This is a genomic window from Pandoraea sp. E26, assembly GCF_000681415.1.
Taxonomy (GTDB): domain Bacteria; phylum Pseudomonadota; class Gammaproteobacteria; order Burkholderiales; family Burkholderiaceae; genus Pandoraea; species Pandoraea pnomenusa.
The window spans coordinates 573188-630858 of record NZ_AYXJ01000009.1; the positions used below are offsets into that span (position 1 = coordinate 573188).

General features: G+C 63.3%; 52 protein-coding genes and 5 tRNA genes (1 of these 57 cut by a window edge). 20 read left to right on the top strand and 37 right to left on the bottom strand.

The genetic code is table 11. The features are described from left to right. Window positions 1-196 precede the first annotated feature (196 nt). The 3 genes from W930_RS0108020 to W930_RS0108030 all read left to right on the top strand — a co-directional run bounded on the left by W930_RS0108020 (window position 197) and on the right by W930_RS0108030 (window position 1560). Complete coding sequence (locus W930_RS0108020; protein WP_023871618.1) at window positions 197-520, top strand: hypothetical protein; 324 nt, start codon at window positions 197-199, stop codon at window positions 518-520. 441 nt (window positions 521-961) lie between these two features. After that, on the top strand, window positions 962-1279 hold the full coding sequence (locus tag W930_RS0108025) for a hypothetical protein (RefSeq protein ID WP_023595519.1): 318 nt from the start codon (window positions 962-964) through the stop codon (window positions 1277-1279). Window positions 1280-1365: 86 nt separating this feature from the next. Then, complete coding sequence (locus W930_RS0108030; RefSeq protein ID WP_023595518.1) at window positions 1366-1560, top strand: rubredoxin; 195 nt, start codon at window positions 1366-1368, stop codon at window positions 1558-1560. 85 nt (window positions 1561-1645) lie between these two features. On the opposite strand, the gene W930_RS26625 is transcribed toward W930_RS0108030, so the two are convergent. The 15 genes from W930_RS26625 to W930_RS0108105 form a co-directional block, all read right to left on the bottom strand. After that, the gene (locus W930_RS26625; protein ID WP_023595517.1) at window positions 1646-1891 is read right to left on the bottom strand and encodes a hypothetical protein; all 246 of its coding nucleotides are present in this window, start codon (window positions 1889-1891) and stop codon (window positions 1646-1648) included. Window positions 1892-2151: 260 nt separating this feature from the next. Continuing rightward, window positions 2152-3735: a sensor domain-containing diguanylate cyclase gene (locus W930_RS0108040; protein ID WP_080685127.1), complete on the bottom strand. Its 1584-nt coding sequence runs from the start codon at window positions 3733-3735 to the stop codon at window positions 2152-2154. 442 nt (window positions 3736-4177) lie between these two features. After that, on the bottom strand, window positions 4178-6448 hold the full coding sequence (locus W930_RS0108045; protein WP_023595515.1) for a bifunctional diguanylate cyclase/phosphodiesterase: 2271 nt from the start codon (window positions 6446-6448) through the stop codon (window positions 4178-4180). Window positions 6449-6755: 307 nt separating this feature from the next. Next, on the bottom strand, window positions 6756-7157 hold the full coding sequence (locus W930_RS0108050; protein ID WP_023595514.1) for a MerR family transcriptional regulator: 402 nt from the start codon (window positions 7155-7157) through the stop codon (window positions 6756-6758). 79 nt (window positions 7158-7236) lie between these two features. Next, window positions 7237-7629, bottom strand: coding sequence for an integration host factor subunit alpha (locus W930_RS0108055; protein WP_023595513.1), 393 nt, complete (start codon window positions 7627-7629; stop codon window positions 7237-7239). Window positions 7630-7691: 62 nt separating this feature from the next. Further along, window positions 7692-10130 carry a phenylalanine--tRNA ligase subunit beta gene (gene pheT, locus W930_RS0108060; protein ID WP_023595512.1) on the bottom strand — a complete coding sequence of 813 codons (2439 nt, stop codon included), beginning with the start codon at window positions 10128-10130 and terminating at the stop codon, window positions 7692-7694. An 85-nt stretch (window positions 10131-10215) separates the two neighbouring features. Continuing rightward, on the bottom strand, window positions 10216-11229 hold the full coding sequence (gene pheS, locus W930_RS0108065; RefSeq protein WP_023595511.1) for a phenylalanine--tRNA ligase subunit alpha: 1014 nt from the start codon (window positions 11227-11229) through the stop codon (window positions 10216-10218). Window positions 11230-11386: 157 nt separating this feature from the next. Beyond that, the gene (gene rplT / locus W930_RS0108070; RefSeq protein ID WP_010806048.1) at window positions 11387-11746 is read right to left on the bottom strand and encodes a 50S ribosomal protein L20; all 360 of its coding nucleotides are present in this window, start codon (window positions 11744-11746) and stop codon (window positions 11387-11389) included. Window positions 11747-11771: 25 nt separating this feature from the next. Then, entirely contained in the window at window positions 11772-11969 is a 198-nt protein-coding gene (gene rpmI / locus W930_RS0108075; protein WP_010806049.1) for a 50S ribosomal protein L35, read from the bottom strand. 177 nt (window positions 11970-12146) lie between these two features. Then, a complete protein-coding gene (gene infC / locus W930_RS0108080) occupies window positions 12147-12665 on the bottom strand; it encodes a translation initiation factor IF-3 (protein WP_072619107.1) in 519 nt (172 codons plus the stop codon). Window positions 12666-12717: 52 nt separating this feature from the next. Further along, window positions 12718-14625 carry a threonine--tRNA ligase gene (gene thrS, locus W930_RS0108085; protein WP_023595509.1) on the bottom strand — a complete coding sequence of 636 codons (1908 nt, stop codon included), beginning with the start codon at window positions 14623-14625 and terminating at the stop codon, window positions 12718-12720. 240 nt (window positions 14626-14865) lie between these two features. After that, window positions 14866-14942, bottom strand: a tRNA-Val gene (locus W930_RS0108090). 108 nt (window positions 14943-15050) lie between these two features. Then, a complete protein-coding gene (locus W930_RS0108095; protein WP_023595508.1) occupies window positions 15051-17354 on the bottom strand; it encodes a bifunctional (p)ppGpp synthetase/guanosine-3',5'-bis(diphosphate) 3'-pyrophosphohydrolase in 2304 nt (767 codons plus the stop codon). 46 nt (window positions 17355-17400) lie between these two features. After that, window positions 17401-17757, bottom strand: coding sequence for a RidA family protein (locus W930_RS0108100; protein WP_023595507.1), 357 nt, complete (start codon window positions 17755-17757; stop codon window positions 17401-17403). Window positions 17758-17821: 64 nt separating this feature from the next. Next, window positions 17822-18700: an alpha/beta fold hydrolase gene (locus tag W930_RS0108105; RefSeq protein ID WP_023595506.1), complete on the bottom strand. Its 879-nt coding sequence runs from the start codon at window positions 18698-18700 to the stop codon at window positions 17822-17824. Between the two features lie 160 nt (window positions 18701-18860). On the opposite strand from W930_RS0108105, the gene W930_RS0108110 reads away from it, so the two are divergent. After that, window positions 18861-19652 (top strand): 3-hydroxybutyrate dehydrogenase, encoded by a 792-nt coding sequence (locus W930_RS0108110; RefSeq protein ID WP_023871620.1) that lies wholly within the window; start codon window positions 18861-18863, stop codon window positions 19650-19652. 192 nt (window positions 19653-19844) lie between these two features. Here W930_RS0108110 and W930_RS0108115 read toward each other — a convergent pair whose 3' ends face one another. Together W930_RS0108115 and W930_RS0108120 are read right to left on the bottom strand one after the other, a co-directional pair. Then, window positions 19845-20483, bottom strand: coding sequence for a CoA transferase subunit B (locus W930_RS0108115; RefSeq protein WP_023595504.1), 639 nt, complete (start codon window positions 20481-20483; stop codon window positions 19845-19847). Window positions 20484-20506: 23 nt separating this feature from the next. Then, complete coding sequence (locus tag W930_RS0108120) at window positions 20507-21205, bottom strand: CoA transferase subunit A (RefSeq protein ID WP_023595503.1); 699 nt, start codon at window positions 21203-21205, stop codon at window positions 20507-20509. A 211-nt stretch (window positions 21206-21416) separates the two neighbouring features. On the opposite strand from W930_RS0108120, the gene W930_RS0108125 reads away from it, so the two are divergent. Then, complete coding sequence (locus W930_RS0108125) at window positions 21417-21962, top strand: PAS and helix-turn-helix domain-containing protein (protein WP_023595502.1); 546 nt, start codon at window positions 21417-21419, stop codon at window positions 21960-21962. Between the two features lie 40 nt (window positions 21963-22002). On the opposite strand, the gene W930_RS0108130 is transcribed toward W930_RS0108125, so the two are convergent. The 3 genes from W930_RS0108130 to W930_RS0108140 form a co-directional block, all read right to left on the bottom strand. Further along, the gene (locus W930_RS0108130) at window positions 22003-22416 is read right to left on the bottom strand and encodes a thioesterase family protein (protein WP_158443195.1); all 414 of its coding nucleotides are present in this window, start codon (window positions 22414-22416) and stop codon (window positions 22003-22005) included. Between the two features lie 180 nt (window positions 22417-22596). After that, a complete protein-coding gene (locus tag W930_RS0108135; RefSeq protein WP_023595500.1) occupies window positions 22597-23646 on the bottom strand; it encodes a DctP family TRAP transporter solute-binding subunit in 1050 nt (349 codons plus the stop codon). Window positions 23647-23824: 178 nt separating this feature from the next. Next, window positions 23825-24601 (bottom strand): SDR family oxidoreductase, encoded by a 777-nt coding sequence (locus W930_RS0108140; protein ID WP_023595499.1) that lies wholly within the window; start codon window positions 24599-24601, stop codon window positions 23825-23827. A 178-nt stretch (window positions 24602-24779) separates the two neighbouring features. On the opposite strand from W930_RS0108140, the gene W930_RS0108145 reads away from it, so the two are divergent. Both W930_RS0108145 and W930_RS26630 read left to right on the top strand, forming a co-directional pair. Beyond that, entirely contained in the window at window positions 24780-26450 is a 1671-nt protein-coding gene (locus tag W930_RS0108145; RefSeq protein WP_023595498.1) for an electron transfer flavoprotein-ubiquinone oxidoreductase, read from the top strand. Window positions 26451-26635: 185 nt separating this feature from the next. Continuing rightward, window positions 26636-26950 carry an MliC family protein gene (locus W930_RS26630; protein WP_158516340.1) on the top strand — a complete coding sequence of 105 codons (315 nt, stop codon included), beginning with the start codon at window positions 26636-26638 and terminating at the stop codon, window positions 26948-26950. 118 nt (window positions 26951-27068) lie between these two features. On the opposite strand, the gene aroC is transcribed toward W930_RS26630, so the two are convergent. The 3 genes from aroC to W930_RS0108165 form a co-directional block, all read right to left on the bottom strand. Continuing rightward, on the bottom strand, window positions 27069-28172 hold the full coding sequence (aroC, locus tag W930_RS0108155; protein WP_023871622.1) for a chorismate synthase: 1104 nt from the start codon (window positions 28170-28172) through the stop codon (window positions 27069-27071). A gap of 165 nt (window positions 28173-28337) precedes the next feature. After that, window positions 28338-30257 (bottom strand): MFS transporter, encoded by a 1920-nt coding sequence (locus W930_RS0108160; RefSeq protein ID WP_024788510.1) that lies wholly within the window; start codon window positions 30255-30257, stop codon window positions 28338-28340. Next, entirely contained in the window at window positions 30254-30709 is a 456-nt protein-coding gene (locus W930_RS0108165) for a CBS domain-containing protein (RefSeq protein ID WP_023595494.1), read from the bottom strand. The genes W930_RS0108160 and W930_RS0108165 overlap by 4 nt, the downstream gene beginning before the upstream one ends. Window positions 30710-31121: 412 nt before the next feature. On the opposite strand from W930_RS0108165, the gene W930_RS0108170 reads away from it, so the two are divergent. Genes W930_RS0108170 through W930_RS0108180 form a run of 3 tightly spaced genes read left to right on the top strand, consistent with a single transcriptional unit; the run spans window position 31122 to window position 33601 of the window. Further along, the gene (locus W930_RS0108170) at window positions 31122-32426 is read left to right on the top strand and encodes an O-acetylhomoserine aminocarboxypropyltransferase (RefSeq protein ID WP_023595493.1); all 1305 of its coding nucleotides are present in this window, start codon (window positions 31122-31124) and stop codon (window positions 32424-32426) included. Beyond that, window positions 32426-33241: an alpha/beta fold hydrolase gene (locus W930_RS0108175; protein ID WP_024788511.1), complete on the top strand. Its 816-nt coding sequence runs from the start codon at window positions 32426-32428 to the stop codon at window positions 33239-33241. The genes W930_RS0108170 and W930_RS0108175 overlap by 1 nt, the downstream gene beginning before the upstream one ends. Window positions 33242-33277: 36 nt before the next feature. Continuing rightward, window positions 33278-33601 carry a DUF962 domain-containing protein gene (locus W930_RS0108180; protein ID WP_023595491.1) on the top strand — a complete coding sequence of 108 codons (324 nt, stop codon included), beginning with the start codon at window positions 33278-33280 and terminating at the stop codon, window positions 33599-33601. On the opposite strand, the gene W930_RS26635 is transcribed toward W930_RS0108180, so the two are convergent. Then, window positions 33598-34917, bottom strand: coding sequence for a YihY family inner membrane protein (locus W930_RS26635; protein ID WP_023595490.1), 1320 nt, complete (start codon window positions 34915-34917; stop codon window positions 33598-33600). The two genes, W930_RS0108180 and W930_RS26635, sit on opposite strands and share 4 nt — an antisense overlap. Window positions 34918-35176: 259 nt before the next feature. Here W930_RS26635 and wrbA point away from each other — a divergent pair, with 259 nt between their 5' ends. The 9 genes from wrbA (at window position 35177) to gudD (ending at window position 45291) form a co-directional block, all read left to right on the top strand. Beyond that, the gene (wrbA, locus tag W930_RS0108190) at window positions 35177-35764 is read left to right on the top strand and encodes an NAD(P)H:quinone oxidoreductase (RefSeq protein ID WP_023595489.1); all 588 of its coding nucleotides are present in this window, start codon (window positions 35177-35179) and stop codon (window positions 35762-35764) included. A 138-nt stretch (window positions 35765-35902) separates the two neighbouring features. Next, window positions 35903-36319, top strand: a complete 417-nt coding sequence (locus tag W930_RS0108195; protein WP_029753874.1) for a DUF2069 domain-containing protein — start codon at window positions 35903-35905, stop codon at window positions 36317-36319. 69 nt (window positions 36320-36388) lie between these two features. Next, window positions 36389-37810, top strand: a complete 1422-nt coding sequence (locus W930_RS0108200) for an FAD-binding oxidoreductase (protein ID WP_023871625.1) — start codon at window positions 36389-36391, stop codon at window positions 37808-37810. A gap of 637 nt (window positions 37811-38447) precedes the next feature. Next, window positions 38448-38813 carry a hypothetical protein gene (locus W930_RS0108205; protein WP_023595486.1) on the top strand — a complete coding sequence of 122 codons (366 nt, stop codon included), beginning with the start codon at window positions 38448-38450 and terminating at the stop codon, window positions 38811-38813. A 195-nt stretch (window positions 38814-39008) separates the two neighbouring features. Further along, window positions 39009-39860 carry a zinc-dependent peptidase gene (locus tag W930_RS0108210; protein WP_023595485.1) on the top strand — a complete coding sequence of 284 codons (852 nt, stop codon included), beginning with the start codon at window positions 39009-39011 and terminating at the stop codon, window positions 39858-39860. A gap of 150 nt (window positions 39861-40010) precedes the next feature. Beyond that, complete coding sequence (locus tag W930_RS0108215) at window positions 40011-40277, top strand: type B 50S ribosomal protein L31 (protein ID WP_023595484.1); 267 nt, start codon at window positions 40011-40013, stop codon at window positions 40275-40277. Window positions 40278-40582: 305 nt separating this feature from the next. After that, window positions 40583-42313 (top strand): glycosyltransferase family 39 protein, encoded by a 1731-nt coding sequence (locus W930_RS0108220; protein WP_023595483.1) that lies wholly within the window; start codon window positions 40583-40585, stop codon window positions 42311-42313. A gap of 21 nt (window positions 42314-42334) precedes the next feature. After that, window positions 42335-43684, top strand: a complete 1350-nt coding sequence (locus tag W930_RS0108225) for an MATE family efflux transporter (protein ID WP_023871628.1) — start codon at window positions 42335-42337, stop codon at window positions 43682-43684. A 278-nt stretch (window positions 43685-43962) separates the two neighbouring features. Beyond that, entirely contained in the window at window positions 43963-45291 is a 1329-nt protein-coding gene (gene gudD / locus W930_RS0108230; protein WP_369798645.1) for a glucarate dehydratase, read from the top strand. A gap of 252 nt (window positions 45292-45543) precedes the next feature. Here gudD and W930_RS0108235 read toward each other — a convergent pair. From W930_RS0108235 to W930_RS0108265, 7 genes are all read right to left on the bottom strand, one after another. After that, window positions 45544-45620, bottom strand: a tRNA-Asp gene (locus tag W930_RS0108235). Window positions 45621-45719: 99 nt separating this feature from the next. After that, window positions 45720-45796, bottom strand: a tRNA-Asp gene (locus W930_RS0108240). Between the two features lie 97 nt (window positions 45797-45893). Continuing rightward, window positions 45894-45969 (bottom strand) — tRNA-Glu (locus W930_RS0108245). A 163-nt stretch (window positions 45970-46132) separates the two neighbouring features. After that, window positions 46133-46208 (bottom strand) — tRNA-Ala (locus W930_RS0108250). Between the two features lie 184 nt (window positions 46209-46392). After that, window positions 46393-48549, bottom strand: a complete 2157-nt coding sequence (gene pnp / locus W930_RS0108255; protein ID WP_023871630.1) for a polyribonucleotide nucleotidyltransferase — start codon at window positions 48547-48549, stop codon at window positions 46393-46395. A gap of 303 nt (window positions 48550-48852) precedes the next feature. Next, on the bottom strand, window positions 48853-49122 hold the full coding sequence (rpsO, locus tag W930_RS0108260; protein WP_023595479.1) for a 30S ribosomal protein S15: 270 nt from the start codon (window positions 49120-49122) through the stop codon (window positions 48853-48855). 269 nt (window positions 49123-49391) lie between these two features. Beyond that, window positions 49392-50666 (bottom strand): branched-chain amino acid ABC transporter substrate-binding protein, encoded by a 1275-nt coding sequence (locus W930_RS0108265; RefSeq protein WP_023871631.1) that lies wholly within the window; start codon window positions 50664-50666, stop codon window positions 49392-49394. 218 nt (window positions 50667-50884) lie between these two features. Here W930_RS0108265 and W930_RS0108270 point away from each other — a divergent pair, with 218 nt between their 5' ends. Then, a complete protein-coding gene (locus W930_RS0108270; RefSeq protein WP_024788512.1) occupies window positions 50885-51484 on the top strand; it encodes a hypothetical protein in 600 nt (199 codons plus the stop codon). A gap of 161 nt (window positions 51485-51645) precedes the next feature. Here the strand turns inward: W930_RS0108270 and W930_RS0108275 are convergent, their stop codons facing one another. The 6 genes from W930_RS0108275 to ilvN form a co-directional block, all read right to left on the bottom strand. After that, window positions 51646-53190 carry a 2-isopropylmalate synthase gene (locus W930_RS0108275; protein ID WP_023871633.1) on the bottom strand — a complete coding sequence of 515 codons (1545 nt, stop codon included), beginning with the start codon at window positions 53188-53190 and terminating at the stop codon, window positions 51646-51648. A gap of 417 nt (window positions 53191-53607) precedes the next feature. Then, entirely contained in the window at window positions 53608-54093 is a 486-nt protein-coding gene (lysM, locus tag W930_RS0108280) for a peptidoglycan-binding protein LysM (protein WP_023595475.1), read from the bottom strand. A gap of 202 nt (window positions 54094-54295) precedes the next feature. Further along, window positions 54296-55171 (bottom strand): CDP-diacylglycerol--serine O-phosphatidyltransferase, encoded by an 876-nt coding sequence (pssA, locus tag W930_RS0108285; RefSeq protein ID WP_023595474.1) that lies wholly within the window; start codon window positions 55169-55171, stop codon window positions 54296-54298. Window positions 55172-55190: 19 nt separating this feature from the next. Then, window positions 55191-55826, bottom strand: coding sequence for a phosphatidylserine decarboxylase (locus tag W930_RS0108290; protein WP_023871634.1), 636 nt, complete (start codon window positions 55824-55826; stop codon window positions 55191-55193). A gap of 297 nt (window positions 55827-56123) precedes the next feature. Beyond that, the gene (gene ilvC, locus W930_RS0108295; protein WP_023595472.1) at window positions 56124-57140 is read right to left on the bottom strand and encodes a ketol-acid reductoisomerase; all 1017 of its coding nucleotides are present in this window, start codon (window positions 57138-57140) and stop codon (window positions 56124-56126) included. A gap of 81 nt (window positions 57141-57221) precedes the next feature. Then, window positions 57222-57671, bottom strand: the 3' portion of a protein-coding gene (gene ilvN / locus W930_RS0108300) for an acetolactate synthase small subunit (protein ID WP_023595471.1). It continues 42 nt past the right edge of the window; the window shows 450 of its 492 coding nt (coding positions 43-492); its start codon lies off the right edge, out of view; it ends in the stop codon at window positions 57222-57224.

A 57671-nucleotide genomic window follows, 5' to 3' on the forward strand; every position in this document is an offset into this window, starting at 1 on the left:
CACCTCGGTCTGGCATGTCCGTGCCCCGGCGATGGACACGCGACCCGCCTCCGTCGCCTCCATCGCGTCCGCGGCGTTCCTCCATCCTTCACCGCCGGGCTTGCCCAGGCATACCTCCTGAGCATGGGGCCTTCACGTTTGCTATGCTGCGGCTTTCGCGAGACACCCCCGTCACGCGCGCATTTCCGGAATCCCGATGCCCGACAAACGCCCCGATCTGCCCGACAATACGAACCCGGCCGCCCCGCGAACGCAAGCCAAACCCGCTGGCGTCACCCCGCCGCCGCCGGGCGCTTTACCGTTGGCTTGGTTCGGATTGCTGGCTGCTGCCGCCTGGGTGCTGAAGCACCCGAACCCGACCTGGGCCGTGGGCGTGCTCTGTCTTTGCGCCGGACTGATCTCGTCATTCGGCGCCCGTCGCCGCGGTCGTGCGCCGTGGCCGGCGTTCTTTACCGGACTGCTGCCGGTGGGGGTCGCGCTATTCTTCGCCTTGCTCATGTTGCGTCCACTGCTTCGCTGATGTAACGCCCAGCCGGGGAGGATGACGTGTCACGCACAGGTCATCCCATCGACACGGTCGGCGCCCGATGTGTCGATGGCGAGTTACCCACAGCTTCTGTGGATAACCCACTGGATAACCCGCTACCCTCCTCTCGAAACGCCCACAGGCACAGGCTGTCAAGAGGATTGCCCGTTTCGGCATCAACCCTGGATAAATTTTTTGCGCTTGACGTCTGGTCAGGCTTCTGTGCCGCCGCGTCACGGCTTTGACACGGCACCGACCTGTCAGGCAGGGATGTGCGTCGAGGTGTCGCTCCCCGGGATTGCAGGGTTCGCAGCGCATGGGATTCGGCCTATGATGGAGACATGCGATACCTCGCCATGCATGACGCGGGAGCCTCGCCGGCTTTCACATGCTGCGCCGTCTCGCTTTCCAGTGACTTTCGGGAGACCGACTCGTATGACCCAATCCGACAAGCCGTCCGTGCCTGCTGCAACGCCTGATCCGTCGTCGGCGACGACCGGGACGGAAGCGGAACGCTTGCATCTCGACGATCTGCTCGCGCACCACTCGGTCACGGAAACCGTTGACCGCGCGTCCGTCATCGATCTGATCAAGACACTGCGTTCGCCCGACGTGAAAACCGCGGAAGATCGCGACCGGGTCATCAAGGAAAGCCGGTTGTGGAAGGAGGTGTCCCATCGCGACACCGCCATGTCGCTGCTCAACTCACTTGCCCAGATGGCACCGATCTTCCTCAATCAGATCCACTGGTGAGCAGAAACACCGCATGCGCGCGCCGGCGCCAACCGGCGCGTGCCTTACAATGCGGGTCGCGAAAGTTTTCCCCTTGACCCGACATCATGACCACCACGCTGGACACTCCCACCGAATTCAAGAACTGGATCTGCCTGATCTGCGGCTGGATCTACAACGAAGCCGAAGGCGCGCCGAACGACGGCCTCGCGCCCGGCACCCGCTGGAGCGACGTACCCGACGACTGGCGTTGCCCGGAATGTGACGTCTCCAAGGCCGACTTCGCGCTGTCGGAGTTCTGATCGCGGCCGCGGCGCTCGCCTGCGTTGCGCCGCGGTTCCGTCTGTTACGATTTTGCTGCCGACACGGCGACGCATGTCACCGCTGTCAATGACGCCAGCCCCAGCCGCGCCCACCGCGTCCCCGCCAGCCACGGTCGTAATCGCCACGGTAATAACTTCCCGAGACGCCGAATGTCACCACCGGGGCCGGTGCCACGGCATAGCCCGGCGCATAGCCATAGTTGTCGTAGTAGGCATTGCCATACGCCGGCGCGCCATAAGGCACGGCCACGCAGCCGGCCATCGTCATGGCGACGGCAACCCCGCCCGCCAGCATGAGTAAACGTTTCACGATAATGTCTCCCGCAGTTTGGATGTCGAGTCTTGCGCGGCAAAGGTTGACGGCAAGTCGGTCACCACCGCGCGGCTTGACGAATTAGACACGGAAGTTCCGCTGAAATGCGCGGGAAGGCATAGCTCTTTGGTTACCAAACGTGACATTGGTAACCACATGGGAGTTGTGCTTGCAGCGGCGTCGGCAAGCAAGGCGGCCGCGCCGAGATTCACGGCGACGCCTCGACGCCTCTCACGCGCCCGGGGCGCGCGCAGACTTCAGAACACCCAGCAACGGTCTCGCCCGGCCCGTTTCGCGCGATACAACGCCATGTCGGCGCGCTCGACCATGTTCATCGGCGAGTCTTCGTCCTGCCACTCCGTGATGCCGAAGCTCGACGAAAAACGCAGCGGCGGTTCGCTGCCTTCCACAGATTCGCGTTTGCAGCGCTCTCGAATCCGATCGGCCACGCGCAGCGCATCGCGCTCGCTCGCCCCGGGCAGCAGGATCGCGAACTCTTCGCCACCGATCCGACCGATCAGATCGTCGCCACGCAGCGTCGACGAACACACCAGCACGAACCGGCACAGGACCTGGTCGCCGATCGCGTGACCGTACGTGTCGTTGATCGATTTGAAGTGGTCGAGATCGGCCACGATGAGACTCATCGGCTCGTTTTTGCGCTGCGCCGCCTCCAGCAATTGCTCGAAGCGATGGAAGAAGTAACGACGCGTGAGGCTGCCGGTCAGTTCGTCGTAACTGGCCTCGAATGCCAGTTGATGATTCGCGGCGCGCAATGCTTCGTTGGATTGGCGCACCTGGCGGTGTTGAACCCGCTCGCGCCAGTAGATCCATCCGCCGAGCGCCAGGATGACCGCGCCGCCCAGGTACAGCAGAAAGCACAGCGCCAAGTCCTTCGCGTGCTGGCGCGTGAGCGCCTCCCAGGCATCGACGCCCTCGACCGCGTAGACGATCAGGTCGTTGCTGGAACTCGGCCTGGATGCGATTACAAACGGCTTGGGCTGGTCGTCGAACGCCGACATGCGCTCGAGCAGCGCCTGCGGCACCCAGGCGTTCGCGCGCCCAGGGGCGCGCCGGAATTGCGAAATCGGCATGCGGGCAAACGCCTGACGCTGATACAGGGCCAGGCGCTCGTCGTCGGTCAACGAACCGAGCTTGCCATCGAGCGCGAAGCGATTTTCGAAGCGCGGTTCGTGGCTCATGATCACCACGCCATTGCCGTCGGTGATGAATGATTCGCCGCTGCCGACCCAGTGACGCAGGCGCAGTAGCCCGATTTTCGTCATTACCACGCCGATCAGCTCGCCGTCGCGGTATACGGGCGCACTGAAATAGAGACCGGGTGACCGGGGCTCCCAACCTGCGGCGTAACCCTCGTAACGCCCGCCAAGCAATGCACGGCTCACGTACGGCATACCGGCCACCGATTGGCCGACCGGCGACGGCGTATCGCGAAAGTTGCTGGCCGCCACGCAAACGCCATGCGCGTCGATCACCCAGATGCGGTCCACGCCGAAGTAGCCCTGCGCGCCGCGCAGAAACTCGTTGGCGCGCATGACCGTATCGGGGGACGGGCCGCCGTCCTGCGACGCACGCAGCACATCGCGCAGCAGATCCACCTCGGCGAAGGTCGAGGGGATGGCCCGCACCATCGCCAGATCAGTATTGATCGCGTGAACCATGCCGTCGGCAACCCGATCGGCCACCATTTGCCCGGCGTCGACACTCTGCGCAAGCTTGTCGCCGACCAGCGACGTGGCGGTTCGGTCCGCCGCGACCCAGCAGGCGACCAGCACGCCAGCCGAGAGACAGGCGGCATAAAGCCAATGCCTTATCCTCATTCCGAAAATCAAACGCTCGTTCTATTATTTTTCACTTGTTACGTTGGCAAGGGCATCGCCTCTTTCGAATCGCGTTTCTGTCATCTTCCCCGGACAGCATCACTGGTCGCGATCGGCATTCGTGGTGCCGGCGTATGTCTGCCAATTCTGGTCTGCGCGTCGAACCCTTTTCCTCGTTCCCGATCCCCGGCTTGTCGCGCCCCGCGCCTTCGGATCCTGACTACCCGGCAATGGTCCACCCTGACAATTGCCGGCTGTTGACGCCCCGCCACGCCCGGCTCCGTCCCGTTTGACGCGGGCGCACATGCGTCGCGATAACCTCGTGATTCTATAGCACTCCGACGGTCGATCCGCACGAAAAACCAGCAAGCAATCGATTTATTCTGAAGCCCTATTTAATCTATTAACTAGGCGAATACATGGTATTTGGATTTCAACTGCTTTATTGGCAAATCCCAAACCGTTCGATTACCGAATCCATTTGCCCGATTTCCACCGGCCGGGAGAATAGATAACCCTGCGCACAAAGCGGAACGAAATGGCGCAACCAATCCAATTGCCGGTCATTCTCCACCCCCTCGACAACCAGCTCGATCCCGAGCGAACGCGCAATATTGACGATATTGGAAATCATGAGACACGAGCGCGAGGAATCGGGAATCGATTCGACGAACGAGCGATCGACCTTGAGCGTATCGACTGGGAAACGCGTCAGATAGGACAACGATGAATACCCCGTGCCGAAATCGTCGAGCGCGATGCGCACGCCCGCCCGCTTGAATTGCTGGATCTTCATTTCCACCAGCGCCGGGTTCTTGATCATCACCGATTCGGTAATTTCCAGTTCGAGGCGATTCGGCTCGATCTCGTAAGCCTTGATCAGACGCTCCACCAGTTCGCCAATGTCGCCGCGCCAGAACTGTACCGACGACACGTTGACCGCCAGCTTCAGCGACGCCATCGGCGTGCCGCGCCAGGCCGCCAGTTGACGGCACGCCTGGGTGAGCGCGAACTCGCCGATCGCCACGATCTGCCCGGTGGTCTCGGCCAGTGGGATGAACTCGCCCGCCGCGAGCACACCGCGCTCGGGATGGCGCCAGCGGATCAGCGCCTCCATGCCGCAGACGCAATCGGCGCCAAGCGCGATGATGGGCTGGTACGCGAGGAAGAACTCGTTGTTCGCCAGCGCCTGTTCCATCTGACGCTCCCACACGACCAGTTGGTGTGCCGGATACGTCATCTCCTGGGTATAGACATGCACGGTGCTCTTGCCGGCCTCCTTCGCCGAGTACATCGCCAGGTCCGTCTTCTTGATGAGATCGGCTTCGGTTTCGTCCGGCTTCGACCAGAACGCGACGCCGATACTCGCGTGCAGGGCGAACGACGTGCCGTCGGCAACCATCGGCGCCTTGAGCGAAGCGAGCAAGGTGTTGGCGAGCGGTTCGGCTTGCGCCGGCGCATCGTCGCCCTCGAGCAGCACCATGAACTCGTCGCCGGCAAAACGTGCGAGCATGGCCTCGGCGGGCATGCGCGGCGCGAATCGCTCGGCGACCTGTCGGATGATGTCGTCGCCCTGCGCATGACCGAGCGTGTCGTTCACGCTCTTGAAGTTGTCGAGATCGATGTGCAGCAGCGCAACCTTGCCCACGCGAGTTGTCGTGGAAAGCGCCCGGCGCAGCGACTCCATCAGCGCATATCGATTCGGCAATCCGGTGAGGGCATCGTACGAGATGAGCCGCGTGAGCTGTTGATCCCGGCCAATGAGGCGCTGCATGAGGTACGCGATCATCCCGAAGAAAACCACGAGCGCGACCGACACGAACGTCGCCATCGTCAGATAAACCCGCTCGACATGGCGGTACTCCGCCAGTTCCTCGTCCATCGACAGTCCCACTTGCACGGCCAATGGATAGTCGCGCAGATGGCGGTACGCCACGATGCGTTCGATGCCGTCGATGGGATCGCGCTGCACGCCTGACATTCGCTGCTCCGGCGTGAACGGCGGCAGCTCGCCCGTGCCGGTGATCGCCACGCTCGCGCCCGTGCTGCGCGCGAGCAACGCACCATCGTCCGCGATCACGGCGATCTGGCCGAATTGGCCGAGCACGGCATTGGTATAGAAATCGCTGGTGAAGTAGCTCGGTTCCTGCGACACGACGACCACGCCCGCGAACGAGCCGTCCGGGCGATTCAGTCGCCGGGTGAACTGGAGCACCCATTTGCGCGATACGCGACCGAACACGGGATGACTGATGAACAGGCCATCGCTCGCGCTCTGCAAATGCACCCGGAAATGCTCGCGATCGGCGATGTTCACACGTGCGGCATCCGGCAGCGTGGTGGCGAACACATCGCCATTGGCATCCGCCAGACTCACGAGCACCATGAACCGGTCGGCAACGATGCCCTCGCTGAGCGTTCGATGCAGATCGAATTCGCCGCGACGGTGCTCGTACTCGTACTTCACGAAACGGGTGGTCTGGTCGACCTGGCGAATCGCGCGCAGCGTTTGCTGCTCGAGGGCGGATGCCACGGTCGAGGCCGACGCCGCCGCGTCGCGAAGAATCGCCTTGTACTCGATGGAGACGCGCCAAAGCACCGCCGTCCAAAGCAGGATCAGGATCAGCAAACCGAAAATCAGGATCGCGACGATCGAGCGATAGGACGTTGTCCAACGACCGTGTCGCATTTCCGCCGTGCTCGGTTCCGCCATAGGTGGAGATCCTTTCAGCCTTCGCGCCCCCGCGCAAAAGAGGTCTGTGATGGCCCGGTTGTCATAAGGATCCGGAAAGGCATCGCTGACAGGTGCCCCTGTTTCCGGCAAGTGTAAGGCAATCGCCGCGCCCCCGGAAGTCGTCTCCGCCCTTCTTGGTCGAAGGAATCGTCGGGCCCATCCGAACGGACGAGCGCCAGCCCGCCTTGCAGCGTGTCATATCTCGGATTACGGACAGTTCGGCGAGTGCCGCATTGGGACAATCCCGAGGTTGCGGACACGGGAAGGCCGCCGGCCGGTCGGCGGCTCAGGACTTGAGCAGATCGATGATCGATTCGAGACGCCGGCGCAGATCGCCAACATCGAGAGCGGGCTCGGCCGTCGCGGTGTCCTGGGTCGACTCGCCCTGCCCCGTCGCACCGGCCACGCCTGACGCTCTCGCACCGCGCGGCGAATCGGCCTCCAGCCGGTTGCGGGCGCCGTTGATGGTGAACCCCTGCTCGTAGAGCAACTCCCGGATACGCCGGATGAGCAGGACTTCGTGATGTTGGTAGTACCGTCGATTACCCCGCCGCTTGACCGGACGCAGCTGCGTGAACTCCTGCTCCCAATAGCGCAGGACGTGAGGCTTGACGCCACACAGCTCGCTCACCTCACCAATGGTGAAGTAACGCTTGGCGGGAATCGGCGGCAAGGCAACGTGATCCATCGCAGCGCGAGCAGAATGGGACGACGGTTAAATTGCGGACGAAAAACCAGCGGCCGCCACAGAATGCGGCGGCCGGGATTTACTTGCTCAGAACGCCAGACTCCACCATCGACTTGAGCTTCTGACTGGCGTGAAAGGTGACGACGCGACGCGCGGCGATCGGGATGGCCTCACCAGTCTTCGGATTCCGACCCGGTCGTTGCGGCTTGTCGCGCAACTGGAAGTTGCCGAAGCCGGAAAGCTTGACGCTGTCACCCGATTCAAGCGCATCGCGAATCGATTCGAAGAACGCCTCGACCATATCCTTCGCTTCACGCTTGTTCAGACCGACGTGTTCGAACAGCAACTCCGCCAGTTCGGCCTTCGTCAGCGTCGGCGCTTCGGTCGAGACCTCGTTCATTTCGCTGCGGCCCAGCGCGATGCGCTGCGCTGCGAGCATGGCTTCAAATTCACCAGGATTCATTTCGTTCATACGTCCCACGCGATGGCGATGACAGTGCGATAACCCACTCGCAACCGGATTTCTACCGGGCCTCAACCGCGCAAGCGCGCGCCGAACCCTTCTACCCGTTTTACCAGTGCGTTAATGGCGCCCTGGACCGTCTCGTCCTGCAACGTACCCGAGGGGTCTTGCAGAGTAACACGAAACGCCACGCTTTTGTCCTGCGCGCCCAGCGAGCCCGACGGGGCACCGGCCTTCGGCCGGAATTCGTCGAACAGCCGCACCGTTTGCACGATGCTGCATGCCGGATCGTCCTGGCGTGCCGCGAGCATGGCATCGAGCAATCCCTGCACCGGCTGCGACTGATCGACGACCAGCGCAATGTCACGCGTGACCGGCGGGAACTTCGAGATTTCCTCGTAGCTCGCGACATCGCGGGCGAACAGTGCCTCGGCCTCGATCTCGAACAGCACCGGCGCATGCGGCAGGTCGTATTTCTGCTGCCACCGCGGATGCAACTCGCCAATGAAACCGACGCGCTTGCCGTCCACTTCGATGGCAGCACTGCGTCCCGGGTGCAATGCCGGGTGCTCGGCCTTCACGAAACGCGCCGTGCGCGGTGCCAGCAATGCCTCGAGGTCGCCCTTCACGTCGAAGAAGTCCACCTGACGCGCGGGGGCGCCCCACTGTTCCTCGAGCGCCGGGCCATAGGCGAGCGCGGCGACGGTGAGCGGCTGGCGGTAGCCGGCAACGCTCAGTTCGCCCGACGCCACCGAATTGTCGCGATGATAGGTGCGACCGATCTCGAACACGCGCACGCGCGAGGCCTTGCGGTTCAGGTTGTAGCGCGCGGTCGCGATCAGGCTGCCGATCAGCGTGGAGCGCATCACCGCGAGGTGGCTGGCGATCGGGTTGAGCAGCTTGATCGGATTGTCGTTGCCGGCGAAGTCGGCTTCCCACTCCATGTCGACAAAGCTGAAGCCGACCGTCTCGTGATAATCGCGCGCCGCCACGGCATGCCGCACGGCATGCTGCGAGCGACGACCTTCGTTCGTCGGGCGCATCTCGCTCGCGGCCACCGGCGGATTGGCCGGAATACGGTCGAAGCCGTAAATGCGCGCGATTTCCTCGATCAGGTCTTCTTCGATCTCGATGTCGAAACGATACGACGGGGGAGCGACCTCGAACACACCGTCTTCCAGCGTGAACGGCAAGCCAAGGCGCGTGAAGATGGCACTCATCTCCTGCTCCGAGACCGGTACACCCAGGATCTTGACGGCTCTTGCGACACGCATCTTCACCGGTGCGCGCTCGGGCAGCTGCGCGACCTGGTCTTCCAGGGGACCGGCCTGGCCGCCGCAGATTTCGAGCACCAGTTGCGTGGCACGCTCCAGCGCACGTACGTTGCCGGCGAAGTCCACGCCGCGCTCGAAGCGGTGCGACGCATCGCTGGTGAAGTTGTACTTGCGCGCACGGCCCTGAATGGCCTGCGGGAAGAAGAAGGCGCCCTCGAGGAAGATGTTCTGCGTCTGCAAACCGGCCTTGGTCGAATCGCCCCCCATGATGCCGGCAAGACCGATCGGGCCGCTGGCGTCAGTGATGGCGAGCACGCTTTCGTCGAGCGCCACGGTCTGTTCATTGAGCAGCTTGAGCGTTTCACCCGCACGCCCGAAGCGCACGTCGATTCCGCCTTGCAGTCGGTTCAGATCGTAGACGTGCAGCGGCTGCCCCAGTTCGAGCATCACGTAGTTGGTGATGTCCACCAGCGCCGAGATGCTGCGTTGCCCCGCGCGCTCGAGACGCTCGACCATCCAGCGAGGCGACGGCGCGGCGGCATTCACGTTGCGGATGATGCGGCCACCGAAGCGTCCGCAGCCCTGCGGCGAGCTGATGCGCACCGGCAAGGTGTCGGCAATCGTGGCCGGCTGCGCACCTTGCCCCGGCAGATCCTTGAGCGGCGCCCCGGTGATGGCGGCAACTTCACGCGCCACACCGAGCAGCGACAGGCAATCCGCCTTGTTGGGGGTGAGCTTGACAACGAACACCGTGTCGTCGAGGTCGAGATATTCACGGATGTTCATGCCCACCGGCGCGTCTTCCGGCAGGATCATCAGACCGGCGTGGTCGTCGGAGAGCTTGAGCTCGCGCGCCGAGCACAGCATGCCGAAACTCTGCACGCCGCGCAGCTTGCCTACCTTGATCTGGAACGGCGCATCGCCGGCTTGCGCCGGCGGCAGCGCCGCACCCACCGTGGCGCACGGCACCTTGATGCCCGGCGCCACGTTCGGCGCACCGCACACGATGGTGAGCGTCTCGCCGGTGCCGGCATCGACCTGACAAACGTTCAGACGGTCGGCATCCGGATGACGCGACACCTCGAGCACCTTGGCCACCACCACGCCGGTAAACGGCGGGGCGACGGGATTGGTTTCCTCGACTTCGAGCCCGGACATCGTCAGGGCATGCGCCAACGCGTCGGTCGACAAATCCGGGTCGACCAGGGTACGCAGCCACGATTCAGAGAATTGCATGGATCAGTTCGCTCGCAGTTAAGACTTCACTTCCGAATGCCCGGCGGCAGCGATCTGGCGCGCCAGCCCGGGGCCTCGGCATCGATTACATGAATTGGCGCAGGAAGCGCAGATCGTTCTCGTAGAACAGGCGCAAATCCTGCACGCCGTAACGCAGCATCGTCAGACGCTCCAGGCCCGAGCCGAATGCGAAGCCGATGAAGCGCTCCGGGTCGAGGCCCATGTTGCGGATCACGGTCGGGTGGACCTGACCCGAACCGGAGATCTCCAGCCATTTGCCGGCATTCTTGCCGGTCTCGAACTGCATGTCGATCTCGGCGGACGGTTCGGTGAACGGGAAGTAAGACGGGCGAAAACGTACCTGAATGTCGTCGCGCTCGAAGAACTTGCGCAGGAAATCGGTGTACACGCCCTTGAGGTCGGCAAAGCTGATGTCTTCGGCAATCCACAGGCCTTCGACCTGGTGGAACATCGGCGAATGCGTGGCGTCCGAGTCAACGCGATACGTGCGACCCGGCGCGATGACCTTGATGGGCGGCTTGTTCATGCGCGCGTAGCGCACCTGCATCGGGCTGGTGTGCGTGCGCAACAGCAGCGGCTTGCCGGCGTCGTCGTTGCCCTCGACGTAGAAAGTGTCCTGCATCGAACGGGCCGGGTGATTTTCCGGGCTGTTCAGCGCAGTGAAGTTGAACCAGTCGGTTTCGATCTCGGGGCCGTCGGCCACGTCGAAACCGATGGAACGGAAAATCTGTTCGACGCGCTCCCAGGTGGTGAGCACGGGGTGCAGGCTACCGGCGCCCAGGCCTCGGCCGGGCAGGGTAACGTCGATGGCTTCGGCGGACAGTCGCGCGTCGAGCAGCGCGTCGGCCATGGCCTGACGGCGCGCCTGCAGCGCGCCTTCGATCTGTTGCTTGGCCGCATTGATCCGCGCACCTTCGGTCTTGCGTGCTTCGGGATCGAGCTTGCCGAGGCCCTTGAGCAACTCGGTCAGTTGGCCGGTCTTGCCAAGAAAGCGAGCTTTCTCGTTTTCCAGCGCGGCGGCGTCGGGAGCGGCGGCGAACGCACGCTGCGCTTCGCTGACGATAAGTTCCAGATCCATATGCTACAGACTCAAGTTAGGCGGTCGAATGGCCGCATGTTCAAGCAAAAAAGCGTACGAAAAAGCAGGCGGCAGGCGAAAAACAAAAGGGGGCTCCGATGAGAGCCCCCTCCTGGCGAATGGCGCGCGGTAAAACGCGCTATACGCTAACTACAGCTTAGGCTGCGACGGCGGCTTTCACCTGAGCGACAATCGCGGCAAACGCCGGCTTGTCGTTGATGGCCATGTCGGACAGCACCTTGCGGTCGAGTTCGATCGAGGCCTTCTTCAGACCAGCGATGAACACGCTGTAGGTCATACCGTGCTGACGCACACCTGCGTTGATACGCGCAATCCACAAAGCACGGAAAACGCGCTTCTTGTTGCGGCGATCGCGATAGGCGTATTGCCCGGCGCGCATGACCGCTTGCTTGGCGATGCGGAAGACGTTATTGCGACGGCCGCGGAAACCCTTGGCTGCAGCGATGACTTTCTTATGGCGGGCCCGTGCGGTGACCCCACGTTTGACTCGAGGCATGTTTCTCTCCTATCTAAGTCGGGGTTTAAGCGAAGGGCAGCATTGCGCGTACGGAGTTCAGATCAGACTCATGAACGCCGACGGCACCGCGCAGGTGACGCTTATTCTTGGTGGTCTTCTTCGTCAGAATGTGACGCTTGAAGGCCTGACCACGCTTGACGGTACCGCCAGGACGCACGCGAAAGCGCTTCTTGGCACCGCTCTTGGTTTTCATCTTGGGCATGAAAAACTCCGGGGTTTTTAACATGATCACAGGTGTGACGCCAATTTCGCGCCCCTTGTAGAACCCGGGATCACTTATTTTCAGGGTCGGACAGCACCCTGTATCGCTGCGACCTCTCTTGCGGGAAGTCGCGGCAATTCCTACGATCCGGCGGTGTCGTTCGACACCGCCACGACCTTATTTCTTCTTCGGCGCGATGACCATGATCATCTGACGGCCTTCCATCTTCGGCATCTGTTCCGGCTGGCCGAACTCTTCGAGATCGGTCTTCAGACGTTCCAGCATACGAGCGCCGATTTCCTGGTGAGCCATCTCACGACCGCGGAAACGCAGCGTGATCTTGGTCTTGTCGCCCTCTTCGAGGAACCGCTTCAGATTGCGCAACTTGACGTTGTAGTCACCGTCATCGGTGCCAGGTCGGAATTTGACTTCCTTGATCTGAACAACCTTCTGCTTCAGCTTGTTCTCGTGCGCTTTCTTCTGTTCCTGATACTTGAACTTGCCATAGTCCATCAGGCGGCACACCGGCGGCTGCGCTTGCGGCGCGATTTCCACCAGATCGACGTCAGCTTCTTCGGACAGACGGAAAGCCTCGGCGAGTTTCATGATGCCGAGCTGCTCACCGTCAACGCCAGTTAGACGCACTTCGGGCGCGGTGATTTCGCCGTTGATGCGATGCGACTTATCGGTAGCGATGTTGCTTATCCTCGAAAAAAGTCAAAAATTTAGCCGCGCTGTCCGACAGGCGTTATTGGAACGTTGCGCACGCTTGCGCAAGACGTTCGATGAGCGCATCAACGGGCATGACACCCAGATCCACGCCGCCACGGGCACGCACGGCTACCGTATTACCCTCTTGCTCCTTGTCCCCCACTACCACGAGATAGGGAACTTTCTGCAACGAGTGCTCGCGTATTTTATAGCTAATTTTCTCGTTGCGCAAATCGCTCCGAGCCCTAAGCCCTTGTTCTTTCAACTTTTTCGTCACTTCCTGGGCATAATCGGCGGTTTTTTCCGACACATTCATCACGATCACCTGCTCCGGCGCCAGCCAGACCGGCATTGCACCAGCATGGTGCTCGATCAGAATGCCGATAAAGCGCTCCAGCGAACCCAGGATCGCGCGGTGAAGCATGACCGGGCGCTTGCGGCTGTTGTCCTCCGCCACGTACTCGGCGTCCAGGCGCTCCGGCATCGAGAAATCGACCTGCATCGTGCCACACTGCCACTGGCGACCGAGCGCATCCTTGAGCGTGTACTCGATCTTCGGCCCGTAGAATGCCCCATCCCCCTCGGCGATCACGAACTCGCAACCCGAGCGACGCAGCGACTCCATCAGCGCGAACTCCGCCTTGTCCCAGTTCTCGTCGGAACCCACGCGATGTTCGGGGCGCGTTGCGACCTTGTAGATCATGTCCGTGAAGCCGAAGTCCTTGTACACGGCGTGCAGCAGCGCCGTGTAATTCACGCACTCTTCGAGAATCTGGTCTTCCGTACAGAAAATATGACCGTCGTCCTGTGTGAAGCCACGCACGCGCATCAGGCCGTGCAGACCACCCGACGGCTCATTGCGGTGACATTGACCGAACTCACCATAGCGCAGCGGCAGATCGCGGTAGCTGTGCAGCGACGAGTTGAAGATCAGAACGTGTCCCGGACAGTTCATCGGCTTGAGCGCGTAGGCGCGGTTCTCCGATTCCGTCGTGAACATGTTGTCCTTGTAGTTCTCCCAGTGCCCCGACTTTTCCCAGAGCGAGCGATCGAGAATCTGCGGCGCTTTCACTTCCTGGTAACCGTTGTTGCGGTAGACGCGGCGCATGTACTGCTCGACCTGTTGCCAGAGCGTCCAGCCCTTGGGGTGCCAGAAGACCAGACCCGGCGCTTCTTCCTGCATGTGGAAGAAGTCCAGCGCACGGCCGAGTTTGCGGTGATCGCGCTTTTCCGCCTCTTCGAGCATATGCAGATACGCATCCTGGTCTTCCTTCTTCGTCCAGGCCGTGCCGTAAATGCGTTGCAATTGCTCGTTCTTGGCATCGCCCCGCCAATAGGCGCCGGCGACCTTCATCAACTTGAAAACCTTGAGCTTGCCCGTCGACGGCACGTGCGGGCCGCGACAAAGGTCGACGAACTTGCCTTCGCGGTACAGGCCGATCTGCTCCGTGGCGGGGATCGATTCGATGATCTCGGCCTTGTACTTTTCGCCCATCGACATGAACAGACGCACGGCGTCGTCACGCGAGAGCACCTCGCGCGTGACCGGCTCGTCCTTCTTGGCGAGTTCGTGCATCTTCTTCTCGATCGCCTCGAGATCTTCCGGCGTGAAGGCGCGATGGAAGGCGAAATCGTAGTAAAAGCCGTTTTCGATGACCGGACCGATGGTCACCTGCGCCTCCGGGAACAGCTCCTTGACGGCGTAGGCCAGCAAGTGCGCCGTCGAGTGGCGAATGATGTCGAGACCGTCGGCATCCTTGTCGGTCACGATGGCAAGACTCACGTCGCGATCGATCAGGTAGGACGTATCGACCAGCTTGCCATCGACGCGACCGGCCAGGGCGGCCTTGGCCAGGCCCGCGCCGATCGAGCCGGCGACCTGCGCCACCGTGAGCGGGGCCTCGTACTGGCGTTGCGAACCGTCAGGCAAACGTACCGAAATCATGTCGCACTCCCATGCGCAAAAACGTCACGCGCGGCCCACGCCGCGCGGCAAAACCACGAAAAAAAACGGCCTCGACTGTTTGTCGAGGCCGTCTCTTCATTCCTTGCATCCAGACGAAAAACACCCTCGACTTAACGTCGCACCTTCACCACTGTGAAAGTTCGGGCAGTCTTCAACATGAGTGTTTTCCAGCGCCTGTGTCTGCGGGGTCTCGCGGACTGTCATGCATCAAATATTCGTTGGTAGGCTCGATTGGACTCGAACCAACGACCCCCACCATGTCAAGGTGGTGCTCTAACCAGCTGAGCTACGAGCCTACTGCAAGAGAACGAGATTCTAGCAATCTTTCGACCAATCGCCAAGCGATTATTGTGCCTGCCGACGAGAAACCGCGCCAATCAAGGCTTTGGCGCGGCATCCCCTCCTCACCGACGCCTGGACGACACCACGCCGGCGACGCCCGTGAGTTGTGCCAGCGCCCGTTGCAACTGCCCGCCGTCGCGAACCTCGACGGTGAATTGCATGAACGCCTGCGACCCTCGCGACTGCGTGCTGACACCCGTCACATTGAGCTTTTCCCGGGAGAACACTTCCGAGATATCGCGCAACAGGCCCTGCCGGTCCGTCGCCTCGATCTGAATGTCGACCGGGTAGGCCGCCACACCGCGACCTTCCAGCACGTCCGCCGACCAGGCGGTCTGAATCACCCGCTCCGGCGCACGCGCCTTCATGGCCTGAAAGCTGGCACAGTCCTGACGATGAATCGACACCCCCTTGCCGCGCGTGACGAATCCGACGATAGGATCGGGCGGTGCCGGGCGGCAGCACTTGGCCAACTGGGTCAGCAATGCGCCCACCCCCACGACCAGCACACCGCTCTTGGCCCCCTGCGTCACGCTGGTATCGAGACTCTTTTTCGCGACGAGCGTGTCTTCGTCACGCGGTTCCGGCCCAGGCAGATTGCCCGACAGCGCCTGCTCGACATGGCGCAGACTGAACTCGTCCTTCGCCACCGAGGCATAGAGATCATCCGGCGTCCGGAACCCCAGGCGCCCAGCCAGCTCCTCCAGATTGACCGACGTCTTGCCTTCGCGCTGCAACGTCTTGTCAATGAGCGTACGCCCATGCGCAATCGTCTCTTCGAGGTCGATCGCATTGAACCACTGCCGCACCTTCTGGCGCGCCCGATGGCTCTGCAAATACCCCAACTGCGGGTTAAGCCAATCGCGCGACGGCCCGCCCTGCTTGACCGTCACGATCTCGACCGTCTGCCCGTTCTGCAGCGGCGTATTGAGCGGCACCATCGCCCCATCGACCCTTGCGCCGCGGCAGCGATGCCCCAACTCCGAATGCAGATGGTACGCAAAGTCGACCGGGGTGGCGCCCTGCGGCAACGAAATCACGCGGGCCTGAGGCGTGAGCACGTAAATGTGATCATCGATCGTTGCGCGTTTGAGTTGCTCCCATGGCTGCGCGGCGCCCTCTGCGCCAACCGTGTCGGACACATCGTCCTTCCACGCGAGCAACTGACGCAGCCACGCGATCTTCTCGTCATAAGCATCGCCGGCCGAAAACGCGCCACCATAGCCGCGCTGGCCGGCTTCCTTGTACCGCCAGTGCGCCGCGATGCCGTATTCGGCAAAGTGATGCATTTCGTGCGTTCGTATCTGCACCTCGAACGCGCGCCCGTCGTCGCCAATCACCACCGTGTGCAGCGATTTGTATCCGTTGGGCTTCGGACGCGAAATGTAGTCGTCGAACTCTTTCGGAATTGGTTGCCAAAGGTTGTGGACGATGCCCAACACCGTGTAGCAATCCTTGATGTCGTCGACGATCACGCGGAACGCCCGCACGTCATACAGCTCCGCGAAGTCGACGGCCTTGCCGCGCATCTTCTTCCAGATACTGTAGATATGCTTCGGGCGGCCAGACACCTCCGCTCTGACACCGGCGCGCGCAAGTTCATCCTGAAGCCGCTGGATGGCGCCCTCGATGAACGTCTGGCGCTCGACGCGCTTCTCCTCGAGGAGCTTGGCGATCTGCTTGTAGGTGACGGGTTCGAGAAACCGGAATGCGAGATCCTCCAGCTCCCACTTGAGTTGCCAGATACCCAGACGGTTCGCCAGCGGCGCGTAGATCTCGAGCACCTCGTGGGGCATGTCCTCGGGCGGTGCGATCTTCTGCGCGGCATACCAGCGCAACGACTGCAGGCGCGACGCGAGACGGATCATCACCACGCGGATGTCCTGCGCGAACGCGAGCAGCATCTTGCGCAGCCCTTCGACCTGCGACTTGCGCTCGGCCGAGGCATCGCGATCGCGCCCGTCGTTGGGCATGGCCTGCGCGGCACGCGCGCCGGCGCCGGAGAGCCGCTGGAGCTTGCGCACGTCGATGACGAGCGCCGCCACCTCGGCGCCGAACTTCTGGGTCAGCGTGGCTTGCGGATCTGGCAAGAACTCGACGGCACTGAACAAGGCGGCCGCCTGATGCGTCGCCTCGTCCACACGCAACGTGTCGAGAATCGCGAGCATGCCACGCGCGTGCGCCATGATCGGCTCGCCGGACGAGAGCAATTGCTCGCCGCAGAGCGTCTCGGCAAACGCGAGGGCGTCGTCGAGCGTAGCGGGCAGATGTGCATCACCCGCACCCGAGGCCGCGGCCGGATTGACGGCGTCCGTCGACGCCGGGGCATTCGGTCCGGTGGGTGCCGGTGCTTGATGTTGGTTCATGTCGGAACGCGGGGCGGCAAGCGCCCCGATGATGCGGGTCGCGCGCTCAGCTCTCGCGCTGAGCCGCCACGACCACGATTTCAACGAGCATGGCAGGGTCGGCGAGCAACGCCTGCACCGTGGCACGCGGGGGCGCATTGCCTGCCGGCACCCACTCGTCCCACACCTGATTCATTTCACCGAAGTACTTCATGTCGGAGATGAAGATCTGACAGGAGAGGATCAGCGACTTGTCGCTGTTGGCCTCGGCGAGCAGGCGATCGATATGCGCGAGCACCTGACGCGTCTGCCCGGCCATGTCCTGCGAACGATCGTCAGGCGTTTGCCCGGCCAGATAAACCGTGCCGTTGTGCACGGCCATGTCCGACCAGCGCTTTTCGACGTAGAAACGTTGTACTGCCATGATGTAAGACTCCTCGTGTTCTTCTGACTTCGGATCCGCCGCCGCCCCACCGCTCTGGCGGGCATCAATCGGCGTATCCCTCAAAAAACCGGCGTGCGATCTCGATCTGGTCCGCATGCACGAACGTGGGCGCATGACCGACACCGGCGATTTCCACGGCGCGCGCGTGCTGCGCGTGCGCCAACATTTGTTCGAGCGTTGCGCGAGAGAGCAGGTCCGATGTCTCGCCGCGCACGATCAGCGTGCGTCCGGGAAACGCCGCGAGCGACGCCCAGAGCATGGCTTCGCCCGCGGCGATCGCCTCGGCCGGTATCGCCGAGAAGGCGGCGCCGATCGACGGATCGTAGCGAAGCACGTAGCCGTCGCCCTCCGCCTTGAGCAGCGGTTCGCACAACGCCCGCCACTCCTCAGGGGTGTGCGCACCGAACGCGCACGAGATCGACCACAGGTACTCGGCACCCTCCTCGACCGACGCGAAACGCTTCGGATTGCCGACATACTTGCCGATGCGCTCGAGCGCCGGCGCATCGATATGCGGCCCGACGTCATTGAGCAGCATGTTGCGAATCGGCGTATCCGGCAACCCCGCCAACCCCATCCCGATCAACCCGCCCATCGATGTGCCGAACCAGTCGACCGACGCGACATCCAACCGCGCGATCAGCGTGACCATGTCGGCAACATACTGTGGCACCACGTAACCGGCGGGGTTGGTGAGCCATGACGAGAGACCACGCCCGACCACATCCGGACATACCACGCGGTAGTCATCGGCGAAGGCTTTTGCCAGCGCATCGAAATCGCGCCCGCAACGCGTCAGGCCATGCACGCAGACCAGGACGCGGGGATTCTCGGGGTCCCCCCACTCCGTATACGCCATGCGATGCAATCCGGACGGACTCAGGCATTGAACGCTCGACAAACGCGGCACTTGGCTCGGCATGGCAGACTCGTCGGATCGATTTCCAGATCCGAATTCTACCGCGCTTGCCTCGAACCGTAAGCTAGAATGAGGTCACTCAAGAGCCGCATCGATCGACGACAGGCACGCCGCATCGAGACTGTCTCTGCCCCATCCCCATCTATCGATCGGAGACGACGCCATGCTCAAAGGAAAAATCGCCCTCGTGACCGGCTCCACCAGCGGCATCGGCCTGGGGCTCGCACAGGCGCTCGCCGCGCAGGGTGCGACCCTGATCACGAACGGCTTCGGCGACGCCGATGCGGCACGCAAGACCATTGCCGACGCGGCGGCCCGCGCCGGTCACCCCGTCGCTCCGATCGGTTACCACGGCGCCGACATGAGCCGCGCAAGCGAGATCGAGGCGATGATGCAGTACGCTGAAACAACCTTCGGCGGTGTCGATATCCTGGTGAACAATGCAGGGATTCAGCACGTTGCCGAGATTCAGGATTTTCCGACGGACAAATGGGACGCGATCATCGCGATCAACCTCACGTCCGCATTCCATACCACGCGACTGGCGCTGCCGGGCATGCGCAGGCGCAACTGGGGCCGCATCATCAATATCGCGTCGGTACATGGTCTGGTGGGCTCGGTCGGCAAGTCGGCGTATGTTGCCGCCAAGCATGGCATCGTCGGACTGACGAAGGTCACCGCGCTCGAGAATGCGCAATCAGGCGTGACTGCCAATGCGATCTGCCCGGGCTTCGTGCTCACGCCCCTCGTGCAGAAGCAAGTCGACGACCGCGCCGCGCGCGATCACCTCTCCGGCGACGAGGCCAAGCGGTCGCTGCTGGGCGAGAAGCAACCGTCCGGTGAGTTCGTGACGCCCGAGCAACTCGGCGGGCTTGCGGTCTTTCTGTGCAGCGACGCAGGCGCACAGGTACGTGGCGCCGCCTGGAACATGGACGGCGGCTGGGCCGCCCAGTAACGCTGGCCGGACCTCGGGCGCGTCGCGCACCACGCAGGGTACGTGCATCAAAACAAAACGGGCGGGGATCCCCCCGCCCGTTTCGCCTTCCACCGATCGCCGGGTTCAACGGCCCGACGATCCTCAGCAAGGCTGTGTGCCGACCGCCGCATGCCAGGCATGGCACAGTGCGACCGGCACGTCGCCGAAGTGTCAGACAGCGCTCGTGTCGAGCGGTGCCCCCGTCTTCTGCGAAATTTCCTCCTTCGTCACGCCCGGCGCCAGTTCCACCACCTTCAGGCCGTCCGGCGTCACGTCGATCACACCGAGATCGGTAATGATGCGGTTGACCACGCCCACGCCGGTGAGCGGCAGGTCGCAGTTCTTGAGGATCTTGTGGGCGTCGCCCTTGGCAACGTGCTCCATGAGCACGACCACACGACCGACCCCCGCCACGAGGTCCATCGCACCGCCCATGCCCTTGATCATCTTGCCCGGGATCATCCAGTTCGCGAGGTCACCCTTTTCGCTGACCTGCATCGCCCCGAGGATCGCCAGATTGATGTGACCGCCGCGGATCATCGCGAACGAATCGGCCGACGAGAAAATCGACGAGCCCGGCAGCGTCGTCACGGTCTGCTTGCCCGCGTTGATCATGTCGGCATCGACTTCGTCTTCCGTCGGGAACGGGCCGATACCGAGCAGGCCGTTCTCCGATTGCAACCAAACTTCCATGCCTTCGGGCACATGATTTGCCACGAGCGTGGGCAGACCGATGCCGAGGTTCACGTAGAAGCCGTCTTCGAGCTCGCGCGCCGCGCGCGCGGCCATTTCATCACGATTCCATGCCATGGTTATCTCCTTGATCTCGGCGCTTACTTGGCACGTACCGTGCGCTGTTCGATGCGTTTTTCCGGATGCGCGTTCAGCACAATGCGCTGAACGAAGATGCCGGGCAGGTGCACATCGTCCGGATCGATCGAACCGGTCTCCACCAATTCCTCGACTTCGACGATGGTGATCTTGCCGGCCATGGCGGCCACCGGATTGAAGTTGCGGGCCGTGCGGTTGAACACCAGATTGCCGGCACGATCGGCCTTGGCGGCCTTGACCAGCGCCACATCGGCGCGCAGCGAGCGCTCCATGACGTACGTCTCGCCATCGAACTCGCGCGTTTCCTTGCCTTCGGCAACCACGGTGCCCACACCGGTCTTGGTGAAGAACGCCGGGATCCCGGCGCCACCGGCACGCAGCTTTTCGGCGAGCGTGCCCTGCGGCGTGAATTCGAGTTCGAGCTCGCCCGCGAGGTACTGGCGCTCGAACTCCTTGTTCTCTCCGACGTACGAGGAAATCATCTTCTTGATCTGGCGCGTCTCGAGCAGCAGACCCAGACCGAAGCCGTCCACGCCGGCGTTGTTGCTGATGCAGGTGAGCCCTTTGACGCCCGAGTCGCGCAGCGCAGCGATCAGGGCCTCCGGAATGCCACACAGGCCGAAGCCACCGACGGCGAGCGTTTGCCCGTCTGCGACGACACCGGCGAGCGCCTCCTTGGCGCTGGCGTATACCTTGTTCATCGTTTGTCCCTTTCCCTCGGTTGAGAATTGAAATTATGCCGCGCTCGCGCACGTTGCGAGGCTTGCGCCGCCTCGAGAAACCTCATGGCGGCACCCCTCATGCAATCATAGAGCTTACTGTGGCGCGCAAATGGGGCACAATACGTCAAATTACATATCTTCCCGCGCGGCGCGCCGCAGCGCACGACCCGACCGGATCCGTATTACCCCCATGCCGACGTTCGATTACCAGACTGCCTTTCACATTGCGCCTGTCGGGCTGGTCATATCGCGCCAGCGCATCATCGAAGACTGCAATCGCCAGCTCGGCAAGATCTTCGGCTACGAACCCGAAGCGCTCATCGGCCAGTCGTTCCAGGTCCTGTACCCGTCGCCAAAAGAGTTCGAGCGCATCGGCGAGCGCATTCCGCCGATCATGACCGCTCAGGGCGTGTATTCCGACGAGCGCATCATGCGCCGCGCGAGCGGCGAACTGTTCTGGTGCCACGTCACCGGACGCTCGCTCGACGTCAACGATCCCCATGCCGCCGGCCTCTGGACGTTCGAGGACATTTCCGCAACGCGCCGCGTCGCCGTCGCCCTCACCGCCCGCGAACGGGAAATCGCCGCGCAGCTCGTCCAGGGAAAGACCAGCAAGCAAATCGGCAAGATTCTCGACATCAGTCCGCGCACGGTGGACATCTATCGCGCGCGGCTCATGCAGAAGTACGGCGCGGGCACCGCCACCGAGCTCGTGCAGCGCCTGCTCGGCAATTGATGGATAGCGACGGGGCGAGGCGACGCCCCGCCCAACCTTGTCAGCCAATCAGCGCACGGACCTCGTCGGGCAGCGGCACCGACTTCTCTTCCTTGTAGTTCACCCAGACGATCTTCGCCCCGCCCTGCGCCACAAGCACGTCCGGCGTGTCGGCGCGCCGCAGCTCGAAACGCGTATCGACGCTGCTGCGCCCCGGCGTGCCGATGAACATGCGGCAATCGATATCGCCGGGATAACGCAGTTGGCGCAGGAAGGTCATGTTTGCGTTGATGATCACCGGCCCCTCGCCCGTCGAGCTCTCTTCCGAGGCGATGCTCAGCGACTCGAGCCACGAAATCCGCACTTGCTCCATGTAACGGAAGTAGACCGTATTGTTCACATGGCCGAACGCGTCCATATCGCCCCAGCGAATGGGCATGCTCATGCGAAAGACTTCCTTGTATTCTGACGACACCACAAATTCCCCATGTTGAAAATCGACGCCCCGCCGTGAGTCGACAGCGCGCCATGGGAATGAAGTGTAGCGCTTCGGATGGGGCGGCGCGCGCCAGACGGCCGCCTCAGGCCTCGCAAGGCCGCGTTTTCGGACTGGTGGTGCCCCGGCCTGAGACAAGTCCGAGTCGGGACACCGAACTTACTTGCGCGCGCCGATGGCCACGCCGTCGTCCTTGACTGCGGCTTCGGCCTTCTCGACCAGATCTCGCCCCACGAGTGACTTCCATTTCGCGTAGACAGCGCGCGTGGCATCGACGAAGCGCTGGCGCTGCTCCGGCGTGAGCCGGGTCACCTTCACGCCACGGGCGTCCAGGTCGTCCCATGTGCCGCGCCCATTGCCGAGCAGGTCTTCGCGGGCGAGCGCGATCTCGAAACGCGCCGCCTCGAGCGCCGCATCGCGCACGATGTCGCGGTCCTGCGGCGACCAGCTGTCCCAGACCTGCCGATTCACCACGAAGAGGATCGGGTCCGCCACGTAATCCCAGATCGTCACGTAGCGCTGCCCAAGCGTGTCGAGCCGTACGTTGTTGTAGACCGTGATGGGGTTCTCCTGGCCGTCGATGCTGCGCGACTTGAGCGCGCGCACCGCTTCGTTCCAGGTCAGTTGCGTAGGCACCGCCCCCAGCGACGTGAAGATGTCGTTGAACAACAGGGAACCGACCACGCGAAACCGCAATCCGCGCATGTCCTCCGGGGTGCGAATGGCGCGGCGCGAATTGCTCAGTTGCCGGAAGCCGTTTTCCCCCCAGGCCAGCGGCACGACGCCTTGCTCTTCCACGCGACGGAACAGTTCGCGCCCCACCTCGCCTTGCGTGAGGGCGTCGAGCGACCGGTAGCTGCGCAGCAGGAACGGCAGCGAGAAAACATTGAATTCCGGGATGGCCGACGACCAGTTGATCGTCGACCCGACGGCCATGTCGATCACGCCCTGGCGCAGCGCCGTGAACTCGCGCGTCTGATCCCCGCCCACGAGCGCCGCGCCCGGGTGCAGCCGTATGTTGATGCGTCCGCGCGTGCGCTCGCGCACCATGTCGACCCAGAGCTGCGTGCCTTTGGCCCAGGGCGTGCCGGCATCGGGCACGATGGAAAGCGAGTATTCCGACTTGTAGGGTTGCGCGCCGACCGGCAACGCGATTGCGGCGAGGGCAAGCGCGACTCCAACGAGCCCCCGCCAGCCTTGATTACGCATGGTGTCCTCGAGATGATTCGGGATCCGACGTCAACACGACGCCCTTTGCGATCCCGTGAGCGTCGTGAAATTATGCGCTCGAGGCCATCTGGCTGGCTGCCTCGGACAATCCCCGATTGCCGCAATGCAGCGAGCCTGCGCAATCGGCAAACGCCTGCGGACCGCGCCGCCGCGGCGCTCAGCCGACCGCCAGTCCGTCGTCGATCGTCATGATCGAGCCGTTGATGAATCGGGCGTCGTCCGAGGCAAGCAGCAGGATCAATCCGTCGAGATCGCTGGGCTGACCGACGCGCTGGCGCGGCAACATCTGCACCAGCTTGCGACCGGCTTCCGTCTGCCAGTGCTCGTGGTTGATCTCGGTATCGATATAGCCCGGACACAGGGCGTTCACATTGATGTTGAAACGCCCCCACTCGAGCGCCATCGCGCGTGTCATGTGAATGACCGCCGCTTTGCTCACGCAATACACGCCGAGCATGGAAATCGCGCGCTGCCCCGCAACCGACGCCACATTGATGATCCGATGCTGGCGCTGCGCATCGCCCTTGGCACGCCGGATCATGCGTTTGGCGACTTCCTGCGCGACGAAGAACGCGCCGCGCGTATTCGTATCGAGCACGTAGTCGTACTCCTGCGGCGTGACGTCGACCAGCCGCTGCTGCGTCGATACCCCGGAGTTGTTGATGAGAATGTCGATCGCGCCTGCTTCGGTCTCGGCATGCGCCACGCCCGCCCGAATGCTGTCGTAGTCGGTCACGTCCAACGGCACCACGTGCGCCGCGCCGCCTTGCGCCTCGATTTCCGCACGCAGTTCCTTGAGCCGCTCCACGCGGCGACTGGCCAGCACCACCTTGGCGCCGGCCTGCGCGAGGACCTTGGCGAACTGCATGCCGAGCCCGCTCGACGCGCCGGTGACCATCGCCACCTTGCCTTCCAGATTCAGCGAACGCCCCATCGTCTTCCCCCTCGGACCCGGATCGCCATTGAATGACGGCGCTGCCGCGAGGCACGCCGCTAGAGCTTCCTACCTACCATACCGAACGATCGTGCTATTAATATGCGGTTGCGAGGTGTTCCCCATTCCCGGAAAATGGCCGCACCCACGAATTCTAACGTTTATAACAGGAGCATCAATGGATCCGAAGCTGCTTGAGCAGTACGGCCCGAGGGAGTCGATGGAATATGACGTCGTCGTTGTCGGCGGCGGTCCGGCCGGCCTGTCCACGGCTATCCGTTTGAAGCAACGTGCCCAGGAAGCAGGCAAGGAGATCTCCGTTTGCGTGCTGGAGAAGGGCTCGGAGATCGGCGCCCACATTCTCTCCGGCGCCGTCATGGACCCCCGCGCCCTGACCGAGCTGATCCCCAACTGGAAGGAACTTGGTGCGCCGCTCGACACCCCCGTCGTCGAAGACCGCTTCCTGTTTCTCAATGAGACGGGGGCGACCTCCACGCCGTCGTGGCTGCTGCCGGCATGCTTCCAGAATCACGGCAACTATGTCATCAGCCTGGGCAACGTTGTCCGCTGGCTCGGCCAGCAGGCCGAGGCGCTCGGCGTCGAGATCTTCCCGGGTTTCCCCGCCGCGGAAATCCTGTACGACGAGAACGGTGCCGTCATGGGCGTCGCGACCGGCAACATGGGTGTGGGCAAGGACGGCGAGCCGACGGAAAACTTCCAGCTCGGCATGGAATTGCACGCCAAGTACACGATCTTCTCCGAAGGCGCGCGCGGCAGTCTCGGCCGCCAGTTGATGCGCAAGTTCAATCTCGACGAAGGGCGCGATCCACAAGCCTACGGCCTGGGCATCAAGGAGTTGTGGGAGATCGATCCGTCCAAGCACAAGGAAGGCCTGGTCATTCACACGGCCGGCTGGCCGCTCAACGCACAAACGTACGGCGGCTCGTTCCTTTATCACCTGCCGAACCATCAGGTTGCGGTCGGCTTCATCGTCGGCCTCGACTACAGCAACCCGTACCTGTCGCCGTTCGAGGAATTCCAGCGCTACAAGACGCACCCGTCGATTCGCCATTTCCTGGAAGGCGGCAAACGCATTTCCTATGGCGCGCGCGCGATTACGGCGGGCGGTCTGCTGGCGCTGCCGAAACTCGTCTTCAAGGGCGGCGCGTTGGTCGGTTGCGAGGCCGGGTTCCTCAATGTGAGCCGCATCAAGGGCAGCCACGCCGCGATCAAGAGCGGGATGCTGGCGGCCGACGCCGCCTTCGACGCGCTGGCCGCGTCGCGTCAGCGCGACGAACTCGCTGCCTACCCGGTGGCGTTCGAGCAATCCTGGCTGCACGAAGAGCTGAACAAGGCGCGCAACTTCAAGCAGTGGTTCAAGAAGGGCCTCACGGTCGCCACGCTCATGACCGGCATCGAGCAGAAGCTGTTGGGCGGCAAGATGCCCTGGACCATCCACCGCAAGAAGGCCGATCACGAATGCCTCCTGCCGGCGGCGCAATGCCAACCGATCGTCTACCCGAAGCCGGATGGCAAGCTCACGTTCGATCGCCTGTCTTCGGTCTTCATCTCGAACACCAACCATGAAGAAAACCAGCCGGCCCATTTGACGCTCAAGGATCCGAGCGTGCCGGTCGGCATCAACCTGGCCGAGTTCGCGGGGCCGGAGCAACGCTATTGCCCGGCCGGCGTGTACGAGTTCGTGAAGAACGATGACGATTCCGAGCGTCTGCAGATCAATGCGCAGAACTGCGTGCATTGCAAGACGTGCGATATCAAGGACCCGACACAGAACATCGTGTGGGTAACGCCGGAGGGGGGGGGCGGACCGAACTACCCGAACATGTAAAGCGCGTGTTGCCGCCGGTTCGCCCGGCGGTTTTTGTTTGCCGGATCGCGTTCGTGGCGGGTGCCGCGCTCGTGTCGGGGCGACAGGTTCGCGCTTGGCGTCGCGCCCGCCATCGAGCCTGCAACCGATGCGCCCGCACGGCAGTCTCACGGATTTTGAACCCACGCCAATGGCGAGGAGGCATGATGTCGAGAACTTCCGTATGGCGCTCGGGCACGGCATTGGCAGGCGCACTCGCGCTGAGCTGCGGTGCGGTCCAGGCGAAGTCGGTGTCCTACCTGTGCGACAACCAGCACGTCGCGTTGGTCGTCTACGACGATCACCATCTCGGTGGCGATGTCACGTTGTACTGGATGGGCAAACGCGAGGTGCTCAAGCCAGCGCGTGCCGCGAGCGGAGAAAAGCACGTGGGCCGCACGCTGGTGTGGTGGAGCAAGGGCCCCGAGGGCACCCTTTACACGGCCGGGGACGAGCGCCCGATCACGCAATGTCGAGAATGAGCGCGCTCGCATGAAAAAAACGCCAGACGATCGGTCTGGCGTTTTGCTCTGAAGGTCGCGCTCGAGCTAACGCTCGAACTGTCCCGTCGGCACGACCCGCTGCCACGTCACGCGACAATCACCCCGGCGCTCGTGCCGCGATGACCGGGGTATTCACGTGCACATCGCCGCACTGCGCCCGGTGACGAAGCGCGTGATCGATCAGCACGAGTGCCAGCAGCGCTTCGGCGATCGGCGTCGCGCGAATCCCCACACAGGGATCGTGGCGACCGAATGTCTCGACCGTCGACGGCTGTCCGTCCATATCGATCGAGCGACGCGGCGTGCGAATGCTCGAGGTCGGCTTGATCGCGATGGAAACGTCGATGTCCTGCCCCGTCGAGATACCGCCGAGAATCCCGCCCGCGTTGTTGCCGACGAACCCCTGCGGCGTCAGTTCGTCGCCATGTTCGGAGCCCTTCTGGGTCACGCTGCGAAAGCCCGCGCCGATCTCGACGCCCTTGACCGCATTCAAGCCCATCATCGCGTGAGCAATGTCAGCGTCGAGACGGTCGAACAACGGCTCGCCCAGGCCAACCGGCACGCCCGTTGCCACCACGCGAAGTCGCGCGCCGACCGAGTCGCCCGCCTTGCGCAGGTCGTCCATGTACGCTTCGAGCCGCGGGACGACATTCACGTCGGCGGCAAAAAACGAGTTCTGCGGCACCTGCGACCAGTCGGTCTGCGGAATCTCGATGTCGCCCAGTTGCGTCATGCAGCCACGCACCTGCACGCCAAACCGTTCGGCGAGCCACTTCTTGGCCACCGCGCCCGCCGCGACCACCGGCGCGGTGAGGCGCGCCGAGGAACGCCCGCCGCCGCGATAGTCGCGTACGCCGTACTTCTGCAGGTAAGTGTAGTCGGCATGCCCCGGACGGAACGTCTGGACGATATTGCCGTAGTCCTTGCTACGCTGATCGGTATTGCGGATCAGCAGCGCGATCGGTGTGCCCGTTGTCACCCCTTCGAACACGCCCGAGAGAATCTCGACGGCATCCGGCTCATTGCGCTGCGTGACATGACGCGACGTGCCGGGACGGCGGCGATCGAGTTCGTGCTGAATGTCGGCTTCCGCAAGCGCCATTCCCGGCGGGCAGCCATCGATCACACAGCCGATGGCCGGGCCATGCGATTCGCCGAAAGTGGTGACGGTAAACAGGGTTCCAAGCGTATTGCCAGACATACGGGATCAGGTCGGGTGGGACGGGAAAGCCCTATTATGCCAGCGATCCCGCCGCATCGCCCCGCCCCATGCGGCATAACGTGATGCCAATCGGGCAAAGGGCGGCATTTTGAGAACCGTCCGATGGTCGGGGCGGCGCATTCGGAATGCGCCGCGCCGTGCCCGTCAGACCGGCCAGGGGCCGCGAAGCTCGAGGACCTTGTCGCGCAGCACCTCGGGAGACGCCTGGGCCGGTTCGACCGGCTCGCCAATGACCAGCTCCAGGCGATTGAGCACGCCGCGTTTGAACGGACGGGTCATGGCCGCCCCGCCGTGCCGCGAGAAGAAACTGCCCCAAAGCCCGCGCAGCGCCATGGGCACCACGGGCACCGGCGTGCGCTCGATGATGCGCCGCACGCCTTGCCGGAACACCTGCAGGTCACCCGAAGCGGTCAGCTTGCCTTCGGGGAAGAGGCAAACCACCTCTCCCGCTTCCAGCGCCGCGGCGATCTGCGTGTAGGCGCGGTCCAACCCCTCGGCGTCTTCGTGTGCGGGCGCGATGGGAATCGCCTTTACCGTGCGGAAGAACCACGACAACACCGGAATTCGGAAGATCCGGTGATCCATCACGAAACGGACCGGCCGCCGAATGGAGGCGCCGATGACCACCGCATCGGCGAAGCTCACGTGATTGCACACCAGCACGCACGGGCCTTCGTGCGGAATCTTGTCCGCCCCTCTGACCTCGATGCGGTAGACCGTGTGCAACAACAGCCACATGACGAAACGGATGAGGAACTCGGGAAGCAGCGTATAGAGATAGACCGCGACCAGCGCGTTGAGGATGCCCGTGACGAGATACAACTGATCGACGGTGAAGCCCGCCTTGGTCAGCGTCATCGCCATGAGCGCGGACACGACCATGAACAACGCGTTGAGAATATTGTTGGCGGCAATGATGCGTGCACGATGCGAGGGTGCGCTTCGACTCTGGATCAATGCGTACAGCGGCACGCTGTAGAACCCGCCGAACATCGCGAGCAGGAACAGATCGGCAAGAATGCGCCAGTGCGCCGGTTGTGCAACAAACTGGCCCACGGACTGGAGCGCACCGCCCGGCGTGCCGCCCCGGCTCGCGAAGTAAAGATCGACGGCGAACAGCGTCATGCCGATCGAGCCGAAAGGCACCAGCCCGATCTCCACTTTCCCGCCCGAGAGTCGTTCGCACAGGAGCGACCCCACGCCGATGCCCACGGAGAACATCGCGAGCAACAGTGTCACGACGCTCGGATCGGCGCCGAGCACGTCATGCGCGAAATTGAAGAACGAGGCGAGAAACGTGGCACCGAGGAACCAGAGCCAGGAGATGCCGAGCAGGCTTTGAAAAACGGCCCGATCCGTGCGCGCAATGCGCAGGTTGCGCCACGTTTCCGTGAGCGGGTTCCAATTGATGCGCAGATCCGGTTGCGCCGCCGGCGTTTGCGGCACCCAGGTCGACACCAGACGCCCGAGCACCGCCAGCGTCAGGCACACGCCGCCGATCCACGGCAACGACCCCGCCCCCGCGCCGGCCAGCTCGCCGCCCACGATCGTGCCAATCAGAATGGCGACGAACGTGCCCATCTCCACCAGTCCGTTGCCGCCGACCAGCTCATGATTGGCGAGATGCTGCGGAAGATACGCGTACTTCACCGGCCCGAAGAGCGTGGAATGCAGGCCCATCAGGAACGTGCAAACGTACAGCAGCGGTGCACTTGTCCAGAGAAATCCGGCGGCGCCCACGACCATGATGCCAATCTCGAGCGTTTTGACGAAGCGAATCAGGCGCGCCTTGTCCCACTTGTCGGCGATCTGACCACTCGTGGCGGAGAACAGCAGAAACGGTGCGATGAAGATCGCCGAGATCAGAAACGCCGCGGTCTTGCCGTCGACGTCCTGAAACAGCGATGCGTGATAGGTGACGAGCGACGTGAACGCGATCTTGAACACGTTGTCGTTCATTGCACCCAGGAACTGCGTCCAGAAAAACGGCGCGAAACGCCGTTGTTTCAGCAGTCGTGATTGGTGGCCCTCGCCGCGTGCCCCGCGCTGGCTGGCCTCGCTCACTTGGCGCTTTCCGCTTCCTCGGCAGGCCAGTCGCGAATGTACGCCTTGAGCATGCGATTCTCGAACGACTGCTCCTCGACGACCGCCCGAGCCACGTCGTAGAAGGAAATCACACCCATGAGCGTGCGGTTGTCCATCACCGGCAGGTAACGGGCATGGCGCTCGAGCATCATGCGACGGACCTCGTTCACATCCGTTTCCGGCGTGCACGTGAGCGGATGATCGTCCATGACCTTGCGGATCGTGGAGCCACCGACGGTGCCGCCGTTCTTGCTGATCGTGTTGATGATTTCCCGGAACGTGAGCATGCCCACAAGATCGCCATACTCCATGACGACCAGCGAACCGATGTCGTGCTCTGCCATCGTGTCGACGGCGTCGGCAAGCGGTGTCTCCGGGGTCACGGTGAACAGGGTGTTGCCCTTTACTTTCAGGATGTCAGACACACGCATGGCACACACTCCTCATTGTGTTGCTCGGGCAATCGTGGCGGAACGCTGCCGCGCGACGTATTGCCGGACTTCGCCCAGACTTCGGCTTGCGAGACGGAGCGCCGGCGCGAACGCCGCTGTCTCCGTATAAATAATGGTTGGAACCTGTTCAATGGATGCTATCGGAAAGCGTCTGAAAAGGAAAGGCAATTGGCGCGCACATGACCGTGCGACGCGGGTTCTCGGCCAATGCCGAGCCATCGATCGGACATCGCCGCATGCGTGGCATCGGACAACACCGCAATTTCCCTGATCCAAGCCGCAAAGCGTGCCGCCGCCGACGAAGGGGATGCTAGGATTGCCGTATACGTAAAGTCCACGTCAGCCGTCAACGTCAGGTCAACGTCAAGCCAACCGCGAGGTCCTCTTCGACATGTCCGTACCGCACTTCGACACGCTCGCCCTGCACGCCGGGGCCGCGCCCGACCCCGCCACGGGGGCGCGCGCCACGCCGATCTACCAGACCACCTCCTTCGTCTTCTCCGATGCCGATCAGGCTGCGGCGCTGTTCAATATGGAGCGCGCCGGCCATGTCTACTCGCGTATCTCGAATCCGACCAACGCGGTGTTCGAGGAGCGCATGGCCGCGCTGGAGAACGGGGTCGGCGCCATTTCGACGGCCAGCGGGCAAGCGGCGCTGCACCTGGCCATCGCCACGCTGATGGGTGCGGGATCGCACATCGTGGCATCGAGCGCGCTGTACGGCGGCTCGCACAACCTGTTGCACTACACGATGCGGCGCTTCGGCATCGAGACCACGTTCGTGCGCCCCGGCGACATCGATGGCTGGCGCGCCGCCGTGCGCCCGCAGACCCGGTTGCTCTTCGGCGAGACCCTCGGCAATCCGGGCCTCGATGTCCTGGATATCCCACGCGTCGCACAGATCGCTCACGACGCCGGCGTGCCATTGCTGGTCGACAGCACCTTCACCACACCATGGCTCATCCGGCCGTTCGATCATGGCGCCGACCTGGTCTACCATTCGGCCACCAAGTTTCTGGGCGGTCACGGCACCACGATCGGCGGCGTGCTGGTCGACGGCGGCACCTTCGATTTCGACAAAAGCGGCAAGTTTCCCGAACTGACGCAACCATACGACGGCTTTCACGGCATGGTTTTCGCCGAAGAGAACTCCGTCGCTCCGTTCCTGCTGCGCGCGCGACGGGAGGGTCTGCGCGATTTCGGCGCCTGCCTGCATCCGCAGGCGGCCTGGCAACTGCTGCAAGGCGTCGAGACGCTGCCGTTGCGAATGGCGCGGCACGTCGAAAATGCCCGTCGTGTCGTGGAATTCCTTGCCGGCCACGACGCGGTGGCGAGCGTGGCCTACCCGGAGTTGCCATCGCATCCGGATTACGCGCTCGCCAAGCAATTGTTGCCGCGCGGTGCGGGCGCCGTGTTCAGCTTCGACCTGAAGGGCGATCGCGAAGCCGGACGGCGTTTCATCGAGTCGCTGCAGCTGTTCTCGCATCTCGCCAACGTTGGCGACGCACGCTCGCTCGTGATTCATCCCGCCTCGACCACGCACTTCCGCATGGACACCGCGGCGTTGGCGGCGGCGGGCATCGGTGAGGGCACGGTACGGCTGTCGATCGGCCTTGAAGACCCCGACGACCTGATTCAGGATCTGAAACGTGGCCTGAAGGCGGCCGTCAAATCCGCTTCCCGGGGGCAAGCCTGATGAACTTGGAGATCGCGGGAAACGACGTCTACGCCTACACGGCAGGCAAACCGATCCAGCCCGAACAACCCACCGTGGTGTTCCTGCATGGAGCACAGCACGATCACAGCGTCTGGGGGCTACAGAGCCGGTATCTCGCCAATCACGGCATGAACGTGCTCGCGCTGGATCTGCCCGGGCACCACCGAAGCACCGGCGCGCCCTTGCGCACGATCGGCGAGATGGCCGATCACGTCGTGGCCGTCCTCGATGCGGTCGGCATTCGCGAGGCCACCTGGGTGGGGCACAGCATGGGATCGTTGGTTGCGCTCGACGCCGCCGCCCGACATCCGGCGCGGGTGACGCGCATCGCCCTGGTGGGCACGGCGTATCCGATGAAAGTGTCCGATGCGTTGCTCGAAGCTGCCGCGCAGCGGGAGCCCGAGGCCATCGCGCTCGTCAACGCCTGGTCGCACAGCACACTGGCCGCCAAGCCGTCGGCGCCGGGGCCCGGCTTCTGGACCTGGGGCGGCAATCAGCGGTTGATGGAACGCGTCGCGCAACGCAATCCGGCGAAAGTCTTCCTCACCGACTTCGAGGCTTGCAATCGCTACGATCAAGGCGCCAACGCCGCCGCGCGCGTAACGTGCCCAGTGCTTGCCGTGCTGGGCAAACGCGACCAGATGACGCCCCCACGCGCCGCGCAGGGGCTGCTCGACGCGCTACGCGCGGCTGGCGCGGCGGTGAGCGTCACCGTCGTCGACGCCGGGCACGCCATCATGACCGAACAGCCCGACGCCCTGCTCGATGCGCTCAGGCAATTCGTGCGACACTGAACGCGTCGCCCTCACCATGAAGCGAGGAGGTTCGCCATGCGAAATACGCACGACAGCGCACCGGCGTTTCACCGGTTCGCGGACTTCTATCCGTTCTATCTCGGCGAGCATCGCAATCCCGTCTGCCGCCGCCTGCACTTCGCCGGTTCGTGGGGCGTGATCGCCTTTGTCGTGGCATTCGCCGTGACCGGCAATATGGGGTGGCTGCCCGCCGCCATCGTGTGCGGCTACGGATTCGCCTGGATCGGGCACTTCTTCTTCGAGAAGAACCGCCCCGCCACCTTTCGTCACCCGCTCTACAGCCTGATGGGCGACTGGGTCATGTTTCGGGACATCTGCCTCGGGCGAATCAAGCTTTAGCGCCCCGCGTTACTGGCGCCGCGCATGCCGTTCGCCGCATCGACACGGCCGTCGCCACATTGCCCAGTGGCGTCATCGGCCCCGATGTCGCAAGGAAGCGCGTCGGCGAGCGGCACGTCCCAATTGCCCTCGCGAAGCATCGCCGCCACGTGCGCGCCATCGAGCGCATGGCGCTCCAGTTGCCGCGCCAATTCGTCGACATTGAGCGCCAGTTGCGCGACCAGTGGTGCCAGCGTGGTCTTGCGCGGGTTCGCCAGCAGCAGCCAGCGCTCGGCAGGCGGTTGCATCGACAGCCTGCCCACCCAGCTCATCCGCTCGAGACGCGTGAGCAGGTCGTTGGCGTGCTCGAGACTGGTGCGCATGGCCCGCGCGAGCTGCTGGGTCGTGAGCCCTCCGCGGCCCGCTTCACGGTCCTGATTGAGCAGGTAGATGAGCGTCAGGCCGTCGAGCAGGTCGCTGCCGGGAAAGCGCGGATACTGAAAATGTCCCAGGCGCAAGGCCGGCAGCACCGATGTAATCGTGGCGCCGAGCAGTGCCACCAGCCACGACAGATACACCCACAGCAGAAAAATCGGCACCGCGGCAAATGCGCCATACACCGCCGTGTAGGTCGGGAACCGGCGAATGTACATGCCGAAGCCGCGCTTGGTCAGATCGAACGCGATCGCGGCGACGATGCCGCCCACGAGCGCGTCGCGCCACTCCACCTTGCAATTCGGCATGTACACATACATCAGCATGAACGCCACACTTGTGAGTGCCGGTGGGATCAGACTGAGCAGAGAAGCCACCGCGGGCGGCATGGTGCTCACCAGCGACATCGACTGCGTGAAGATATACGAACTGATCGACAGACTCACGCCGAACAGCAGCGGCCCCAACGTGAGCAGACTCCAGTAGATGATCAGTCGCTGCGCGAGCGGACGTGGTCGCGGCACCCGCCAGATCACATTGAACGCCGACTCGATCGTCATCAACGTAAGTACGGCCGTCACCAGCAAACCGACCAGACCGAACGCCGTCAGTCCCGTCGCCTTCGAGGCGAACTGGTTCAGGTATTTGAAAATCTGCGCGTTGACGCTCTCGGGCATCAGGTGCTCGAGCAGGAACCCCTGCAGCGCGTCGCGAAACGAATTGAAGATCGGGAAGGCCGTGAACAGCGCAAAGGTCACGGCAAACAGCGGCACGATCGACAGGATCGAGGTAAACGTGAGACTCCCCGCCACTTGCGGAATCCGGTCGTCCTGCGCCCGCGCCAACGCGTATCGCAGCAGTTGTCGAACGTTGTTCCAGTTGACACGGGGTACCTTGGGCAAATCGGGCTCCTCAAAGAAAACGGCGACGCACAACCGGCCGGAGCACAGGGCGACAACAGAGGGTGAGGGGTCGCAAGACCGGTCGGGATACCGGACCGGAGATCACTCGCTGCGCCCGATCCGTTACCGCACCGGGAACGCCCTATAATACCCGCACTTTTTGTTCGCTTTTCACTCAAGCCCCAGGTTTACGGGCGGTTTACCGGCACGCCAGCCAGCTCGCGCGCGCGGCCTGCCACGGCGCGGCCCAATCGACTTCATGACCGAAATCCTCGTCCTGTACTACAGCCGCCACGGCACCACGGCACAACTTGCGCAGTGTATCGCCGCCGGCATCGACAGCGTGCCCGGCGCTCAGGCACGGGTGCGCACCGTTCCTGCCGTATCGACCGTCTGCGAGGCCGCCGCGCCGGACATTCCCGACAGCGGGCCGCCGTATGTGGAATTGCGCGATCTGGAAGAATGCGCCGGACTCGCCCTGGGCTCGCCCACGCGCTTCGGCAACATGGCCGCCGCGCTGAAGTACTTCCTCGACGGCACAACGCCGCAATGGCTCTCCGGCGCGCTTTCGGGCAAACCGGCCTGCGTATTCACCTCCAGCGCAAGTTTGCATGGAGGTCAGGAGAGCACCTTGCTCTCGATGATGATTCCGCTGCTGCATCACGGCATGCTGCTCATGGGATTGCCGTACACCGAACCGGCGCTCTCGAGCACCCGCACCGGCGGCTCCCCCTATGGCGCCACGCACTTCGCACACGATGGCAACCCGCTGTCCGCGGACGAACGTCAACTGGCGTCGGCGCTGGGTGCGCGACTCGCACGCGCCGCCTGCAAGCTGGCAGAATGAGGACGTGCGCCTGACGCTTGCGGCGAGGCGCGAAGCCGCATGTCCGATCAAGAGCCCGGCATGGCCGACATGCCGCCCCGGCGCAATACGCGCTATCAGCGCCGCAGCGCCGGCCCACGAGACCCATCCATGACTGTCATGCCGCCCGACCCGACCACAAGTCCATCAGCGACGAGCGTATCGTCGGGCGCCTCGCCATTGCTGCGCCGGATCAGCATCGCGAGCCTGCTGGCATTGATCGCATTGTCCGTCGCATGGGAGCTGTGGCTCGCGCCGCTGCGCCCAGGGGGATCGTGGCTGGTGCTCAAGGCCCTGCTATTGCTGCTGCCGCTGCGCGGCGTGCTGCGAGGCGACCTGTATACGCTCCAGTGGTCGAGCATGTTCATTCTGCTTTTCCTCGCCGAAGGCGTGGTGCGCGGCATGTCCGACACCGGAGCGTCCGCCACGCTCGCGTGGATCGAAACGGCGCTGTGCGTGATTTTCTTTTTCGCGACCGTCTTTTACCTGCGCCCCTTCAAGCGCGCGGCAAAGGCACGTGCCGCCGTCACCCGATAGCCCTTACGCGATGTTCACCACACGCCTTTCCGCGCCCTCGCGTGACATTTGCGCAACGCCCCGCCTGTCATGAACGACGCTCGCCTGCTCACGGCCTGTCGCGACCTGCTCGGCCGCGACCATGTGCTGACCGACACCGCGGACACCGTGGCTTATCTGACCGATCAACGCAAACGCTACACCGGACGCGCACTGGCGGTCGTTCGCCCCGCGAACGCCGAACAGGTTGCCGCCATCGTCAGGTTGTGCCACATGCATCGCGTGCCCATGGTGCCGCAAGGGGGCAATACCGGCCTCGTCGGCGGCGCGACCCCCGACGACAGCGGCCGCCAGATCGTGATCAGCCTGCGCCGCCTCGACCGCATTCGCGAGGTCGACGCCGCAAACATGACGCTGACTGCCGAAGCCGGTTGCCTGCTCGCCAACGTCCAGGCCGCGGCGGCCGCGGTGCAGCGGCTTTTCCCGCTGAGCCTGGCCGCCGAAGGCAGTTGCACGATCGGCGGCAACCTCGCCACGAACGCGGGCGGCACCGCCGTGCTGCGTTACGGCAACGCGCGCGAGCTGTGTCTCGGGCTGGAAGTCGTCACGCCGCAAGGTGAACTGTGGGACGGCCTGCGCGGGCTGCGCAAGGACAACACCGGTTACGATCTGCGAGACCTGTTCGTTGGCGCGGAGGGCACGCTCGGGCTGATCACCGCCGCGACGCTCAAACTCTTCGCGCAACCCGCCGCCCGTACGACAGCGCTCGCCGCGCTCGATAGCCCGGCGCAGGCGCTGGCCTTGCTCAATCTGGCGCAGCGCATGGCCGGACCGTTGCTTACCGGCTTCGAGTTGATGTCCGACTTCTGCCTGCAACTCGTGGCGCAGGTCTTCCCTCAGCAGCGTTATCCTTTCGCGCAATCGCATCCCCAGGCCGTGCTGCTCGAACTCTCCGACATCGAGGACGAAACCCATGCCCGCGACCTGTTGGAGCGCTTGCTCAACGCCGCCGCGGACGACGGCATCGTGCGCGACGCCATTGTCGCGAACAGTCTCGCCCAATCGAATGCGCTCTGGCATTTGCGAGAGAGCATCCCGCTCGCGCAGTCGGCCACCGGGCTCAACATCAAGCACGACATCGCCGTGCCCGTGTCACAGGTTCCGGCCTTTCTCGACGCGACCGATCCGATCGTGCAGCGCATCGCGCCCGGCGCGCGCATGGTCACCTTCGGCCATCTTGGCGACGGGAATCTGCATTACAACGTGATGGCGCCGCCCGGGGTCGATCCCGCACGCTTCCTGGATCAGTATCAGGCCTCGGTGAGCGCCGCCGTCCATGACAGCGTGCATGCGCATCGCGGCACGATCAGCGCCGAACACGGCCTCGGACAATACAAGCGCGACGCATCGGCGCACTACAAGTCGGCCGTCGAAATGGCGTTGATGCGCCGGCTGAAAGCGGCGTTCGATCCAGATGGGCTCATGAATCCCGGCAAGGTGCTGCCGGATTGAGTCCGCGCCGGGGCCCAGCGGACAATCACGCGGCGCGGGCGCCCTCGATCACGCATCAAAAATCGCAATATCGATTCAAAATCCGCCGAAATACCATCGAGATTGCGACAAATGACTGCAAAATCCCCTCATTTGCTTTACAGATGCGTGACAACCCTCTAAAATCACGTCTTTCTCATCACGACGGAGTTTTCCGTGGGCAGTTGCTCTAGTAGCACGCAAGCGTCGGCAATGACCGGCGAGGCGTTGGCCCGGTAACCCGCAGTCGTCTCCGACTGCCGCTGCCGGGCTCGACACCGCAGTGGTAGTGCACCGATCGCATTGACGGACCGACCGGGAGGTCGGCCCCAGCAGCAACGGCGATCCCGTATTTCCCGCACCCCTGACCGCAGTTCACCGTTTGCCGGATATGTCCGCATGTCCGGCAAGGGGCACGCTTGGCGAGTCTGTAGCGGGCCGACATCGCATCGTCGGCCCGACCTGCAAGCTCGCGAAGCTTGCCAACGCTTGCGTCGATTTCATGCATCGCATAGCGCCACGCGTCGCCTTGTCATGCCGCACCGCGACAGCGTTGGCGCGCCATGCCTCGCCATGCCCCGGCAGTCGCCGTCTCAGGCCCTTGAATCAGGAGGACACCATGACGCTGCAAATGCTCATCCCCACACTGCTCGATCGCGCACGCGCCCGGCTCGCGCCGACTTCCGCGACCACCGGCCCCGCGAGTGCCGCGTCGCCGCAGTACCGCCTCGTGGTGCTGGCGCTCACCTCGAAGGCCCAGGCCATCGACGCCCAAGTACGGCATAAGCTCCGCAGCGAGAGACTCACCCCCGGGCACACCAGCCGCACCGAGCGTTCGGGCGGCTACCTGCTCGAGCTCGAATATGTACTGCGCTGCGAACGCAGCCGTCGCGCGGCACTCGTGCGCCTCGTCTCGATGCTCGGCGACACGCCAGGTGTTCGCGCCGTTCGCTGGGAAACGGCGCCGGAGCTCGTACCGCGCTGAACGCTCACTGTCGCGCGCGCCCCGGCCCCGTGCCGACGCCGTCACGGCACAGTCCGCGGCAGTGCAAGGCAACGCGATCTTTGCGGCACTCCGCACGCCGCTAAATTAGAATCGAGGCGCCATCGGCGTGACATCGGCTCGCGGCCCCCTCGCCGCACGACGCCACGCCATCACGCAACTTCGGCTCCTCCCGCCATGCTCAAGACTCTGCTTGCTCGCCTGAAGCTCTCGCCCAGCCGCCCGGAAATCGACGATGCCATATGGCAGGAAGTGGTGGCGGCCCTGCCGTTTCTGGCACGCCGCAGCGCCGCCGATCTCGACAAGTTGCGTCATCTGGCGACCGACTTCCTCGCCAGCAAGCACTTCTCCACCGCGCACGACCTGGTGCTGACCGAAGCCATGTGCGTTTCGGTCGCCGCTCAAGCCTGCCTGCCGATTCTTCATCTGCCAAGCGCCCTTTATCGCGGATGGACCGGCATCGTGCTCTATCCGGGCGAATTCCTGATTCGCAAGACGGTGCAGGACGACGCGGGCGTGGTTCACGACGTCGAACAGGAGGCGAGCGGCGAAGCCTGGGAAGGCGGCCCCGTGCTGCTCTCATGGCAAGACGTGCAAGCGAGCGACGTGCTCGCGTACAACGTGGTGATTCACGAATTCGTCCACAAGATCGACATGGAAGGCGGCGAAGCGGACGGCGTGCCGCCGATGCTGCGCCGCCTGCATGGCGACCTCACGACGCAAGCATGGTGCGACGTGTTCGACCCGGCCTACGAAGCGTTCTGCCACCATGTGGCGAACGTACCGGACGATCGCTGGGAGGCGTTTTGCGCAACGTCGCTCCTAGACCCCTATGCGACGGAACACGAGTCGGAGTTTTTCGCCGTGTGTGCCGAGGCTTTTTTTGTGGCACCGGAAGCGTTTCGCGACGAATACCCGGCCCTGTACACTCTGTTTTCGCGCTACTTCCTGCAAGATCCGGCCGCCCCGGCCGACGGCGGCGGCGGGGTGCCGGGCACGTCGGCGCCGCGCCCCGGCGCAACCCCATGAAAACTTTGCGAAAGTCGTTGTTTTCATGGCATAATGCGCGTTTTACTCACCCGGAAAGTGGTTGGCGCCTTCCCGGTCGCAAGACGGCGACGGCGTTAGCGGGCCAAGGGGCTCGCGCAGACTGGCTACCGATCTAACCCAAGGTACATCATGAAAGAAGGCATCCACCCGGTTTACCGCGAAGTCCTGTTCCGCGACATGACGCCCGGCGTCGACTTCGAGTTCATCACCCGCTCGACGATCCAGACCAAGGAAACGGCCGAGAAGGATGGCAAGACCTATCCGCTCGTGAAGATGGATACGTCGTCGGCTTCGCACAACTTCTACACGGGCGAGCAGCGCATCATGGACACGGCCGGCCGTGTCGACAAGTTCCGTCAGAAGTTCGGCAATCGCGCCGGCGGCAAGATCGCCTGAGTTTCACCGGCGACGCGCCAGACAACGCCGTGCCGGGCCCGAGCAGTCAGCGGGCCACAAGGCATGCGGAACACCTCCGCGGCGTTGCGAAAGGCATTGGAAAGGGGCAGCTAAGGCTGCCCTTTTTTCTTGGGTCTGGCCTGCGCCGAAATGCCGGTTACTGTCATACTGTCGGCTTTCGCAGTACGCCCGAGTTTTCCCTTGGGCGCACCCTGAGCATCACCCAGGCTTCACCCTCGGGCCGGTTCCGGCTCTTCTCCTGAGTTTTCCCATCCGGCCGGTGCGCCGGGCTTGCCGTATCGCCTATGAAACGAGTTCGCATCACTGCCTCCGCCACCAGCGCGCTGCCCCGCTCGCTGCTCATCGCCATTTGCGTCATCTATGTGCTGGCGGGGTTGTTCGGTCGCGACCCGTGGAAAAACGAGGATGCAGCGGGCTTCGGCGTGATGTGGACGATGGCGCACGGCCACCTGTCGGACTGGCTGCTGCCCAACATCGCCGGCAAACCCATTTATGACAGCGGGCCGCTGGTCTCGTGGCTCGGAGCGCTCGCCATTCGCGCCTTCTCGTGGCTCGACGCACCCGACGCCGCTCGCGTCGTCACCGGCCTTTGCTTTTACGCGACCTGCACCTTCATCTGGTACGGCACGTACTTGCTGGGCCGTCGGCCCGAAGTCCAGCCGTTCAAGTATGCCTTCGGCGGCGAACCCGAGCCGCGCGACTACGGACGTACCCTCGCCGACGGCGCCCTGCTGATTCTGCTTGCCTGCTTCGGCCTGGCCGAACGCGGCCACGAAACGACGTCCACCGTCGGTCAGCTCACGTTGATTTCCATGGCCATCTACGGTCTGGTGCGCAGTCTCGACAAGCCGCGCCAGGGCGCCATGTGGTTCGGTCTTGCCCTCGGCGGGATGGCGCTCGCCTCGTCGCCAATGATGGTGCTCTCGCTATGGATTGCCGGCATCGCTGCGGCAATCGTGTGTCGCCAGTTGCCGCTGCGCATGCTGCTGCTGGTGGCCACGCCCGTCGCACTGCTCATCGCCTGCACCTGGCCGCTCGCCGCGTTGAAACTGGCCGATGGCGCGCGGCAATGGCTCGGCGAGTGGGCGGACATCGGCGTCGATACGTTCAGCGGCCCATCGCTCGCGTCGCTGAGCTATATCGCGAAAAACCTCGCGCTGTTCGCCTGGCCGGCGTGGCCGCTGGCCGCCTGGTCCCTGTACTCATGGCGCGGTATGCGACGCGCTCCACACATCGCGATCGCACTGGCCTTCGCCATCGTGATACTGGTGCTGATCGTGCTTCAGGCGCATCAGGGCAACCAGCTCTTCATGCTCGCGCTACCGGCATTGTCGATCATCGCCGCCTTTGGCCTGCCCACGCTCAAACGCGGCACGGTCAACGCCATCGACTGGTTTGCCGTGTTGTCCTTTACCGTGCTGGCCGGCTTCGTCTGGATCGTGTGGCTCGCCGGCATTACCGGATTTCCGGCGTCCACGGCGCGTAACCTGCGTCGCCTGGTGCCGGGCTTTCAGCCCGAGTTCAGTTGGATCACGCTGATAAGTGCGCTGATCGTGACCGGCGCCTGGGTCGCATTGGTGGCCTGGCGCGTGTCGCGCAGCCCCAAGGTGCTGTGGCGCAGCGTCGTGCTGTCCTCGGGAGGCACCACGCTCATGTGGGTGCTGCTCATGACGCTGTGGCTGCCGGTCGTGAACTACGGTCGGACGTATCGCGACGTTGCCGCACAGATCGCCGCGCATCTTCCCGCCGATTACACATGCATTCGCACTGCGCGCGTGGGCGATGCACAGCTGGCGTCGTTCGCCTACTTCGGCAAGATGCACTTCGGCTCGGCCGACGACGACTGCGACGTTCTGTTACGCCAGGACTCGCAAGATTACAGCGAACCGCTCTCGCTCGCACCTTACGAGTGGCGCCAATTGTGGGAAGGCCGCCGTGCGGCCGACCGCGACGAGCGCTTCCGTCTCTACGTGCTGCAGGAGCGTCCGTGGCGTCGTGCCGCGCGGCCACGCTGACCGGAGCCGATGCGCGACAGCATGTGGCATGACATCAAACGCATTGCCGGGCTGGCCTGGCCGGTGCTGGTCGGCCAACTGGCGGTCATCGCCTTTGGCGTGATCGACACCGCGATGGTGGGGCGCGCCTCAGCATTCGATCTCGCATCGCTCGCACTCGGCGGCTCCATTTATATTTCCGTGTACGTCGGGCTGATGGGCATTCTCGTGGCGCTCTCGCCGATCGTCGCGCAGCTGTTCGGCGGCGGCGCGCGCGACGCCATCGGCGAGGAAGTGCGTCAGGGCTTCTGGCTGGCCCTGTTCCTCGCGGTGCCGGGTGTACTCATCCTGTCGCATCCGCAGTTCATTCTGCAGCTCTCCGAGGCGACCCCGCAACTCGAGGCGAGAGCGAGCGCGTATCTGCAGACGCTCGCCTTCGGCCTGCCCGCGGCGCTGCTCTTTCGACTGTATTCCTCGCTGTCGACGGCGGTCGGTCTGCCGCGCATCGTCATGGCGATTCAGGTGACGGGGCTTGCGCTGAAAATCCCTCTGAACCTCGCGCTGATCTACGGCGTCGGGCGCCTGGGCATTCCGGCGCTCGGCAGTACCGGTTGCGCCATTGCCACGACTTCCATCAATTGGGTGTCATGCGCACTGGGACTCACGCTCATGGCGCGTCACGCCAAGCTCCGCGAGTTCGGCATCTTCGCGCGATTCTGCTGGCCGAACTGGCATGCCATTCGCGCTCTGCTCAAGCTCGGCGTGCCGATGGGGCTGAGCTACCTGATCGAGGTGACGGCGTTCTCGTTCATGGCGATCTTCATTGCACGCCTGGGCGACGTTACGCTCGCCGGACATCAGATTGCCGCAAACCTCGGTGCGCTCATGTATATGCTGCCGATGTCGATCGGCATTGCGACCTCGACGCTCACCGCCCAGGCGATCGGCTCGCGCGACTTTACGCTGGCTCGCCGGGTCGGACGCAGGGGCGTGGAGTTTGCCGGCATGTTGGGCGTGCTACTCGCAACGCTCATGTGGATCGGCCGCCCGTTGATCCTGGCGGCGTACACCGCCGACCCGCTCGTGGCCGCCGTCACGACCCCGCTGCTCGCGATCGTTGCCCTGTATCACGTGTTCGATGCGCTGCAAGTGACCGCGGTCTTCGTGCTCCGCGCGTGGAAGGTCGCCGTGGTGCCCACGGTTATCTACGCGCTGTCGCTCTGGGGCGTTGGCCTGGGTGGCGGCTATGTATTGGGTTTCGATGTCGGCGGAATGTCGCCGGCATGGCTTCACGGCGCCGCCGGCTTCTGGTTCGCGAACAGTGCGAGCCTGGGTGTCGCCGCCCTCGGTCTGCTCCTTTACCTGCGCTGGGTCGTACGCATCAAAGGCTGACGACGCAGGATCCAGCGCCGAGACCTCGACGGTCAGTCAGCAACCAAACCACCTTTCCATCTCAACGAGCCGCACGTTGTACGACAACACATGGAAACATGTGCCGGCATTCAGATGGTGCGACATCAGGATCTTATCGCCGTCTTCCCGCATTAAATCTCAGGGAAATCGGGTATACCCCCAAAGGCAGTCTCAACAGCATTCCCTAGAATGTTGTCTGACGACATACAACAAATGTATCACTGTCATCGACCTTCATGCCCGCTCTCACATCCACCATGAGCCGAACCCCCATCGTTACCGATCTTCGCGTCATTCCCGTTGCCGGCCGCGACAGCATGTTGCTGAACCTGAGCGGCGCCCATGGACCGTTCTTCACTCGCAATCTCGTCATTCTGCAAGACAGTGCGGGCCACACGGGGGTTGGCGAAGTCCCCGGCGGCGAAGCGATACGCCAGACAATCGACGATTCGCGTCCTTATGTCGTCGGTCAGTCGATCGCCAATATTCAGGCCATTCTCGGCCAGACACGGCGCGTTTTCGCCGACCGCGACGCTGCGGGTCGCGGCCTGCAGACCTTTGACCTTCGCACGACGATTCATGCCGTTACGGCACTGGAAGCCGCCCTTCTCGACCTGCTCGGGCAACATCTCGAAGTGCCGGTTGCCGCGCTGCTGGGCGACGGGCAACAGCGCAGCGAAGTCGCGATGCTCGGCTATCTGTTCTTCATTGGCGATCGCCATGCCAGCGATCTCCCTTACGCAGACAATCGCATGGCGCGCGACGACTGGGAGCGAGTGCGCACGGAAGTCGCGATGACACCTGATGCCGTCGTGCGGCTGGCGGAGGCCGCACACGCGCGTTACGGGTTCCAGGACTTCAAGCTCAAGGGCGGCGTGCTCGAAGGCGATGCCGAGATCGAAGCGGTGACTTCGCTCGCCAAACGCTTCCCGAAGGCGCGCGTGACGCTCGATCCGAATGGCGCATGGTCACTTTCCGAGGCAGTGCGTCTGTGTCGCGACAAGCACGATGTGCTGGCTTATGCCGAAGACCCATGCGGCGCAGAGAACGGCTATTCGGGCCGCGAAGTGATGGCGGAATTCCGTCGCATCACCGGGCTGCCGACGGCTACCAACATGATCGCAACGGATTGGCGTCAGATGGGCCACGCGATTCAGCTGCAATCCGTCGACATCCCGCTGGCCGATCCGCATTTCTGGACAATGCAGGGCTCGGTGCGAGTCGCGCAAATGTGCCATGACTGGGGCCTGACCTGGGGATCGCACTCGAACAACCACTTCGACGTCTCGCTCGCCATGTTTACGCACGTCGCCGCGGCGGCGCCGGGCAAGATCACCGCGATCGACACACACTGGATCTGGCAGGATGGACAGCGCCTCACCAAAGATCCGTTGCAGATCATCGACGGCAACGTCAGGGTACCGACCGCACCTGGACTCGGCGTTAGCCTTGATATGGAGGCGGTTCAGGCGGCACACGCACTGTACCTCGAGCACGGATTGGGGGCTCGGGACGACAGCGTTGCGATGCAATCGATCATTCCGAACTGGAAATTCGACCCGAAACGACCGTGTCTGGTCCGCTGAAAAGCACCGCCAGGAAGGATCTCGATACGAGAATTCGCTGCCCGGGCCCTTCACGGCATCCCGATGCGTCAATTTTGCGCGTTCAGTGGGATCAGCGCGAAAATTCCGCGCTCGACCTTGCGAGCGGATGGAAGCGGGAAAATTTGCTTCTCAAATATTCGAAAGCCGTTGATCGGGCCTTCGACAGCGGGGGCATGAAGAGAACAGCGGAGATAAAAAAAAGCCCAGGCGTTAGCCTGGGCTTTCTTCGTTTGGCGGAGCGGACGGGGCTCGAACCCGCGACCCCCGGCGTGACAGGCCGGTATTCTAACCAACTGAACTACCGCTCCAAACTTGCTACAGCATCACGAGGTCAATCGCTTTGCTTTCCTGCTTTTCGCTCGGCATTGCAGCATTTTCACGCGCAAATCACCGAACTTCGAAGGTTTTGGCGGAGCGGACGGGGCTCGAACCCGCGACCCCCGGCGTGACAGGCCGGTATTCTAACCAACTGAACTACCGCTCCAAAACCGACAAAAAAACCCGCCTGACTTTCAGCGGGCTTTACGCCACAAACTGCTGGCATTTTCAAACTGATACCGACTCGCTACCGGCACCAATTCTGGCGTCCCCTAGGGGATTCGAACCCCTGTACTCACCGTGAAAGGGTGATGTCCTAGGCCTCTAGACGAAGGGGACAAAATCGTCAAAACTTTGTCTGTTTCGCTTTACTGCATTTCGCGAAGAACGCTATTCTAAACAACATTTCTTCGCTTGTGAAGCTTTATTTTCAAGTTTTTCGCATCGTTTTTGCAAGAATCTTGCTGTTTCGATGCGCTTGAATATCAAGCTTCCGAATCCGTGGTGGAGGTAAGCGGGATCGAACCGCTGACCTCTTGCATGCCATGCAAGCGCTCTCCCAGCTGAGCTATACCCCCCGAACAGAGAAATGAGATTCTAATGACAATCCCTTTTCCTGTAAATACCTCACCCGCATTTTTTCCGCATTATTTTGCGAATCCGTGCGAAAGATGAAAAAAACGGCGGCTCGCGAGAGCCGCCGTCTTCCTTACAAGGCGACGCGCGTTAGCGCGCCGCCTCGTGACCTGCCGACAACCGGAATTACTGGGCGTCGCCTTCGCGCTTGACCAGCGCGGGACCACCCTGCTTTTCCTCTTCCGTGAGCGCCTTGTGCGACAGACGCAGACGACCCTTGTCGTCCTGCTGGATCACCTTCACGCGCACCGACTGGCCTTCCTTGAGGTACTCGTTGATGTCCTTGATACGCTCGTTGGCGATTTCGGAGATGTGCAGCAGACCGTCCTTGCCCGGCAGGACCGACACGATCGCACCGAACTCGAGCAGCTTGAGCACGGTACCGTCGTACACCTGACCCACTTCGACTTCCACGGTGATCAACTCGATGCGACGCTTCGCTTCCGCGATCCCTTCCGCGCTCGGGCTGGCAATGGTGACCACGCCGTCGTCCGAAATGTCGATGCTGGTACCCGTCTCTTCCGTCAGCGCGCGGATCACCGAACCACCCTTGCCGATCACATCGCGGATCTTCTCGGGGTTGATCTTGATCGTGACCATGCGCGGCGCGAATTCCGACAGCTCCGTACGCACGCCCGACTGCGCTTCGGTCATCTTGGCGAGGATGTGCAGGCGGCCTTCCTTGGCTTGCGCCAGCGCGACCTGCATGATTTCCTTCGTGATGCCCTGGATCTTGATGTCCATCTGCAGCGCGGTCACGCCATTCGACGTGCCGGCCACCTTGAAGTCCATGTCGCCCAGGTGATCTTCGTCGCCGAGAATATCGGTGAGCACGGCGAACTTGTTGCCCTCGAGGATCAGGCCCATGGCAATACCGGCGACCGGCGAGGTCATCGGCACACCGGCATCCATCATGGCGAGGCTGCCGCCGCAAACCGAAGCCATCGACGACGAGCCGTTCGACTCGGTGATCTCCGACACGACGCGCACGGTATAACCGAAATCGTCGGCGCTCGGCAGGCAAGCCACGAGCGCGCGCTTGGCCAGACGGCCGTGACCGATTTCACGACGCTTGGGCGAACCCACACGTCCGGTCTCGCCCGTCGAGAACGGCGGGAAGTTGTAGTGCAGCATGAAGCGATCACGATATTCGCCATGCAGCGCGTCGATAATCTGCTCGTCGCTCTTGGTGCCCAGCGTGGCCACCACGAGCGCCTGCGTTTCGCCACGCGTGAACAGGGCCGAGCCGTGCGCACGCGGCAGCACGCCGGTGCGAATCGTGATCGGACGCACGGTGCGCGTGTCGCGGCCGTCGATACGCGGCTCGCCCGCGAGGATCTGGCTGCGCACGATCTTCGATTCCAGATCGAACAGGATGTTGCCCACGTCGATGTCGTCCGGCGCCGCTTCGCCCTTGGCGCTCGCGGCTTCGCCCAGCTTGGCGATGACGTCGCTGGTCACGGCGCGCAGCTGTTGCGTGCGTGCCTGCTTTTCACGGGTTTGGTAAGCGGCGCGCAGCGGGCCTTCTGCCAGCGCGGCCACCTGGGCGATCAGGGCTTCGTTCTTGGCGGCCGGAGCCCAATCCCACTCGGCCTTGCCGCCGTCGCGCACGAGGTCGTGAATGGCGTTGATGGCCGTTTGCATTTGTTCGTGACCGAACACCACGGCGCCCAGCATCACGTCTTCCGGCAGTTCCTGCGCTTCCGACTCCACCATCAGCACGGCTTGCTCCGTACCGGCGACGACCAGATCGAGCTTCGACTTGGCGATCTGGTCACGCGACGGGTTGAGCACGTACTGGCTGTCGACATACGCCACGCGCGCGGCACCGACCGGGCCGTTGAACGGCAGACCCGAGATGGCCAGTGCGGCCGATGCGCCGATCAGGGCCGGAATGTCGGCCGGCACTTCCGGGTTCAGCGAGACGACCTGCACCACGACCTGAACTTCGTTGTAGAAGCCTTCCGGGAAGAGCGGGCGGATCGGACGGTCGATCAGGCGCGACGTCAGCGTTTCGTTTTCCGACGGACGGCCTTCACGCTTGAAGAAGCCACCCGGGATCTTGCCGGCGGCGTAAGTCTTTTCCAGGTAGTCGACCGTCAGCGGGAAGAAATCCTGACCCGGCTTGGCATTCTTGGCGCCAACGACCGTGGCGAGCACGACGGTATCGTCCATGTCGACGAGCACGGCGCCCGAGGCCTGGCGAGCAATCTCACCGGTCTCCATGCGAACCGTGTTCTGTCCCCATTGGAAAGACTTCACGACTTTATTGAACATTTGCACTCCTATATCGAATCGCGCGAATGCAGCAGCGGCGCGATATCGCTGCCGGGGTGATCCCGACGCCTCACAGGGGGGAGTGTTATGCCATTCCAGCGTTGCTCGGCCGACTGCCGTGCATGTCTGATGCGACCCTGGAATGACACAAGCCCTGCTTGCCGACGAGGCCCCGTAAACCGGGAACCCGGCACTTCGCCAGGTTGATCGTCCGAAAGACGCGTCGTTCGCGTCGAATCCGGCACCGCCCAAAAACAAAATGCCTGCATCAGCACGCTGATACAGGCATCTCGTCGTAATCGCAATCGCTTACTTACGCAGGCCCAGCTTCTCGATCAGGGCGCGGTAGCGGTCCGCATCCTTGCCCTTGAGGTAGTCGAGCAGCTTACGGCGACGGCTCACCATGCGCAGCAGACCGCGGCGGCTGTGGTGATCCTTCATGTGGGCCTTGAAGTGCGGGGTCAGTTCGTTGATGCGCGTGGTGAGCAGCGCAACCTGAACTTCGGGGGAGCCGGTGTCATTGGCGGTGCGGGCGAATTGCGCCACGACGTCCGACTTCTTGATATCTGCGTTCGACATTGTCTTTCCTTTGAATACACGCGGTCACGGAAGAATGGCCGTGCCGTGAACTTACAAAAACATGTGCAACGAGGTCGCACATAAACAAAACTGCAAGTGCGCGATTATACGGGAGTCGACGTCGCGACGCCACATTTTTCCGCGCTTTGCCTTGACCGGCGGGGCCGGCAGGCCTGCCGGCGCGCCAAGATTCGCCAAACATCCGGAACAATCGAGTCAAATTCGCCGAATTACTCCGAAAATTGCGACAAATCGACGTTTACTGCCCGTCAGCGCTGGCGCGCCATCCGACACGTGCTCGGCAACGCGACCTTGCTCGCGGGCAGTTCCATGACGGTCTTGAATCCGTAGCCGGAACCCTCGTTGTCGAATTTCACCCCCGGTTCGCCGGCGCGGCGCATCACCGATACGTACAGCGGCTCGATCATCTGATGATCGTTTGCGCGCATCCAGGCGTCGGCGGGCGCCTCGCGAATCCGCCGATTCTCCAGCGCACGCGCCACCGTCGTCACGTCGATCGTGCCCGCCTGCTCCAGCGCCGCGGAGATCATGTCGATCATCACGCTCATGCGAAGCAGTGCGTAATCGTCGCGCGCGTCGGGATATCGGGCACGGAAGGCCTTGTAGAACGCATCGGACGCTTCGCCTCCCACGTTCGGATGCCACTCGGCGACCGCATATACCCGCCCCACGCCCGCGTCACCCAGCGCCGCCGGGGCGCCAAGCGCATTGCCGTAGAACGTATAGAACTTGAGCTCCATGCCCTGCTCGCGCGCGGCCTTGACCAGCAGTGTCAGGTCGTTGCCCCAGCTTCCCGTGACCACCGTGTCGGCGCCGGCCGCGCGGATGCGCGCGAGGTAGGGCGTAAAGTCCTTCACGCGACCGACCGGGCTGAACTGCTCACCGACGATCTGCACGTCCGGCCGCTTCGCGCCGATCATCTCGCGCGCCAGCCCCGCAACCTGCCGGCCAAAGCTGTAGTCCTGATTGAGCAGGTACACCTTCTGAATGCTGGCGTCTTCCTTGATGGCCTCGGTCAGCGCCTGCATGCGCATGGCGGCGTTGGCATCGAACGCGAAGTGCCAGAAGCTGCACTGTTCGTTGGTCAGCGCGGTATCGACCGCCGAATAGTTGAAGAACAGCATGCGCTGTCCGGGTTCGCGGGCGTTGCGCTTGTTGATGGCGTCGATCAGCGCGGAAGCCACGGCCGAGCTGTTGCCTTGCAACACGAACGGGATGCCGAGGTCGCCCGCCGCCTTGAGTTGCACCAGACTGTCCTCCACGCCGCCCTTGCTGTCGAAGACCGTCAATTCGAGCGGATGGGCGCCGTCGCGCAGTTTCACGCCGCCGCGCGCATTCACGCGGTCGATGGCGAAGCGCAGGTTCCGCTCGACCATGGCGCCGGCATTGCCGAACGGGCCGCTCATGCCCTCGATCAGCGCGAAGCGGATCGGCGGCGCGGCCTGTGCCAGGCCGGACACCGCCAGCAGACCGACGGCGCACAGCATCGCGCACGAGCGCGCCAGCAAGACTTGAACTTTCATCGAGACCCCAGTAACTCTCTCGGCGCGCATCATAACGCCCCACTCCCCACGCGGCAAGCCGACGCGCCCCGCGACGACCCGGGCGGCGGTATGCTATCGGCATGGCGCGCCAACGCCCCAAGCCCTCGTGCCTGCGCCCCGAAAGCGCTCGGCACCCCGGGGCGAGGCGCGTCGGCAATCCGCTTCCCACGAACCTCCCCCATCATGCGAGGCCACCCATGACGCATCCTCTCCGGGCACCTGCGAACGTCGCCGAAGCGATCGCGTTGCCGCGCCGCTCTCGCACCGCCCACCTCGCGCGCTACGCCGCGACCGCCATGGTGGCGCGCTGGCTGGCGACGGGCGCCCTCGCGGCGTCGCTCACCGCGTGCATCACGCCGACCTGGCAGCAACTCACGCCCAACATGTCACAGGCCGACGTGCAGGCACGACTCGGCAAACCGCCGGAAGTCTATCCGCTGACACCGGGCGTGACCCGCTGGCTGTATCCGACCAAGCCTTTCGGGGAGGAAACGATTGCCGCCGACTTCGACGCCCAGGGTCACCTGCTGGGCACCGCCCAGGTGCTCTCCACGGAAGAATTCAACAAGGCCCTGGTCGACAAATGGACGAAAACCGACGTGCTCCATCACTACGGCGAGCCGGTCGAGACCAGCGCGTTTGCGCGCATGCATCGTGACGTCTGGACATATCGCTACAAGCAGGACGGTGCCTGGTTCTCGATGATGAACTTCTACTTCGACCCTGAAGGCGTGCTCAGGACCATGCAGGTGAGCCCCGACCCACTGCACGAGCGGCGCGACAACACGCTGTTCTGACACTCACGGGCGGCTGCGCCCACCCTGCGCCGCCCAATGCGAAACGCCCGCATCCCGGACTCCGGGATGCGGGCGTTTTTCCCACGTCGGCATTCACGACACCGCGACTGCATCTACTGCTCCGACTGAGGCCGATCGCGGCGTACAGGCGGCCCCGGACATTACGGCGTGAGTTGCGGGTTGAGCTTCTCGGCCTTGGAATAGAGCTTGTTGAGCGCCGACAGATAGGCCTTGGCCGACGCCGCGACGATGTCCGGGTCGGTGCCCACGCCGTTCACGATCCGGCCCGACTTCGACAGCCGCACCGTCACTTCGCCCTGCGACTGCGTGCCGGTCGTGATGGCATTGACCGAGTACAGCAATTGCTCGGCGCCGCTTTGCACCTGGGATTCGATGGCATTGAGCACCGCGTCGACGGGTCCGTTGCCCTCGGCCTCGCCGACGAGTTCCTTGCCTTGCGCGGTAAACACCACGCGCGCGCTCGGACGCTCGCCCGTTTCGGAGTGCTGGGCCATCGACACGAGGTAGAAGTGCTCGTTGCCTTCGGCCTGCGCCTCGTTCGACACGATGGCCAGAATGTCCTCGTCGAAAATCTCGGCCTTCTGGTCGGCCAATTCCTTGAAACGGGTGAACGCGGCGTTCACGTCCTGCTCCGACTCCATCTCGATGCCCAGCTCCTGCAGCCGCTGCTTGAACGCGTTACGGCCCGAGAGCTTGCCCAGCACGATCTTGTTGGCGGTCCAGCCCACGTCTTCCGCGCGCATGATCTCGTAGGTGTCGCGCGCCTTGAGCACGCCGTCCTGGTGGATGCCGGAGGCGTGCGCGAACGCGTTGGCGCCCACCACCGCCTTGTTCGGCTGCACATTGAACCCCGTGATTTGCGAGACGAGCTTCGATGCCGGCACGATCTGCGTGGTGTCGATGCCCAACTCCAGACCGAAGTAATCCTTGCGGGTCTTGAGCGCCATCACGACTTCCTCGAGCGCCGTGTTGCCCGCGCGCTCCCCCAGCCCGTTGATCGTGCACTCGATCTGGCGCGCGCCGCCCAGTTTCACGCCTGCCAGCGAGTTCGCCACGGCCATGCCGAGGTCGTTGTGGCAATGCACCGACCACACCGCCTTGTCCGAGTTCGGCACGCGCTCGCGCAGCGTTCGCACCAGTTGGCCGTAGAGTTCAGGCACGCCATAGCCGACCGTGTCGGCCACGTTGATGGTCGTCGCTCCCTCGCTGATCACGGCTTCGAGCACGCGGCACAGGAAGTCCAGATCGGAGCGGCTGCCGTCTTCCGGCGAGAACTCGATATTGTCGGTGAATTGACGCGCATAACGCACCGCGAGCTTCGCCTGCTCGAGCACCTGCTCCGGGCTCATGCGCAGCTTCTTCTCCATGTGCAGCGGCGAAGTGGCGATGAAGGTGTGGATTCGCGAGGAATTCGCGCCCTTCAGCGCTTCGGCGGCGCGCGCGATATCGCGGTCGTTGGCGCGTGCGAGCGAGCACACCGTGCTGTCCTTCACGATGCCGGCGATGGCCCGGATGGCCTCGAAGTCGCCGTTCGAGCTGGCCGCGAAACCCGCTTCGATAACGTCGACCCGCAGACGCTCCAGTTGACGGGCGATGCGGATCTTTTCATCGCGCGTCATCGACGCACCCGGCGACTGTTCGCCGTCGCGCAAGGTCGTATCGAAAATGATCAGCTTGTCGGCCATGACTCTCTCCTGTGGGGATCTCGTAAGGTTCGGATTGTTTTGAATGTCGGGAGGTCGGCGCATCCGCGGGCCCGCGATCGCCCCGCCCCTGACGACCGCCGTCCGCGCGCCACGTGACATCGCGGCAACATCGGCGCAATCGTCGAATGCGCAGGCAACTACCGGGAGGGGATCAGCGCGCGACGCGCGCAGGCATGGCCGGCCCGAAGGCGGAAATACGGCATGGCATTGGCGGTGCGAGAGGAAGGCCCGAAGCCGGGATGACGCCTCAAATCATGAGCGCCAATATAGTCCCAATCGGGTGTTTTCGCAACGCGGGCACGGGCCGCCGGCCCAATATCGACGGGCGCGCGAGGTCACATGAAACGAAACCGCCCGACACCGGGCCGGGCGGGCGACTGGCGCAATGTCGCGGGATCAGAGCGGCGGAATGCGCAGCTTCTGCCCGGGGTAGATCTTGTCCGGGCTGCTCAACATGGGCTTGTTCGCCTCGAAGATCACGTTGTACTTGTTCGCGTCGCCGTACTGCGCCTTCGAGATCGCCGATAGCGTGTCGCCCGAGGCGACCGTGTAATAGCGCGACTCGGGTTCGGCCGTCGAGACCGACATCTTGTCATCGACCTTCTCCACGCCCTTCACATTGCCCGCGCAAAGCAACGCCTTTTCCCTCGTGGCCTGATCCGCGGCCACGCCGAATACCGACACCGTGCGAGTCGCGCCATCGAACGTCACGGTCAGCCCGGTGATGTTCAGGTTTTGCGTGTTGATGTAGTTCTGAATGGCATCGGCCGCTTTCCGATTCGCCTCATCTGCGTCGGGGCCCGGGGCGGGCGGCTCGGCGGCTTCCGCCTTGCTGCCCAGGAGTGCCTGACCTGCTTCCTTCACGAAGTCCAGAATGCCCATGATTGCTCCTTGCTTACGTCGAACTGCCAAACTGCGGAAACGGCGCCGGTTCGGCCAGAGTCGCCACGGCGTGTCCGGGCCACGGGGGGATGCTGCGACTTACCCGCCTCAAGACTACAACATCTGCCTGCGGGGTCGCCTGACAACATTGACAGGCGCAGGTGACAAGGGGCGTACGCAGACGCCCCGTGCACTGATGCCGTTACTCGTCGACTTCGCCGAAGATCCGCTGTCGACGGCCCTTCAGGAAGCGGAATGCCCAGAGGACATATCCGGAAATGCTGTACAGGCAGAACATGCCGAACAGGACGAGCGGCGGATCGGACGACACCAGAATGAAGCCGACCATGAAGAGCAGCACCACGCCGAACGACACGCGCTGGCGCACGTCGAGCGCCTTGCCGCTGTAGAACGGTGCATTCGAGACCATCGACATGCCGGCGTAGATCGTGAGGCCAAAGGCGACCCAGGGCATCCAGAAAACGTTCACGGGCAACTTGTTGTCGATCGTGATCCAGACGAAGCCCGCCACCAGCGCCGCCGCCGCCGGGCTGGCCAGCCCCTGGAAGAAGCGCTTGTCGACCACGCCGATATTCGTATTGAAGCGCGCGAGCCGCAGCGCCGCGCCCGCCACGTAGACGAACGCGGCGAGCCAGCCCCACTTGCCGATCTCGTGCAGGATCCACTCGTACATCACCAACGCCGGCGCCACGCCGAAAGAGGTCATGTCGGAGAGCGAGTCGTATTGCTCGCCGAAGGCGCTCTGCGTGTTGGTCATGCGGGCGACACGTCCGTCCATGCCATCGAGCACCATCGCGAAAAAGATCGCGATCGCGGCCTGCTCGAAGCGGTCGTTCATCGCCTGAACGATCGCGAAGAAGCCGCAGAACAGGGCTGCCGTGGTAAAGGCATTCGGCAGCAGATAGATGCCGCGATTGCGCGGGCGCACCGGAAGTTCGTCCTCCAGATGCGGGTCTTGGTCTTCGTTCATCAATGGCTCAGAAGATGGCTTGTTGCGGCCGAACGGCGAGAGGTGCCTTACGTTGTTGCGCAAGCGGCCGCGATGGTTTTCCGGCATCAGTACCTCCGTGACGGGCTTACAGTTCGGCGAGGATCGTCGACGTGGCCGACACCTTGTCGCCGATGGCCACGCGCGGGCGCGACCCCAGCGGCAGGTATACGTCGACGCGTGAACCGAAACGGATGAAACCGTATCGCTGACCGCGCGCGAGCGTATCGCCTGCTTTGACGTAGCAAAGAATGCGGCGGGCAATGAGTCCCGCCACCTGAACGCTCGTGACGATCTGGCCACCCACGTCGATCACCAGGGCGTTGCGTTCGTTCTCGAGCGATGCCTTGTCGAGATCGGCATTGAGGAAACGCCCGGGGAAATATTCCACCTTGGTCACCGTGCCGTCAACCGGAGCACGATTCGAGTGCACGTTGAAGACGTTCATGAATACGCTGATCTTCAGCGCTTCACGATCTGCGTAGGTGTCCTGTGTGGTTTCGATCGCCACGACCCGGCCGTCGGCCGGCGAGAGCACGGCCCCCGACTGCTGCGGCACCTCGCGCGGCGGATCACGGAAGAACTGCAGGACGAACAGGGCGATCACCCAGAACGGCGCGGCCCACAACACCCCGGACATGAAATGCACCACGAGCGCGATGCCAACGGCGACACCCAGAAAGGGCCAGCCCTCGCGGGCAATGATCGGGTGTGGATAATGCATGCGATTGAGTTCGCGTCCTTGGCAATACAGTTGAGTGAGCGGTTCGGTCCGCATCGAGCCGAACCGTTGACGTGGCGGCATTGTAACAATGCGCGCGCCGCGGCGGCACTTTTTCCCCAAACGCCATACCGACGTCACAGGGCAGCGCCCGGCCCACCACGGCGTGCGGACAATGAAAAAGGCCGCCCGTGTTGCCATAGCCTTGGCTACGACAAAACAGACGGCCCCAACTGGACAACGCTCGCGGCACGTGCGCCCGGCAATACCGACGCGTACGTGCCGCGAGGCGTGTCGAAATCAGTTCTTCGACTGATCGACCAGCTTGTTCTTGGCGATCCACGGCATCATCGCGCGCAGCTTGCCGCCCACTTGCTCGATCTGGTGCTCGGCCGTGATACGGCGACGCGAGATCAGGGTCGGCGCGCCGGCCTTGTTTTCCAGAATGAACGACTTGGCGTACTCGCCCGTCTGGATGTCGGTCAGGCATTGCTTCATGGCCTTCTTCGTCTCTTCGGTCACGACGCGCGGGCCCGTGACATATTCACCGTACTCGGCGTTGTTCGAGATCGAGTAGTTCATGTTGGCGATACCGCCTTCGTAGATCAGGTCGACGATCAGCTTGAGTTCGTGCAGGCACTCGAAGTAGGCCATTTCCGGGGCATAGCCCGCTTCGACCAGCGTTTCGAAGCCGGCCTTGATCAGCTCGACGGTACCGCCGCACAGCACGGCTTGTTCGCCGAACAGGTCGGTTTCGGTCTCTTCGCGGAAATTCGTCTCGATGATGCCGGCACGGCCACCGCCATTGGCGGCTGCGTACGACAGCGCGATGTCACGGGCAGCACCCGACTTGTCTTGCGCCACGGCGATCAGGTGGGGCACGCCGCCACCTTGCGAGTACGTCGAGCGCACCGTGTGGCCCGGGGCCTTCGGGGCGATCATGATGACGTCGAGATCGGCACGCGGGATCACGCAGCCGTAGTGCACGTTGAAGCCGTGTGCGAAGGCCAGGGCTGCGCCTTCCTTGATGTTGGCGTGCACTTCGTTCTTGTACACGTCGGCGATCTGCTCGTCGGGCAGCAGCATCATGACGATGTCGGCCGACTTCACGGCTTCCGCCACTTCCTTGGTGTTCAGGCCGGCGTTGACCGCCTTGTTCCACGAAGCGCCGTTCTTGCGCAGACCGACCGTCACGTTCACGCCGCTGTCCTTCAGGTTCTGCGCGTGGGCGTGGCCTTGCGAGCCATAACCGATGATGGTGACTTGCTTGCCCTTGATGAGGGAGAGGTCGGCGTCTTTGTCGTAGAAAACTTTCATTTGGAATTGTCCCGTAATGCCAAAAAAATAACTGAAATCAGAATTTGGATCGAAATCCGCTTACCGCGTTGCCGCTACCGCTCAGACCTTCAGGATGCGCTCGCCGCGTCCGATGCCCGAGCCGCCGGTACGAACCGTCTCGAGAATCGCCGTACGATCCAGTCCCTCGATGAAGGCGTCGAGTTTCGACGAATTCCCCGTGAGTTCGATCGTGTAGGTCTTTTCGGTAACGTCAATGATGCGGCCGCGGAAAATATCCGACATCCGCTTCATCTCTTCCCGCTCCTTGCCCACGGCGCGAACCTTGATGAGCATCAGCTCACGTTCGATATGCGCGCCTTCGGTCAGATCCACCACCTTCACCACCTCGATCAGGCGGTTCAGGTGCTTGGTGATCTGCTCGATGACATCGTCGGAGCCCGTTGTGACCACCGTCATGCGCGAGAGCGACCGGTCTTCGGTCGGCGCCACGGTGAGGGTCTCGATATTGTAGCCACGCGCCGAGAAGAGGCCGACCACACGCGACAGCGC

Excerpts from the sequence above, each read along its gene's own strand:
- rpsO (WP_023595479.1), bottom strand. The coding sequence starts at position 49,122 with ATGTCGAACGCAGATATCAAGAAGTCGGACGTCGTGGCGCAATTCGCC.
- aroC (WP_023871622.1), bottom strand. The coding sequence starts at position 28,172 with ATGTCTGGCAATACGCTTGGAACCCTGTTTACCGTCACCACTTTCGGC.
- W930_RS0108180 (WP_023595491.1), top strand. The coding sequence starts at position 33,278 with ATGCGAAATACGCACGACAGCGCACCGGCGTTTCACCGGTTCGCGGAC.
- W930_RS0108140 (WP_023595499.1), bottom strand. The coding sequence starts at position 24,601 with ATGGGGCGTTCGCTGAATCTGGAAGGCAAGGTGGCGATGGTCACCGGC.
- ilvC (WP_023595472.1), bottom strand. The coding sequence starts at position 57,140 with ATGAAAGTTTTCTACGACAAAGACGCCGACCTCTCCCTCATCAAGGGC.
- W930_RS0108195 (WP_029753874.1), top strand. The coding sequence starts at position 35,903 with ATGCCGCCCGACCCGACCACAAGTCCATCAGCGACGAGCGTATCGTCG.
- W930_RS0108125 (WP_023595502.1), top strand. The coding sequence starts at position 21,417 with ATGCCGACGTTCGATTACCAGACTGCCTTTCACATTGCGCCTGTCGGG.
- rplT (WP_010806048.1), bottom strand. The coding sequence starts at position 11,746 with ATGCCTCGAGTCAAACGTGGGGTCACCGCACGGGCCCGCCATAAGAAA.
- W930_RS0108200 (WP_023871625.1), top strand. The coding sequence starts at position 36,389 with ATGAACGACGCTCGCCTGCTCACGGCCTGTCGCGACCTGCTCGGCCGC.
- W930_RS0108275 (WP_023871633.1), bottom strand. The coding sequence starts at position 53,190 with ATGGCCGACAAGCTGATCATTTTCGATACGACCTTGCGCGACGGCGAA.
- W930_RS0108265 (WP_023871631.1), bottom strand. The coding sequence starts at position 50,666 with ATGAAAGTTCAAGTCTTGCTGGCGCGCTCGTGCGCGATGCTGTGCGCC.
- pheS (WP_023595511.1), bottom strand. The coding sequence starts at position 11,229 with ATGGATCTGGAACTTATCGTCAGCGAAGCGCAGCGTGCGTTCGCCGCC.
- W930_RS0108145 (WP_023595498.1), top strand. The coding sequence starts at position 24,780 with ATGGATCCGAAGCTGCTTGAGCAGTACGGCCCGAGGGAGTCGATGGAA.
- W930_RS0108095 (WP_023595508.1), bottom strand. The coding sequence starts at position 17,354 with ATGAACCAACATCAAGCACCGGCACCCACCGGACCGAATGCCCCGGCG.
- W930_RS0108120 (WP_023595503.1), bottom strand. The coding sequence starts at position 21,205 with ATGAACAAGGTATACGCCAGCGCCAAGGAGGCGCTCGCCGGTGTCGTC.
- W930_RS0108045 (WP_023595515.1), bottom strand. The coding sequence starts at position 6,448 with ATGGCGGAACCGAGCACGGCGGAAATGCGACACGGTCGTTGGACAACG.
- W930_RS0108110 (WP_023871620.1), top strand. The coding sequence starts at position 18,861 with ATGCTCAAAGGAAAAATCGCCCTCGTGACCGGCTCCACCAGCGGCATC.
- W930_RS0108290 (WP_023871634.1), bottom strand. The coding sequence starts at position 55,826 with ATGCATTATCCACACCCGATCATTGCCCGCGAGGGCTGGCCCTTTCTG.
- W930_RS0108030 (WP_023595518.1), top strand. The coding sequence starts at position 1,366 with ATGACCACCACGCTGGACACTCCCACCGAATTCAAGAACTGGATCTGC.
- W930_RS0108225 (WP_023871628.1), top strand. The coding sequence starts at position 42,335 with ATGTGGCATGACATCAAACGCATTGCCGGGCTGGCCTGGCCGGTGCTG.
- W930_RS0108215 (WP_023595484.1), top strand. The coding sequence starts at position 40,011 with ATGAAAGAAGGCATCCACCCGGTTTACCGCGAAGTCCTGTTCCGCGAC.
- pssA (WP_023595474.1), bottom strand. The coding sequence starts at position 55,171 with ATGCCGGAAAACCATCGCGGCCGCTTGCGCAACAACGTAAGGCACCTC.
- gudD (WP_369798645.1), top strand. The coding sequence starts at position 43,963 with ATGAGCCGAACCCCCATCGTTACCGATCTTCGCGTCATTCCCGTTGCC.
- W930_RS0108220 (WP_023595483.1), top strand. The coding sequence starts at position 40,583 with ATGAAACGAGTTCGCATCACTGCCTCCGCCACCAGCGCGCTGCCCCGC.
- W930_RS0108055 (WP_023595513.1), bottom strand. The coding sequence starts at position 7,629 with ATGAACGAAATGAATCCTGGTGAATTTGAAGCCATGCTCGCAGCGCAG.
- W930_RS0108020 (WP_023871618.1), top strand. The coding sequence starts at position 197 with ATGCCCGACAAACGCCCCGATCTGCCCGACAATACGAACCCGGCCGCC.
- W930_RS0108210 (WP_023595485.1), top strand. The coding sequence starts at position 39,009 with ATGCTCAAGACTCTGCTTGCTCGCCTGAAGCTCTCGCCCAGCCGCCCG.
- W930_RS0108040 (WP_080685127.1), bottom strand. The coding sequence starts at position 3,735 with ATGAGGATAAGGCATTGGCTTTATGCCGCCTGTCTCTCGGCTGGCGTG.
- W930_RS0108270 (WP_024788512.1), top strand. The coding sequence starts at position 50,885 with ATGACGCATCCTCTCCGGGCACCTGCGAACGTCGCCGAAGCGATCGCG.
- wrbA (WP_023595489.1), top strand. The coding sequence starts at position 35,177 with ATGACCGAAATCCTCGTCCTGTACTACAGCCGCCACGGCACCACGGCA.
- W930_RS0108100 (WP_023595507.1), bottom strand. The coding sequence starts at position 17,757 with ATGGCAGTACAACGTTTCTACGTCGAAAAGCGCTGGTCGGACATGGCC.
- W930_RS0108135 (WP_023595500.1), bottom strand. The coding sequence starts at position 23,646 with ATGCGTAATCAAGGCTGGCGGGGGCTCGTTGGAGTCGCGCTTGCCCTC.
- rpmI (WP_010806049.1), bottom strand. The coding sequence starts at position 11,969 with ATGCCCAAGATGAAAACCAAGAGCGGTGCCAAGAAGCGCTTTCGCGTG.
- W930_RS26630 (WP_158516340.1), top strand. The coding sequence starts at position 26,636 with ATGTCGAGAACTTCCGTATGGCGCTCGGGCACGGCATTGGCAGGCGCA.
- W930_RS0108205 (WP_023595486.1), top strand. The coding sequence starts at position 38,448 with ATGACGCTGCAAATGCTCATCCCCACACTGCTCGATCGCGCACGCGCC.
- W930_RS0108175 (WP_024788511.1), top strand. The coding sequence starts at position 32,426 with ATGAACTTGGAGATCGCGGGAAACGACGTCTACGCCTACACGGCAGGC.
- W930_RS0108105 (WP_023595506.1), bottom strand. The coding sequence starts at position 18,700 with ATGCCGAGCCAAGTGCCGCGTTTGTCGAGCGTTCAATGCCTGAGTCCG.
- W930_RS0108165 (WP_023595494.1), bottom strand. The coding sequence starts at position 30,709 with ATGCGTGTGTCTGACATCCTGAAAGTAAAGGGCAACACCCTGTTCACC.
- W930_RS0108170 (WP_023595493.1), top strand. The coding sequence starts at position 31,122 with ATGTCCGTACCGCACTTCGACACGCTCGCCCTGCACGCCGGGGCCGCG.
- pheT (WP_023595512.1), bottom strand. The coding sequence starts at position 10,130 with ATGCAATTCTCTGAATCGTGGCTGCGTACCCTGGTCGACCCGGATTTG.
- lysM (WP_023595475.1), bottom strand. The coding sequence starts at position 54,093 with ATGGGCATTCTGGACTTCGTGAAGGAAGCAGGTCAGGCACTCCTGGGC.
- thrS (WP_023595509.1), bottom strand. The coding sequence starts at position 14,625 with ATGATTTCGGTACGTTTGCCTGACGGTTCGCAACGCCAGTACGAGGCC.
- W930_RS0108050 (WP_023595514.1), bottom strand. The coding sequence starts at position 7,157 with ATGGATCACGTTGCCTTGCCGCCGATTCCCGCCAAGCGTTACTTCACC.
- W930_RS0108115 (WP_023595504.1), bottom strand. The coding sequence starts at position 20,483 with ATGGCATGGAATCGTGATGAAATGGCCGCGCGCGCGGCGCGCGAGCTC.
- W930_RS0108025 (WP_023595519.1), top strand. The coding sequence starts at position 962 with ATGACCCAATCCGACAAGCCGTCCGTGCCTGCTGCAACGCCTGATCCG.